This window comes from Pseudomonas sp. GW822-FHT02D10, assembly GCF_058802345.1.
The window spans coordinates 1-57,054 of sequence record NZ_JBXAOB010000024.1; the positions used below are offsets into that span (position 1 = coordinate 1).

Genomic DNA, 57,054 nt, shown 5'->3' on the forward strand with positions numbered 1-57,054 from the left:
GGCGAGTGGACGCACCCGTACAGCCGTGAGCAGGCGGTGTATCCAGTAGCCTCGTTGATCGAAGGCAAGTACTGGCCGCCGGTCGGCCGGGTCGACAACGTGTTTGGCGACCGCAACCTGATCTGCGCCTGCCCGTCGATCGAAAGCTACCAGGACGCCTAAGAACAACACCTGACCCTGTAGCTGCCAAAGGTCAGCCCATTCGCTACCCAAGAACAACAGAGGATTGCACCATGTTCAGCAAGCACGACCAGATCAAAGGCTACGACGATGAACTGCTGGCGGCGATGAATGCCGAGGACGCGCGTCAAGAGCACCACATCGAGCTGATCGCCTCGGAAAACTACACCAGCCAACGAGTGATGGAAGCGCAAGGCAGCGGCCTGACCAACAAGTACGCCGAAGGCTATCCGGGCAAGCGCTACTACGGTGGTTGCGAGCACGTCGACGTGGTCGAGCAGTTGGCCATCGAGCGCGCCAAACAGCTGTTCGGCGCCGACTATGCCAACGTCCAGCCGCACTCCGGCAGCCAGGCCAACGCGGCGGTCTACCTGGCCCTGCTGCAAGCCGGTGACACCGTGCTGGGCATGAGCCTGGCCCACGGCGGTCACCTGACCCACGGCGCCAAAGTCAGTTTTTCCGGCAAGCTGTATAACGCTGTGCAGTACGGCATCGACACTGCGACCGGGCTGATCGATTACGACGAAGTCGAGCGCATGGCGGTCGAACACCAGCCGAAGATGATCATTGCCGGCTTCTCCGCCTACTCCAAAATCCTGGATTTCCCGCGTTTCCGACAGATCGCTGACAAGGTCGGCGCCTATCTGTTTGTGGATATGGCCCACGTTGCGGGGCTGGTGGCTGCCGGTCTGTACCCGAACCCGCTGCCGTACGCCGACGTGGTCACTACCACCACGCACAAGACTTTACGCGGCCCGCGCGGCGGCCTGATTCTGGCCAAGGCCAATCCGGAACTGGAGAAGAAACTCAACGCTGCGGTATTCCCCGGCGGTCAGGGCGGCCCGCTGATGCACGTGATCGCTGCCAAGGCCGTGTGCTTCAAGGAGGCGCTGGAGCCGGGTTTCAAGACGTATCAACAGCACGTGATCGACAACGCCCAGGCCATGGCCGACGTCTTTATCCAGCGTGGCTATGACGTGATTTCCGGCGGTACCGACAACCACCTGTTTCTGGTGAGCCTGATCCGTCAGGGCCTGACCGGCAAAGACGCCGACGCCGCGTTGGGCCGTGCCGGGATCACTGTGAACAAGAACGCCGTGCCGAACGACCCGCAATCGCCGTTCGTGACCTCGGGTCTGCGCATTGGCACCCCGGCGATCACCAGCCGTGGTTTCAAGGTCGCCCAGAGCGTCGAGTTGGCTGGCTGGATCTGCGACATCCTCGATCACCTCGGCGATGCCGATGTCGAGGCGCAGGTCGCCAGACAGGCTGCTGCGATGTGCGCTGACTTCCCGGTCTATCGCGACTGATCCACAAGAGGGACAGGGCAACGCCTTGTCCCTCCTGCCAGCCGGACGACTTGCCACAGGTTGGCCTGGGCCGAACCACCCGCTACAAGGAAAAATACATGGTCACTGTTGTGGAACCGGCCGGCAAAAACCCGGTAAGAGTGGAAGTGGGCGTCAAGCTGCGCGGCGCCGAAAAGGTGGCGCGGATTCCAGTGAAGATCATTCCGAGCGACGAGCTGCCACGCAAACCCGATTGGATTCGCGTGCGCATCCCGGTTTCCCCGGAAGTCGACCGCATCAAGGCCCTGCTACGTAAACACAAGCTGCACAGTGTCTGCGAAGAAGCCTCTTGCCCGAACCTCGGCGAGTGCTTCTCCGGCGGCACTGCGACCTTCATGATCATGGGCGACATCTGCACCCGTCGCTGCCCGTTCTGCGACGTGGGCCACGGTCGTCCGAAGCCACTGGACGTCAACGAACCGGAAAGCCTGGCCATCGCCATCGCCGACCTGAAACTGAAGTACGTGGTGATCACCTCGGTAGACCGCGATGACCTGCGTGACGGCGGTGCCCAGCACTTCGCCGACTGCATCCGCGAAATCCGCAAGTTGTCGCCGAACGTGCAGCTTGAGACCCTGGTCCCGGACTACCGTGGCCGGATGGACGTGGCGCTGGCCATCACCGCCGCCGAGCCGCCGGATGTGTTCAACCACAACCTGGAAACCGTGCCACGCCTGTACAAGGCTGCGCGTCCGGGGTCGGATTACCAGTGGTCGCTGACCCTGCTGCAGAAATTCAAGCAGATGATGCCGCACATTCCGACCAAGTCCGGTTTGATGCTGGGTCTGGGCGAAACCGACGAAGAAGTCATCGAAGTCATGCAGCGCATGCGCGAACACGACATCGACATGCTGACCCTGGGCCAGTACCTGCAACCGTCGCGCAGTCACTTGCCGGTGCAGCGTTTCGTGCACCCGGACACCTTCGCCTGGTTCGCCGAGGAAGGTTACAAGATGGGCTTCAAGAGCGTCGCCTCCGGCCCGCTGGTACGTTCCTCGTACCACGCTGACGAGCAAGTTCGAAGCGCTTTGACCAGCGGTTGATTGTTGCCAGGTCAGAAACAGCGCTACTGACAGAGCACAGTCGTTTAGTTATCGTTGAACACATAAATGCCTCCCGGTACGGAGGCATTTTTTTTTACGATGCCAAGCCCCATGAAAATTCATCACCGTGGGCAAATCCGCAGCCGAATAGTTGATGGCGCGCATGAGTTGGCCCCATCTAATCAAGCAGGGATTGGCTGACGGCCAAGTGAGTGATTTTTGCACGGACGTTTTTTAGTCGTACTCATCGCCTTGGGCTTGTTGGCGGGTTGCTCGACGACACCGCCAAGAGAGCAAAGCAACCTTTGCAGCATCTACCGCCAATACCCGGCCTGGTACGAAGATTCGCTGAAGATGGAGAAGGCCTGGGGCCTGCCGCCCCACGTGGCGATGGCGATCATCAAGCAGGAAAGCAGCTTTGTGCACGATGCCCTGCCCCCTCGCTACTACTTTTTGTGGGTTATTCCCTGGGGACGGGTCAGCTCGGCATACGGCTATGCCCAGGCGCAGGATCCGGTGTGGGGCGAGTACAGGAGCGCGACCGGCAACGGCGGTTCGCGTGACAACTTTGATGACGCGATCATGTTCGTCGGCTGGTACGTCGCCGGCACTCAGCGTCAGCTGGGGGTTTCCAAGTGGGATGCCTACAGCCAGTACCTTGCCTACCATGAAGGACGTGGCGGGTTCAGTCGCCAGAGTTATCTACAGAAACCCTGGTTGGTGCAAGTGGCGCGCAAGGTCAAGCAACAGGCGAAAGATTATGGCTGGCAACTCAGGCAATGCAGGGGCGAATTAGAGAGCAACCGCAGTTGGTGGTAGGGTCATGCTTTAGACGGCTTTTCATCGGCGACGTCCACCTCGCAAGGCTCCTCCTCGTCGTCATCCTCTTGATTGTCGTCGAGAAGAAAGTCCTTGCGAGCTTCAGTAATCGCCCGGCGCATTTCTTCGCCCTTGATCGGGCAGTTGAGCAGTTGGGCAATGCGGTCGATTCGTTGTGTCACGGCTGGCCTCCAACGCACCAGTAATTGGCTTGATAGTGCTCGCTTTCAACGAACGAAGCCAATGCCCTGAACACTCAGACCGCAAACCCTGCGCAAACCCTCACATCGGCTGTGCCCGATCCGCCGATAACATCACCTGCTGTTCCGCCAGCGACGCTGGTGGGTCCAGCTGCTTTTGCGCGTGTGGATCAATGCGCAGAAAACGCGTGACCACCTGGCTGACGTCGCCGGCCTCATCGTTGTGGATAACCATGATCCCCGGATGACGCAGCTGTACCAGCCGTTCGCCGGTCAGCTTGAAACTCTGTTTCAAACCATCGTCGTCAACCACCGGGGCCGGCAAGCGCCGCTGGGCGAAGCTCTTGCTTTTACGCTGCTGGTAACGTGCCCAGCCGATCAGGAGCAGCGCGTTGAGCAGCGCCACCCACAGATAGATTTGCAACGTGCCGAGGGCGTCGAGCATCGACGACTCGACACGCTGCCCCTCTTGGGGATCGAGTAACGGCCTGAGGCCGCGCACCAGCAAATACAGCAAGCCGATCCAGGCCAACACGGTGAAAAAAGCGTCGATGACCACCAGGAATGGCCGTTGACGGGTTCTGATGATGTTCATTGACCGAGCGCCTCTTTATCGTCATCCAGCGGTTTGATGCCACGGTCCGGGCTGACCCAGCGGGCACGTTTCTGATGTTGGCCAAACAGCACTTTGGGGAAGCTGACCAGGGTGGTGAGCAGGCTGATGAACCAGAACACCAGCGGGTACCAGACCACCCAGAACATGGTTTTCCACAGCCCGCGCTCGTAACGACGGTCGATCAGGATGCTGACCGCGAATTGCAGCAGGCAGACCATCGCCAGCAACAACCCGGTGAAGGCCGGTGGCAATAAGTGGTGCACGGCGATTGCGGCCGGCATGTCGACGAACTTGCCCACGACCCAGAAAATCACCGACAGCAAAAAGGTGAAGGCCCAACCGGTGGACAGGCAGTACTCAAACAGCAAGGGCCAGAGGTAGCGATGGCGGTACTGCCAGATGCCGCGGATGTTTTTGAACAGCACTTCGGCGCCGCCCTGGGCCCAGCGCAGACGCTGCTTCCACAACCCGGACAGGGTTTCCGGCATCAGAATCCAGCACAGCGCGCGCGGCTCGTAGAAGATGCTCCAGTGATCCAGTTGCAGTTTCCAGCTGATGTCGATGTCTTCGGTGATCATGTCCGGGCTCCAATAGCCGACCCGATGCAGCGCCGAACGACGGAACGCCACGATCACCCCGGACACAGTGAAAATCCGCCCGAAGACCCGCTGGGTGCGCTTGATCAAACCAATGATCGACGAGAACTCGCCAACCTGAACACGCCCGACCAGCGTCGAACGGGTTCGAATCCGTGGGTTGCCCGTCACCGCGCCGAGCCGGGCGTTGTCGAGCATCGGCGCCACCAGATAGGCCGCCGTATTCGGCGCGAGCAAGGCATCGCCGTCAATGCACACCAGATACTCGCTGCGAGCGGCAATCGCGCCCATGCGCAGTGCCACCGCTTTACCCTGGTTTTGCGCCAGGTGCAGCACCCGCACGCGCGGATCTTCGGCAGCGAGTGCATCGAGGACGGCGGCCGTGTTGTCCTTGGAGCCGTCGTTGATCGCGATCACTTCGATGTTCGGGTAATGCTGGGCCAGCGCGGCGTGAAGGGTATCGGCCGCGTTATCGCCCTCGTTGTAGCAAGGGATCAGGATCGAAATCAGCGGTTCACCGGCCAGCGGCGGTGGCAGCGTGTCGTCCTTCCAGGGCCAGTGGCGCTCCCAGTGCAGCCAGAAATACAGGCCGCCGGCGATCCACAGTCCGGACATGAACAGCGGATAGAAAAACACGAAGTCCATCAAGAATTGCCCGGTGACCAGGAAGATCACGCCCAGGGGAATCCCCAGCACGATCGCCAGAACCAGCAGAGCCAGCAGTCTGTCCAGCATGTTAAGGATTCCACTTGTTGGAGAGTGCAGGACGCACGGTTTTCAGGTCCGGCTGGTTCTCGAGGAAATTGTCCGGGTAGTAACCGAAACTGGTCGCGCCCTGACGTTTGAGGCGACCCATCCAGTCCGCCAGTTGCTCGCCGTTCAGATCGAAGGCGGCATCCTTGCGGGTCCAGTCGCGGGCCTGCAGTTCGAACACCGTGCGGTCCAGCGCACCGGGGCGGGATCGGACGGTCGCCACCAGCGCTTCCAGCCAGGCACCGGATTGCTCGCGGCTCTTGCCTTCCATCAGCGGCATGGCCATCGGCGCAGTCCAGTCGTAGGCGCCAAGGAAGTCGTCGAGGTTCTGCGCGAACCAGGTTTCGCTGGACGGGTTGAGCATCGGTTCAGCGAACAGGTTGCGCGCGGTCTGCACCTGTGGCCCGCGAATGGCACGGACTTTGGCCGTCAGTTCGTGGGTGAAGTCGATCAGGTAGCGGCTCTTGAAACGGCTCCAGCGTCGCAGCGTCGCCGGATCGCCGCGCAAGGCCGCCATCGAGTCAGGCAGGCCGTTCGCGGCGTAGACCTTCAACGCCTGCGGACCGGCATCTTCGAAATCCGAGAGCAGCGCATCGTCGTGGTAGAGGATGCCGTCGACCGAGGTCAGGCGTGCCACGTCTTCGTAGATCTCACCGATGATCCGCCGCACATTCGGGTCGAACGGCGACAAACGTCGGTACTGGCCGGGGTCAACCGAGGTCTGGCCGCTGTCCGGGTTCCACCGCGTCACGCGTGGCAAGGCCGGATCCAGGGCGAAACTCAGCACCGGCATCCAGGCGAAGACTTTGACGTGGGCGCGAGTGCGCAGCTGCCAGGCGACACGGTCAAAAATGTCGGCACGCACCGGCAAATGGCGGTTGGGGAAATACAGCGAGTGCACCAGCCCGTCGCCTTTAGGGTCGGCGAAGGCTTGCAGGAATACCGTGTTGGCGCCCATGTCGGCCATGCGCTGGATCAGCTTGCCGAGGTTGGCATCCTGCTGAACCGGGTCCGGGTCGTAGACGTTATCCAGGTCAACGTGCACCACCCGCATTGGCGCGTCGGATTGCACCGCTACGATGCTGTTGGCGAAATGCTCGCCATCCGGATCGGAAGCCACCAGAAAACGCGGGCTGCTCATCAGGTTGTTCAGTGAATCGAGGCCGTCGTCGAGGGTCAGGGCCATCTGGTAGCCCTCGGAACCGGTCACCTGCAACGCGGTGCCATCCGCCGCGCCATAAGGCCAGACCCACACACGCGGGTTATAGCCGGTGGCCTTGCGGATTTTTTCAGTGATGGTGACCACGTCCTTGCGCAGACGCGCCTGGAAATCGGCTTCCGACTCGTAGCGCCCGGTCGCCGCGTCATAACGACGGGTCGCCGCCGCAGGTTCCAGGTTACCTTGCGGGTTGGCCAGGATGCCCTTGTGGCTGGCGTCGGTGTGAGCGGCGATTTCCACCAGGCCGGACTTCGAGACCTCGGTGATCTGCGCCCAGGTCAGGAAGTCCGAACGCTGGCGCGGGGTGCCCGCGAAGTCCACGGGTTTATCCAGCGGCGTATCGATCCAGACCCCGACCGGTGCCAGCAAAGCGTGCCAGTTATAGGCCCGCAATACCGGCATGACGCGGGTGTAGAAGCTCGAATAGCCGTCGTCGAAGCTCAGCAGAATGGCCTTGGCCGGCAGCTCTGGGCCACCGTTGCGCGCAGCCATGATCTGGTCGACGGTAACGGGTTTGTAGCCGTTCTCGCGCAGCCAGGCGAGCTGCTCGATCAGCCGCTCGGTGCGCACGGCAACAACGGCCTGATCGGGGTCGCGATCTTCGACATCGTGGTAGGCAATGCCCAGCACATGGTTTTTCGGCCAGGGCTTTTCATTGGCCGGTATCGATCGCTGTGACGGCGGCGTGAAGGCTGGGGCTTGCTGGGCGCAAGCGGTGAGCAGCATGACGCCCAGCAGCAGGATGCAGCGTGTGATTCCAGACATGATCAAACTCTTCTAGAAGCGGTAAGTGAGGTCGATGACCAGGCGCAGATCGCTTTCGCGATCGCCGTCATAGGGCCGGTTGAGCCAGCTCAACGCGGCCCCTGCCTCGAACACGTCGTTCCAGCTGACGCGCTGGCCGTAACTGAGCAAACCGACGGCGCCCATGCCGTGGTCGCGCTGGCTGTAGGTCCCCGCACCGGCCTGGAATTGCTGGCTCCAGGCCGTTTCGTAACGGTGATACAGCACGTGGTTGACGCTCACCGTCGGCAACACGCTGAAATCGGATTTCGGGTTGAAATACGGCACGTCTTCATTCTTCGAGTTGTGGCTGCTGCCGACTTCCAGGCCAAGGTCGACGTGCACGCCCGGCGCGCGGTACACGCCTTCGCGACCGGTCAGTAACGCCTCGAGGCGGTTGTTGCCATCGCTGAAGTGCGACGGGCTGACGGCCAGTTTCCACTCGCGACTTTCATTGGCGCGCCAACGGATAAAGCCGCTGCCGCCGTTGGCCGTGACATCGCTGTTCAAGGCCCGCAGCGGCGTGTTCGCCGACAGGTAATCGAGGCTGCCGCCGTACTGCCAGTGATCGTTGATGTCACGGGCCAGCGCTACGCGTGCACCGGTTTTGTCGCCGTAGCCAAACGAGTGATTGGAAACTTCCGCGTCGAGGGTCATGTCGCGGGTCCGCCGTTCGACGCCCAAGCGTTGCCAGCGGTGATAACCGGTGCCTTCCTGAAAGTCGCCGGTGGCGAACCCGGCACCGCCGAACAGCCGCCAGTCCTCATCGATCGGCGGGCTGTAGAGCACGCTTTCAATGCCAAAATCACGAGTCCCGGCCACTGCGCCAGCGCCATTGCTGCCGCCGCCGTAGCTCTTGCCGCCATAGGTTGAAACCCGCAACTCGGCCATGTCATGCACGTCGCGTACGCGTTGCAAACGCTGCACCTGACGGTTATCCGGGACGCGCGCGCCGACGTCGTCGGTCAGCGCATCGAGCTGACGCCACTCCTGCAAATCCAGCGCGGTGTAACCCTGGCTGACTTCCAGGCCGACATCACGCGGCGCCATGCTTTCGGTTTCCTTGAGCTGGGATTCCGCGCGCCGTGGCCAATCGCGAGCGCGGTACAGATCCGCCTGAGCCAGACGCAAACCGACATTGCCGGGCGCCTGATCGACCAGCGCCGCCAGCCGCTGCTCAGCCGAGGGCAAATCGGCGCCGTGGGTACCAGCCTGAGCAGCCAGTTGTTGCGCGTCCATCCATTTGTCGTTGGGATCGCCCACGGGTTGGCCCTTGAGCTCGACCCGTGGTTTCTGGCTCTGTGCCAGGGTCTCGGCGAGCTTGCGCGCCGCCACCGGTTGATCGCTTTCGAGCAGGGCGTAATACAGCGCAGTGCTGTCTTCGAGGCGGTCGCCGGCATCGGCATCGGGCGCTGCCTGCACCTGGCGATACAGATCGACAGCAACCTCGGGCTGACGCTGATCCAGATACGAAGCGGCCACCCAGCGCAGCGCATAGGTCGGAATCTTTGCGCCTTCGCCGATCAACTGCTGGTAGTCACGGATGACCTCAGCGGTGCGCGCACGAGCCTTGAGTGCGCCCATGCGGTCGATGCGCCAGCGCACCACGTCGTCGTGGGCTTGCGCGTCCTGGGTCCAGGTCTTGAGTAATGGGTCGTAATCGGCCAACGCACGGTCGGCGATGACGTAGCGTTCTTTTTCGCTACGCGTGGCCAGTTCCGCCAGACGCACCCGCTCGGCCGCCACATCGCCTTCGATGCGTCGCAACACCGTCGGATCAATCAACCCCGAGCGCTGGCGGACCAGGCGCAAGGCCGGCTCCGGCAAGCGCGCACGTTGCAAGGCGAACACATATTCACGGGCGATATCCGGGTTGTTGCCCGCCCGAAGGAACGCCTGGTCGTATTCGAACAAAGCGTCATAGGTTGCCCCGGCGCGGGTCAAGGCGTACGCCAGCGCCAGCCGGCGGGCCGGATCCTCGGGCCTGGCCGCGACCAGGGCTTTGGCGCGGCTGACGGCCTCTTCAGCTTTGCCGGCGTCGGCCTGGATCAGCGCCAGCCCCAGTTGCAGATCAGCATTGTCGGGCTCAAGCGCCAACGCCTTGCGGTACAGCGCAGAGGCTGAGTCCCAGCGTTGGAGATTGCGATAGGCACGAGCCGTGGCGGTCAGTGCCTGAACCGACAGCACTCGGTTGCGTCCTTGAGTTTCATAGACCTCGACCACTTCGCTATCGAGACCGGCCCAACTGGCGATCTGCAAATGGTCGCTGACCTGGCCGGTCGTCAACTGGCTGTGGGGAACCTGGCGCAGCACGCTCAGCACCGGGCTGTAATTGCCGGCTCGCGCCTGGCGGATCAGGCCGTCGTAGGCGGTATCGGCAAAGGCCAGCGTCGACCAGAGCAATTGGCTGCACAGCGCCATGCGAATCATCGGGCGCAGGTGGGGATGGAGGGTACGCAACATTCGTCAGCTTCCTGTACGAGGAAAGCTGGAGCGATGGGTTCCCCTGAGAAGTACACGTCAGGCGGCCGGTGCCTTATGACCCAGCCAAGCTATCCTGCGATGCAGTTTTCCATGGCGACGAAGGGCACAAGACGAATCCGCATATTTCTTCAGATTCGTCCTACACAGCAAAACGCCCAGTCCATCCGCGAAGGCGAGGGCTGGGCGTTTTGCTGAAGCGGCTGGGCCTGCCGCAACAGTGTTGCGTGGTGCGACGTGGTGTGGTGTTTACTGCACCGCGCCAGCAGTGTTGAGCTTGCTCATCACGAAACCGACGAACTGTTCGACGGTCATTTTCTGGCCGTTGAAGTCCACCTGATTATTGGCGTAGTGCAACCTGGAGACGATGTCGTTGCCGTCCAGCGTCGCCAATTGCGTGCCGACGGCCATGCTGCTGAACATATCGCTGGTCGCGCTGGCTTGCTCCGCAATGGCTTTGGCATCGGTCTGGCCGTCCATCTGCGCCTGCACACTCACAAGGTCGGTGATCATTGGCTTGGAGATCTTCAGATTGAAGTCCAGCAGGGCAATCATTTGCTTGCCCAACTGGTCGGGTGGCAAGTCCAGCGATGTTGGCTTGGTCAGGTCAATCACCAGGCTGGTGCGGCTTACGCCATTCGGGGTGGTGAACGAAAAGTTCTCCAGCGCGACTTGTGGCTGGGCGGCCAGTAGTGTCTCCAGACCCGCCTTGACCTGCGCCTGTTCGGCATCGGTCAGGTTCAGCTCGGGCGCCGGTTCACCCGCTGCGGCAGCAGCAGCGGCCGCCGCTTCGTACGGTTGCAGTTTGCTCTGGTAGATCTGCACCAGCGACAGCGTCGACGGGATATCGAGGTTTTTCATGCTCCAGGCCATTTGCGCGGAGCCGAGGGCTTTGTCGTTGAGGGCGATTTCGCCAATCTTGTAATCGGCACGACCGGCTGCGTTAGTCCCTGACTCGGTGGTGGAACTCTTCATTTCAGTGTTCTTGAAGGTCATCACCGACTGTTTGTCACCAAAGGTGGTTTTGGTGCTGGTCAGCTCGACGACGTTTTCCCCCAGGTAGTAGCCATAGCTGCTTTTGCTGAGGTTGCTGGCCAGGGTCAGCCCATTCAATTCGACTTTCACCGGGGACTGATCTTCGGCAATGCTGGTCAGCGTGAGGCTGTCCATGTAACCGTTGGCTTTGACCTTCTGAGCCTGGGCGCTGGCCGACACGTCGAGGTTCAGACCGGAAAATTTCAGCGTGGACTTGTCGTCCAGTGCCGTGTCGACGGGCAGCAGTTCAAGGTTGCCGCTGGTGGCACGGTCATAGCCGATGTTGACCACACCCTTGAGTGGAGACGCATCCTTGGTGGCGGCGAACCACTTTTCGGTCGTCGGGGTCTTTTCCAGCGAGTAGTGACTGGTGGCCAAAACCGGCAACCATTTCAGCGAAACCAGACGCGAGAATGGCAGCGGGCCGTGTTCGATGTGGTCAACGAACAGCAGCTCTACGCCTTCAGGGTTCTCGCCGAACATTTCGCCCTGGCCCTTGAGGCGGTAGTGCGCGGTGCTGCTGAACAACTGGCGATCCAGCGACACCAGTTCCAGGGTCGCGGAGCCCTTGGAACCGACCATCGCTGTTTGCAGCTCTTTGTTGGCGTCGGCGATCGAGGTTTGCAGCACCCCTTCCAGTTTTGTGCCGGTGTACCAGGCACCACCGGCACTGATTGCACCGATGGCAACTACGATTCCCAGAAGCACGCCTGCTGATTTATTCATGAATGACCCGATCGATGTCCGTTGTTGAAAGTGTCGTCGTCTTCCCTGAACCCTCGACGGGTTGCGGCTCGACTCCGCTAAAAGTGGGATGAGATTAGCATTTGCGCCGTGGAGCGGCCCAATGATTAAAGGTGAAAGAGTGTCTATGGAGCGCGGGGGACGGGATCTTCGTTGATCACTCGATCGCCATCGCGAGCAAGCTCGCTCCCACAGGGGATTTGCGTTGATCACAGATCCAATGTGGGAGCGAGCTTGCTCGCGATGGCGGCAGTCCTGCCAACATCGATTCAGGAATACTGCACTTCGATCTCATCCAACTGATGATCAAAGCTTTTCAGCCGCGCGGTCCACGTATAGACCAGCACTTCAAAATCCCGATTGATCACCGCGCCATTGGGTGATTCCGAGCGCGGGTCGCAGAAATCCAGTTGATAGCGCTCGCGGGCCATGGCATTGGCCACGTCGGAGAGTTCGCGGGCATTGTTCAGCCAGTGCCAACCTTCGTCGGTGATCTGTTTGTCGAGGGCCAGGCATTGGGTTTTCAGAGCTTCGAGGCTTTTTTCCAGCGGTGTGCCGGTGAGTTCGCCCATGACTTCCTGAAAGGTGCGCCCCGGTTGCCAGTAACTGCCCCAGAAATACCGGTCAAACACCGTTTCAACCCGACGCAACGCGACCTTGGTATCCCAGATCATCACCAGGGTCTTGCCTTGTTCGAGTTGTTTTTTCTTGATCCGCTGGGTTTGCAGCGAAGCCCAAGCGACGACCGTGATCGACAGCACACCGATCAGCGCACTGGCACTGTCGAGAAAGACCAAAGCCTTATCGAGCTGGTGCGCCAGCATCACGCCATAAAAATACGTAGCCGAGAGCAGCACCAGCGCGGCAATAGCGCACCAGAAGCCGGGAGCATAAGGGTTTTTCATTATTGGAATCCCCATGACCAATGCGAGCCTTGACCGCCGGATCCGCCCACGCGGACCCGACATGTAAAAGCATAGCAACGGCCTCAGGGTTTCGTTGGCTGTGAACCTTGCGTTCGTCCGCTTTCCCAACCGCCACCCAGCGCGAGGAACAAATCGATCTGGCTCATGGCGACCTGAGTATTGGCGCTCGCCACCTGTGCACGCACGTCGGTGTAGGTGCGGGTCGCCTGCAAATCGGCCAGAAACGACGCCCGGCCGGCCAGGAAGAAGCGGTGAGTCTGATCCGCCGCCTGTTGCGCCGACTGTTCGGCATCGACCAAGGCATCGCGGCGCTGCAGCAGTGCGGAATACTGCGCCAGACCGGTCTGGGTTTCGCGAATCGCGTTCAACACCACCCCGTCAAAGTGCGCCAGCGCGCCTTGGGTTGCCGCTTCGGCCTCACGCACCCGCGCCCGGGAGCCGTTGGACGGCACCGTCCAGGTCAGCAACGGGCCGAAGCCCCAGCGATTGGTTTGCGGTTGACCCAGGTGATCGAGAATACCGACGGTGCCGACGGTCGCGCCGATGCTGATGTCCGGGTACAGCTGACCGGTGGCGACACCGATGTCCGCCGTCGCGGCCGCCAGTCGGCGTTCGGCCTGACGCACATCCGGTCGCCGCTTGAGCAACGTGGCACCGTCACCGACCGGGAACAATTGCGCAATCTTTGGCAGTTCATTGCAGCTGCTGGTGCCGGCGGGTAACTGGTCCAGCGGTTTGGCCAGCAGCATCGACAAACGGAACAACCCGGCCTGACGCGCGGCTTCATAACGCGGCAGATCGGCGCGCAAGGATTTGAATTGGGTTTGCGAACGGGTGACCTGGGTTTCGTCACCGCGTCCGGCATCGCGCAGCCGCTGAATCAGCGCGGTGCTCTGGCCTTGCAGGTCCAATGAATGCTCGGCGATTTCGCGCTCTTCGTTGGCCGCGCACACTTGGGTGTAGGCCCGCACCACCTCGGCGACCACGCTGATTCGCGCAGTGTCCGCTGCGGCTTGGGTCGCGTCGGCGTTGGCCTTGGCCGCTTCGATTCCGCGTTGCAAGGTGCCGAACAGGTCAAACTGATAGGACGTGCTGAAAGCGATGTCACCGACGTTGGCCACCGGAACCTTTTCCGGTATCAGAAACGCCTCACCGGACTCCTGCAGGCGCTGGGCGCCGACCTTCACGCCACCGCTCCAGCCGCCTGCAGACTCGGCCTCTTCAACTTGGGTGCGGGCACGGGACAAGTTGGCCGCCGCCACCCGCAAATCGGTGTTGGTGGCCATGGCCTGGCGCACCAGCTCATCCAGACGCCGATCCTGGTACAACCGCCACCAGTCGCCCGGCACCGGCGCCGACACCACGTTTTGACCGTGCGCGCTCAGATCGCCCTGAAAGTCCTCGCGGTGCACCGCCGCTTCCTTGGGCAAGTGATAATCCGGGCCGACTACCTGACAGGCCGACAGCAACACGCCGAGCCCGACTGTCGCTAAACAGGCGGCCGCTTTCATTGCGCTGGCTCCTGCTCAGGCTTGTCGCCGATGATTGACACGGTCGCGGTACGCCCGGCGATCATGCGGAAATCTGCCGGCACGTCATCGAAGGCAATCCGCACCGGAATCCGCTGCGCCAGACGCACCCAGCTGAACGCCGGGTTAACGTTGGGCAGCAGGTTCGAACCGCTGCTGCGGTCGCGGTCTTCGATGCCGGCGACGATGCTTTCGACATGCCCGTGCAACCGCGCACGGTCGCCGATCACGCGGATATCGACGCCCTGGCCGACATGAATGCCGTCGAGTTTGGTCTCTTCGAAATAGCCATCGATGTGGAAGGAATTGCTGTCCACCACTGACAACACCGGCCGCCCAGCCGTGACAAACTCCTGGGCACGCGGCGCACGGTCGTTGACGTAACCGTCCACCGGGCTGCGGATCACCGAACGGTCGAGGTTGAGTTGGGCACTGTCCACCGACACTTGAGCCTCGGACAACGCCACTTCGGCGCGGGCCACCCGCGACTGGCTTTCTTCGAGTTGCTCGCCCGGCACCAGATTGCCCAGGCCACGGTTACGCTTGGCTTCACGCTGCGCTTGCGCCAGGGTTTCCTGACGGTCGGCGACCGCCGCCTTGGCCTGGCGCAGCGCCAGTTTGAAGCGGTCCTGGTCGATGCTGAACAGCACCTGGCCGCGCTTCACCAGCTGGTTGTCGCGCACTTCGACTTGCTGGATCAGCCCGGAAACGTCCGGGGCGATCTGTACAATATCCGCACGAATGTGCCCGTCGCGGGTCCACGGAGCGAACATGTAATACATCACCATGCGCCAGACCACGACGACCGCGAAGGCCACCACCAACAGGGTCAACACCACACGGCCAAGGGTAAAAATAGGTTTTTTCATGTCATCAGGTATCGACTGAGTGAGTCCACGGCGCCGAGCAGCAAGGCGTAAAGACCAACGTTGAACAATGCCCGGTGCCAGACCAGACGATAAAAGTGCAGGCGCGTCAGTAACCCGTGCACCACCAGGTACAGCACGTACGTAATGCCCATCAGCACCAGCAACGTGGGCAGGAATACCCCGCTGATGTCCAGATCACCGATCATAAAGGCGCTCCATCGATACCATGCGGAAGTGGTTCTTCGGTCTCGCCGCCGCCGATAAATTCCACGCCTGGCAACAACGCCAGACGCAGACCGGCGAGGGCGTGCAGCAAGTGCAGGCGGGTTTCACCGTCACCTTGCAGGCCTTGGCCATTGAGTGCGCGCCGAGTGCGATCCAGGGTCATCAGCAACGGTGCCGGGGCCGGCAAGCGTTCACCAGCCTTCAAACACGCCTTGAAGTACTCGCCGACCTCGGCCACCACCTGACGCAGCAAGACGTTTGGCACCCCTTGCACCCGTGGCGCGTATGCCAGCAAATCAAGCAGGTTCAGCCCCACGCGCACTTCGCGCAGCGCGATTCCGGTGTCTTGACCGGTCATCGCCAGGCGCGGCAAATGCTGCATCAGCCGATCAAGCATCCGTACGCCCAGGTGTCGGTGTTCGGCGAGGTTCGCCGGCTCGGTCATGTCGACGATGTCGCGCCAGCTGAAACGGGTCAGGCGCTTGGCCGCCAGCTCCGAACCGAAGGGGCGCGCCACCAGGGTCCAGATGAAGGCAAACAACAAGCCGATGGGCCCGGCGAGGTTGGAGTTGGCGAAGCTCAAAAAGTCCGCGTCGTAGGCGCCCTGGATGCTGATAAACGACGAGGTGTTGACGATGGTCAGCAACATGCCGAGGTAAAACCGCGGGTTTACGGTCAGGGTGCCGACGCAGATAAACGGTATGGCGAATGCGAGCACCAGCATCGGGAAGTCATGCAGGTTCGGCAGGATCAAAAACAGGTAGAGGCTGGCGAACAGCACCGACATCGCAGTCCAGAAAAAGAACCGGTAAATCTGCGGCGCCGGGTCGTCCATCGCCGCAAAAAAGCTGCACGCCACCGCCGCCAGAATCACCGCGCTGCCACCGTCGGTCCAGCCGAGCAGAATCCACAATACCGAGGCGACAATGATCGCCAGCACGGTCGACGCTGCCGAATAGAGCATCAGGCCACGGTCGAGAAAAGGCGTCAGCCGGCCCAACCGCCAATGGCGGTAGACCGCGCGCCAGTTGTCCTGGCTGTCGGTATGAATCGCCTCTTGCAGGCTGCGCAAGTCTTGCCACAAATCGATCCACTCACCGAGGCGATACAGCGCGTTGGAAAACAGCAGTTGCTTGCGATCGTCCAGCGCCTCGGCACTCGGTTGCAGGGCTTCGAGCTGATGACGCAGCGTTTGCCAGTGCTCGACCGAAGCGTCTGTACGGTCGAGCCATTCAACGGTCGCGGCCAGCAGCGGCGCGAACTTATCCACAAGCTCGGGCGTGCGTCGTTGCAAGGCGTACAGCGCATCGTCCAGCGCATCGACCACCGGCAGCAGGTGAATCATCCGCCCGCGCAGTTCTTTGGTGTTGCGCACGGTTTGCGGTCGAGCACCTTCGTGGGGCAACTGGCCGATCATCATTTCAAGGGAGTTGAAGGTCGCGACCATCGATGCGCGCAAGGCGCTGACCTCGTTGGGCTGCACGTTGCGGGTCAGGAAGCGCTGGCTGTAGGTCACCGCGTCGCTGAACCACTTGCTCACCGCACCATCGAACACCGGCGCCAGCCGCCGTGGCCAGAACAGACTGCCGACCACCGCCGCGCAAACGATGCCGAGAAAAATCTCTTCGGTCCGCGCTTCCGCCACATCCCATATCGCCAATGGGTTATCCACCACCGGCAGGGCGATCAGCGGCAAGGTGTAACCGGCGAGCATCAGCGCGTAGTTATTGGCGGTGCGCAAATGCATCGACAGAAACAGCAGGATGCCAGTCCACAGCGCAATAACCACCACCAGCACGTACGGGCTCTGGACGAACATCGGCACAAACAGCAACGCCGCTGCCGCGCCGGTCAAGGTGCCGATAGCGCGGTACAACGCCTTGGAACTGGTCGGCCCGACGAACGGGCTGGAAACGATGTACACCGTGGCCATCGCCCAATACGGACGCGGCATTTGCATCAACATGGCGATGTACAGCGCAATCATCGACGCAGCGAAGGTGCGCACGCCGTAAAACCAGTCACGGGCCGGCGGCATGCCGCTAAAAAATCCGCTCAAGATGGAGTCACCGGTAACTGCTGCTCCGCTGTCTCGAACGCGCGAATTACCCGCAGCGCCGCCTCCAGATCCACCGGATCAATGCCTTCGAGCACCACGCGGCGCAACCGCACCAACTCGGCTTCCACCGCTTGCACCAACTCACGGCCAGTATCGGTCAGGCTCAGGCACTTGGCACGACGATCAAGGGGATCTTCGGTGCGGCAGACATACCCGGCCTGGCACAGTTGATCGAGCAGACGCACCAGCGACGGGCTCTCCATCCCCGCCGCCTGCGCCACCGTCACCTGCCGCACACCCTCGCCCAGACGCCCAATCATCAACAACGGGACCGCGCAGGCTTCGGAAATGCCGTAGTTGACCAGCGTGGTCTGGCAGATTTTGCGCCAATGCCGCGCGGCCACCACCATGGCACTGCTGATGTTCATCTGAAGGGCGTCGAGGGTCTGGGGCACAGGAGAATTCGCACACTGTTAGTTTGCTAACTATCAATATGGCATTGGAGGGGAAATTCAGTCAAGTTTTGAAACAATTCTTTGGTCATCGCTGCAACGGTATCGAGCGACCCTGAGATTACGACCGGTAGCTAGGTTTTCACTGCTACGTCGGCACAGAAGCCCAAAGCAGCCAGATCAAGAGGGAAATTACCTGATGGACATCAAACCTATCCAAAGCGATGAGGACCTCGCGAACGCACTTTCGCGAATCGAGCAGTTATGGGGTGCGGCGCTGACATCGCCAGAAGGCAATGAGCTGGAGGCATTAGCGGCGCTCGTCAAAATTTATGAGGACGAGCATATGAGCATTCCCGCATCTTGCGCGGGAACGCTCTGAATCGACCTCAGCTCGCTTGCGCTGCCTGTGCGGCCAAGCGGTGTTGCAGCTCCTCCATCAGATCCAGCCCATCGCGCAATGAAACGTACGCGGCGTTGATCAGGCGGTAGAAGTCTTTGTCGTTGAGATCACGAATTCGCCCGCTCGTCGCGGCAACATCTGGGCAGTGATGAATATGTACTGAAGACGTATATACTTTTTCAGTACACAAATCCGGAAAGCAGACCATGTCCAAACAAGCCGTCTTCACGATGAAACTTGAACCCGAACTGCGCGAACAGTTCATGGCTGAAGCAGAAGCGTCTCATCGGCCAGCGTCGCAAATTGTCCGGGAAATGATGCGTCAGTTTGTTCAAACACAACGAGAGTCGCGTGAGTACGAGGCATTCTTGCAACGTAAAGTCGACATCGCGCGAGTCTCCATGCGGGCAGGCGAAGGCCTGACAAACGATGAAGTAGAAGCCGAATTTGCTGCCAGGCGTACTCAAGCAGCCAGACAAGGATGAGGATAATTTGGACGCCAGCCGCGGCACAGGATCGTGCAGACATTTGGGATTATCTCCATTCAGTAAACCCACAAGCAGCCATCGAGATGGACAACCGATTCAGCGAATCGGTTTCTCGCCTTTCACTCCACCCTGAATGCGGTCCTGCAGGGACGATTTTTGGTACACGCGAATTGATCCCTCATCAAAGTTACCGACTGGTATATCAACTGGATCAGGGAACCGCGTGGATACTCGCCTTGGTTCATACCTCGCGCCAATGGCCTCTTGAGAAATGAACATTCCCGCGCCTTGCGCGGGAACGCATTGCAGCAACCTCAGCTCGCTTGCGCCGCCTGTGCGGCCAGGCGGTGTTGCAGCTCTTCCATCAAATCCAGCCCATCGCGCAATGACACGTACGCGGCGTTGATCAGGCGATAGAAGTCTTTGTCATTGAGATCGCGAAGGGTGATCGAGGTGAGGGTTTCCAGCAGATCGGTGCCGATCCGAACACGGCTACAGGCGGTTTCGTGGAGAAAGTGGGTCGGCGCGAGGATGTTGTAGGCCAGAACGCAGACGGGGGTTGGGTTGGTGCTCAATGGTCGATATGGGTGCATGGGAAGCTCTCAAAAAAGTAGTTTTTTGAAGCCATCACTCATCGTCGCCAAACGAAAAGGGGTGGCAGCTGTACGCAGGTTGGCGAACCGGTCCATATCCCAAACCCGGCAGACCCGAAGGTCTCCCACGCACAGCCGCCATAAAGCATCTCACCTCGACCGATAAAATCGAGGCGCAAGAATACTGGACGCTGAAGCGCTGGGTTATGAAGTAGGATCGCCAAATCCTGTCGCCAATGTGCGGCGACGTGTCGAACTATAGGGGGGCGTTTCGGGGGGTGCAACCAAGCAAAACCGCTACGGACTTTTCCTGGCGTTTTTTAGCCCGTTCGTACACGGGCGTTGAGTTCACGCTTGCCGACAACCACCACCGAAACGAGCTTATAGGTCATCCAACGTTACCGGGACCGGGGTTTCGTGGATTCGAGCCCGAACCAGTTCGGTAAGCTCAAGGTCGCCCAAGCGCTCCACCATGGACTCGAACACCTCGGCGGGCACCATGTCGCCCATCACCCGGTTGCGATTGAGCACGGCAACCGGTCCACCGTTTGCACCACTGAGTACAGCAGACGGGTTCTTCTTCAATTCGGAAACGCTGACAGCCTTGTCGGCCAGAACACGTTGCATCATTAAGACCTCAATTCAGGCCGTTAATCTGGTCTATCGCTCCGTGTTAAACAACTCCAGAAAAAACTGACAAACGCAGTTTTCCCTCAGATTTTTTTACTTTTCCCCAGATTTTTTTACATTTCTCCATTTTCCATCAGATTTTTTTACACTCCCCGCCCCTTCCTCAACAGCACATCCAGCTGATCCACCACCTCTGCCCAGTCGGAATCCTCGAGGATGTCCTCGCGCAGGAAATCCGCCTGGCATTGGGTCCAGAAGAAGGCGTCGGCCAGGTGCAGTTCGGGTTTCAAGGGTGAATGGGTGGCGATGAATTTGTCGATGCTTTCGGCGTCGTCGGGCAGGCCGAGTTGTTTGAACAGGTTGGGGAGGCTGTGGGTAGGTGATTCCATGGGAATTGGCTCCTGAGTTTTTAGAGGGTCGAGGACCGCTGCGCAGTCCATCGCGGGCAAGCCACGCTCCCACACACGGCGGTTCCTGTGGGAGCGCGGCTTGCCCGCGATGGCGGCGGTGCATTCACCGCCAACAATGGCTACTGACTCAGCTCGCACACCTCGGCATGGGGCACCATTTTCAGGTACTGGTCCATGCTCAAGTGCACGAGGTTGTTGTGGTTGCCGGCTTCGACGTAGATCTCTTTCTGACGGGTCAGCATCGGGTCGATGACCATGTCCAGCCCATAGGATTCGCCCAGGGCCGGAACGGCGCCGCGTTCGCAGTCGTTGAACAGGTGGGCCAGGGTGCTTTCGCGGGTGACTTGCCATTCACCGCTGCCACGCACTTTGGTCAGGTCCAGATGCCGGCTGGCCGGCAACACGGCCATCAGGTAGTGGCCGTGGTGGTCGTCGAGGATCACCGATTTCGCTACGCGCTCAGCAGGAATGCCCGCCACCCGGGCGGTTTCCAGGCTGCTGGCGGAGTGCGGGTGAGAGACAACGTCAAATTCGCAGCGTGCCTCTTCCAGGCTGCGCTGCACGGTTCTTGCCATACGCATGATGCACCTCGGTGTCCGTCGCAAGGCGGACGGACGATGATTAAACAGGTTGGCGTCTCCTCTAAAGTCTAGGCCTGCTGCCGGAACCCGGTGATAAATCTGCCCACTGGAAACTCGCAAAAATTGATCAGAATTCATCCAGCCAAAGGCTCAACTAGACTATAAGCAGGGCCACCGTGTGGCTCGCAGACGGATGACTCTCCTGGAGGGTCAAGTGAACACTCGCTGGTGGTGGTTGGTTGCGCTGTTGTTGGGTTTGAGCGGATCGGTTTTCGCGGCGGACACTGTCGTGCTGATCGTCCCTAACCCGCTCGGCGTCTGGCTGATGATGTTTGGTATCGCGTTCATCGTGGCGGAGGCGGTGCTGCCCAACTACGGCGTGGTCGGGCTGGGCGGCATCATGATGTTTGTGATCGGTGCGGTGATTCTGAGCAATACCGATGTCCCCACGCCACTCATCATCGGCCTTGCGCTGATCAGCGCGCTGTTGTTGATCGCGTTGCTGATCCATGCCCTGAAAACCCGACCGCGGGACACCGTCAGTGGCGATTCCGGGTTAGTCGGCAGCGTGACGCCGGTGACGGCGTTGCAGGCCGGCAGTGCCTATAACGGCTGGGTGCATTTGCAAGGTGAACGTTGGCGGGTGCTGAGTGCCACACCGCTGCAACCGGGGCAATTGGTCCGGGTGGTGGCGCGCAAGGGAACGCTGCTGGAAGTGGCCGCGGCTGACGCGGCGCCGCAAGGAGAATGATCATGGGTCTGCAACTGGGTTTTGCCGCGCTGCTGGTGCTGCTGATTGTACTGGCGGGGTCGACCTTCCGCATCCTGCGTGAATACGAGCGCGGCGTGGTGTTCCAGCTCGGACGCTTCTGGCAGGTCAAGGGTCCGGGGCTGATCCTGTTGATACCGGTGGTCCAGCAAATGGTTCGGGTCGATCTGCGCACCGTGGTGCTCGACGTACCGCCGCAAGACGTGATCACCCGCGACAACGTCTCGGTAAAGGTCAACGCGGTGTTGTACTTCCGTGTGCTCGACTCGCAGAAAGCGATCATCCAGGTCGAAGACTTCCTCATGGCCACCAGCCAACTGGCACAAACCACCTTGCGGGCAGTGCTCGGTAAACATGAACTGGACGAGCTGCTGGCCGAACGCGAACGCTTGAACTTCGACATCCAGCAGGTGCTGGACGCCCAGACGGATGCCTGGGGGATCAAGGTCGCCAACGTCGAGATCAAACACGTCGACCTCAACGAATCGATGATCCGCGCCATTGCCAAACAGGCCGAAGCCGAACGCGAACGGCGGGCGAAGGTGATCCACGCCGAAGGTGAATTGCAGGCCTCGGAAAAACTCATGCAAGCCGCCGAAATGCTCGGTCGCCAGCCCGGTGCCATGCAGTTGCGTTACATGCAGACCCTGAGTTTGATTGCCGGCGACAAGAGTTCGACCATTGTCTTCCCGCTGCCGATCGAGTTGCTCAAGGGTATGGCGGATTTGTCGTCGAAGAATTGAGGCTGCATCGCAGCTGCTCCAGCACTGCGTAAGGCCCGCGCGCCCACCACTCAACGCGTTCTCTGAGTTGCGGTGAGGCCTCTCGTTGTTTGTCTTTGCCGTCGGCCACGAACGTTTCGCTCGGCTGCTTGGCGTGCTGATTCACGGCGCTGAACACCCGTGTCCGCTGCTCGGCATTCAGAGCAAAAAACCTGGCCAAACGTCCTCCCATCGCGTGCGGCAACTCACTGTAGTTGACGGCCAGGCCGGAAAATTCGTGGCAATACTCAGCGCCCAAGTGCAGCAACCGGCCCAAGCGTCGGGCAATAAAGTCTTCTCGTCCCTCGAACGCCGCCTCATCGTCCAGCGCGCTGGCGCCAATCATCCCCGACACCATGTGCATCCCCGGACGGCGCAGGTGGGAAACAGCGATTTCCAACGGGTCGCGGTAGACAAATAGCCAGGGTGTTTCAGGAAAACACTCGCGCAACTGCTTCAGCTCACCGATGCTCCAGGCGTCCAGCTTGATCACCAACCGTTGTTCCACCCCTCGGCGCCGCTGGCCGTAGGCCGAAAGCAAACCGCGAATGGCCGCGCTGCGCTCTGCTGGCGGCAGCGTGCTGCGCAGCAGGGTATCCAGTGGCGGTGGTTCGCAAATGACGATGTGATTGTCGAGTTGCGCAAGCATCTGGCTGATCAACGTCGAACCGCAGCGTGAGGCGTGAAAAATGAACGCGCTCGGCGCCAGCCCTGGGCGGGTTGTCTGCCAATCACTCAGCGTACTCAGCGGCGTTTGACGCCGGAAGGCCTGGTTGAATGGCAAGCGCAGCGCTTCGTCCACCGCGTCGCGGAAAAACGGCTGACGCAAGGGCTGATCACCGAACCAGCACCAATCGACCCGCCACTCTGCATCCTGTTCCCAGATGCGAATCGGCAACCAGCCGTCGAGGTTCAAGCGCTCCATTGCTCGTTCCACTGACGCCGGCCATGACGCATCGCCGCACGCAGCTCTTCACGGGAGAACGCCAGGCCACGCTCGGCAGCCAGCTTCAGGGTGGTGGCAATAAAGGCTTCGTTGTCAGTCATGCCCTGCAAGGTCTTGCAGAGCTGCGGATCGCTTTCCAGCAGCCGTCGAAACTGTGCCAGCGCTTGCGCCGCGTGACCGATGCCAGTCTCCGGCGTGGTTGACGCACCCTCGATAATGGCCTGTTCCAGCCATGCACCGGGCCTGCAATCGATCACCAGATGCACCCGTTCACGGCTGTCGCGGTTGTCGACGCTGTGGGGCCGCGACAGGTCGAGAAACCAGCATTCGCCGGCCTTCATCGGAATCCGTAAACCGTCGAGCAGAAAGTCGACGTTGGGCGGGCTGAGCAGCGGAATATGCAGCCGCAGATCGGCCGCTGGCCCCTCGAGGTCGTAGTCGCGGTGCTCGTGAATGCGACTGCCCGGCCCCAGCTTCAGCAGCCTTGCCGAAACAATGTCCAACGACAAACCCTGCAATGCGTATTGCCACCGACCATCGAGCAGCCAAGGCGCTCGCGGCACCGGTTTCCCACGGCCGGGGGACAACTCCGTCAGGGCGTCGACCGCGCTGACAAGCGCCACGCCGCTCCAGTCGCCCGCGTAATAGTCACGGTTGAAATGGCTGTGCCAGTCGCTGTCCTTGATCTGCGCCAACGCCTGCAACAGCAACGGCAGATGCACCGTCACCGGCAAGCGAGAAAACGCCGGACGCGTCATCGGCCCTCCCGCTGTACCCGACTGACGCTGATCGTGGGCGCCAGCAGATTACTTGCCTTGAACATGCGCTGGCGGCACCGTGATGTTGCCGGCGGCCCACGCGTCCTCGCGACTGGCCAGCTCGGTGGCGATCGATTGCACTTGGGTCGATTGCACCTGATCCGGCAGCGGGTCGAGCCCGGCGCTGGCGAAGATCTGCCCGTAAGCGTTGCGCAAATCGGCGTACGACAGGTCGCGGCGCAAGTCGGCTTGCAGGGTGTTCAGTTCGCCCTGAATCAGGTCCAGTTCGCCGATACCGGCTGCCTGATGGCGGTTACGTAACTGGCCAAGAATCTGCCCGTCAATATCCGACAGCTGCTGGTTGGTCTGGAACTGGCGCAGCGCTTCGCGGTAGTTGGCGTTGGCCACATAGAGCTGCGCCAGCACCGCGATCGACATCGCCTGACGGCGCGCCTTGGCCACTTCTTCCCCAGCCTTGGCAACGTCGATCGCCGCCGGGGCGGAGATTACGTTGAACAGGTTCCAGGTGATTTTAACCCCGTAGTCGGCCCACTTGTCGTTGACCAGAAACGAGTTGCTGTCGTAATGCCCGCCAGCCGAGAGCTCCAGCCCCGGCAGCAGCCGTAGCATGGCTTTGCGGGTTTCGGCGGTGCTGATGCGCGTCTGATAATCCTGCTCACGCAGTTCCGGGCGGCTGGCCAGGGCTTCCTGTTCGAGGCTGGCCATGCCGACCTTGAGTTCCGGAATCGGGTAATCCTCAGGGGTCGCCAACGTCAAGTCAGTGCCCATCGGCAGGTTGATCAGGGTCGCCAGTTCGGTTTTCGCCAACGACAGTGCCCGGCGCTGCTCTTCGAGCTGGCGCGTGGCTTCGATCAGCGAACGCTGGTACCCCAAGGCCTGCACCGGGTCGCCGATGCGCTGCTCGCTCATGCTCTGACTGTTGTTACGCGCGGCATCGACCCGCGCCATCAGCGTGTCGATCTGCTTGAGCAGGCGTTCAGCGGCCACCGCCCGCCAATAAGCCGAGCGCACGTCCTGAACGATGGTGTTGATGACCTTGCGCCGGCGCTCCTGAACGATCAGCCGTTGATCGCCCTGCTGCTTGGCGTTGATGTAGCTGACACCGAAGTCGAGGACGTTCCACACCATGGTCAGGTCGGCGACTCTGCGGTCGCGGTCCTGTGAGGTCGATGGTTCGAGGGACTGGGTGCCAGTGCGCACGCTCTGGCTGCTGGAGCCGCTGGTGTTGTTGCGCCCTACATAACCGGCGTCCAGGGCCATGCGCGGCAGCATGTCGAAGCTGGCGAGGTCGAGTTGGCGCTTGGCCAACGCCTCTTCCATGATTTTCAAGCGGCCTTCAAGGTTGTACTTCACCGCGCGGGCCATGGCCTGGTGCAGTGTCAGCGGGCCGCTCAGGGGTTCCTGATCCTTGTACATGCTCGCCAGGTCGCTTTTGGCGCGCTGCTCGCTGACGCGGCGCTCAATCGGTTCACTGGTCACCGCACATCCGCTGATCGCTAGCGCCAGCAAGCTGGCGCCGAATAGTTTCTGACTTTTTTTCATCCTTGGACCGCCCCTGGGTGCTGCATAAGTTGAGGTTTTTCTATTCAGGCCTGCATTTCGCTGATGCCGACCTGTTGCAACGCTGTGGCCAATGCCTTGATCTGCTGTTGCTCGATGGTCTCGAGTTGCTGAAGTTGTTCGCCCAGGGTCAGCGCACCATATGCACCGTGCGGACCCCGGGAAGCGTCGCCGCCGCTCTGGATCGACCTGTCGCCGGACGCGTTGAACGAACTGTTGCCGCTGCTCGATTCATGGCTGAACAGACTCGACAGGGTGCTGTTGCCAAACACCCCGCCATCACCGCTGCCAAACCCCAGGAAGCCGTGACCGGAACTATTTCCGCCGCTGTCGCTGCTAGTGAACACCTGCGCGATAAAGCTTGGGCTCAGTGCGCCACGATTGATGAAAATATCCCCCAGTGGGCGGATGCCATCCCCCAATACCCGCTGCTCGAACAGCGGTGCAAAGGTCAGCGGTGAACCGAGATTGCCGGTCGGCGGCGTGAAGACGATCGGCTGCAATGGCACATTCGATGTGCTCGAAGACGGTACCGGGTCGCTGACCGAGATCACGACGGCCGGCACCGTGTTGATAGCAAAATTGTTGGAGATCGCGACCCCAGTGCCGGTGTTCCCGGCGCGGTCGGTCACATTGCTGCTGTCCAGCCCGATGAAGTTGGTCGCATCGTTGATATTGGCCGTCGGGGTCAGGGTGGCGGTCCAGGTCTTGCCGCCGTCGCTGCTGCTCAGGTTGGTAAGCGTGCCATTGGCCACACTGAGGTCGGACAAATCGAAATGCTTCACCGCTTCGCTGAAGGTGAAGGTCACCTGCGAGGTCTGGCCAACGCCCAGGTTCGGGTTGTCGATGACGATGGTCGCGGTGGGGCGTTCACTGTCCAGAGCATAGTTGTTGGAGATGGCCAGTCCCGTCCCGGCATTGCCTGCAGCGTCGTTGACGTTGCTGTTGTCGAGCACAATCAGGTTGGTAGCGTCCGTCACGCTCGCCGTCGGCGTGAACGTCGCGGTCCAGGTCTTGCCACCGTCACTGCTGGCCAGGTTGGACAGCGCGCCGTTGGTCACGCTCAGATCGGAGAGGTCAAAACCGCTCACCGCTTCACTGAAGGTGATGGTCACCTGCGAGGTCTGGCCGATGCCCAGGAGCGGCTCGGCGACGACGATAGTCCCGGTGGGCCGGTCGGCATCGAGCACATAGTTGTTGGACAGGGTAACGGTACTGCCAGCGTTACCGGCGCTATCCAGCACATTAGCGGTGTCGAGCACAATCTGGTTGGTGGCGTCGTTGATATTCGCGGTCGGCGTCAGAGTCGCTGTCCAGGTCTTGCCGCCGTCGCTGCTCAGCAGATTGGACAGCGTGCCATTGGCCACGCTGAGGTCGGACAGCGTGAAACCACTGACCGTCTCACTGAAGGTGATAGTCACCTGCGAAGTCTGGCCAATGCCCAGCAGAGGATTGGCCACCACTATGCTTGCGGTTGGACGTTGCGTGTCGATGGCGTAGTTGTTCGAGTCAGTGGTGTCCACACCGGTGTTGCCGGAGGTGTTCTGCACGCCGCTGTTGTCCAGGGTGATCAGGTTGGTGGTGTCGGTGATGTCGGCGGACGGGGTGAAGGTCGCGGTCCAGGTGATGCCACCGTCGCTTGAGCTGACCGCGCTCAGCGCGCCGTTGGCAATGGTCAGGTCGGCGTTGGTGAAACCGTTGACCGCTTCCGAGAAGGCGATGGTCACCAGCGAGGTATCACCGATTTTCAAAGCGTTGTCCGCGACCACGATGGTCGCGGTCGGGTGCTGGGTGTCGATGGTGAAGTTGCCCGAGTCGGTGGTGCCGGTCCCGGCGTTGCCGATCAGGTCAGCCACGCCGGTGTTGGCCAGGGTGATCAGGTTGGTCGTGTCTTTTATGCCGTCGGTTGGCGTGAAGGTGGCCGTCCAGGTGATACCGCCATCACTGCTGCTGACCGCGGTCAACGTACCGTTGGGGATCGTCAGATCGGCATTGGTGAAGCCGGTCACCGCCTCGGAGAAGGTGATGGTCACCAACGAGGTTTCACCGGCGGCCAGTGTCGAGTCGGCCAGCACAATGGTGGCGGTCGGACGCTGGGTGTCGATGGCGAAGTTATTCGAGTCGGTGCTGCCGCTCCCGGCGTTGCCAGACAGGTCGGCCACACCGGTGTTGTCCAGGGTGATCAGGTTGGTGGCGTCGGTGGTGCTGGCGCTCGGGGTAAAGGTCGCGGTCCAGGTCACGCCGCCATCACTGCTGCTCACGGCGGTCAGGGTGCCGTTGGCAATCGTCAGATCGGCGTTGGTAAACCCGGTCACCGCTTCACTGAAGGTGATGGTCACCAACGAAGTCTGACCGATCCCCAACGCAGTGTCCGTCACCACGATGGTGGCGGTCGGGCGCACGGTGTCGATGGCGTAGTTGTTCGAATCGGTGCTGCCGCTGCCGACGTTGCCGGAACCGTTCTGCACACCGGTATTGTCCAGGGTGATCAGGTTGGTGGCGTCGGTAATCGCGTTGCTCGGGGTAAAAGTCGCCGTCCAGGTCACGCCGCCATCGCTGCTGCTGACCGCGGTCAGCGTGCCGTTGGCAATCGTCAGGTCGGCGTTGCTGAAACCGCTCACCGCTTCGGAGAAGGTGATGGTCACCAGCGAGGTATCACCGATTTTCAAAGCGTTGTCCGCGACCACGATGGTCGCGGTCGGACGCACGGTATCAATGGTGAAATTGCCGGAGTTGGTGATCCCGCTGCCCGCATTACCGGCCAGGTCGGCCACGCCGGCGTTGGCCAGGGTGATCAGGTTGGTCGTATCGTTGATGCCCGCGGTCGGGGTGAAGGTGGCGGTCCAGGTGATACCGCCATCACTGCTGCTGACCGCGGTCAGCGTGCCGTTGGGGATCGTCAGATCGGCATTGGTGAAGCCGGTCACCGCCTCGGAGAAGGTGATGGTCACCAACGAGGTTTCACCAGCGGCCAGCGTCGGGTCGGCCAGCACGATGGTGGCGGTCGGGCGCTGGCTGTCGATAGCGTACGTATTGGAATCGGTGGTCGCGGTCCCGGCGTTGCCGGACAGGTCGGCAATCCCGGTGTTGTCCAGAGTGATCACATTGCCGCTGTGAGTGACGCCGTTCACCGGAGTCAATGTGGCGGTCCAGGTCACGCCGCCATCGCTGCTACTCACCGCACTCAGCGTACCGTTGTCGATCGTCAGATCGGCGTTGGTAAAACCGCTCACCGCTTCACTGAAGGTGATGGTCACCAACGAAGTCTGACCGATCCCCAACGCAGTGTCCGTCACCACGATGGTGGCGGTCGGGCGCACAGTGTCGATGGCGTAGTTGTTCGAATCGGTGCTGCCGCTGCCGACGTTGCCGGAACCGTTCTGCACGCCGCTGTTGTCCAGCGTGATCAGGTTGGTGGCGTCGGTAATGGCGTTGCTCGGGGTAAAGGTCGCCGTCCAAGTCACGCCGCCATCGCTGCTGCTGACCGCGGTCAGCGTGCCGTTGGCAATCGTCAGGTCGGCGTTGCTGAAACCGCTCACCGCTTCGGAGAAGGTGATGGTCACCAGCGAGGTTTCGCCGATATTCAGCGCGTTATCGGCCACCACGATGGTCGCGGTCGGGCGCACGGTATCGATGGTGAAGTTGCCGGAGTCGGTGGTGCCGCTGCCCGCATTGCCGGCCAGGTCAGCCACCCCGGTGTTGGCCAGGGTGATCAGGTTGGTCGTATCGTTGACACCCGTGGTCGGGGTGAAGGTGGCCGTCCAGGTGATACCGCCATCACTGCTGCTGACCGCTGTCAGCGTGCCGTTGGGGATCGTCAGGTCGGCGTTGGTGAAGCCGGTCACCGCCTCGGAAAAGGTGATGGTCACCAGCGAGGTGTCACCGGCGGCCAGCGTCGAATCGGCCAGTACGATGGTGGCGGTTGGACGCTGGGTGTCGATGGCGAAGTTGTTCGAGTCGGTGCTGCCGCTCCCGGCGTTGCCGGACAAGTCGGACACGCCGGTGTTGTCCAGGGTGATCAGGTTGGTGGCGTCGGTGGTGCTGGCGCTCGGGGTAAAGGTCGCCGTCCAGGTGATGCCGCCATCACTGCTGCTGACCGCCGTCAGCGTGCCATTGGCAATCGTCAGGTCGGCGTTGGTGAAGCTGGTCACCGCCTCACTGAAGGTGATGGTCACCAGCGAGGTGTCGCCGATTTTCAAAGCATTCTCGGCAACCACGATAGTCGCGGTCGGGCGCACGGTGTCGATCGCGTAGTTATTGGAGTTGGACGTACCCAGGCCGATATTGCCCACCGCGTTTTGCACACCGGTGTTGTCCAGCGTGATCAGGTTGGTAGCGTTGGTAATGGCGTTGGTCGGGGTAAAGGTCGCGGTCCAGGTCACACCGCCATCGCTGCTGCTGACCGCGGTCAGTGTGCCGTTGGCTATTGTCAGGTCGGCGTTGGTGAAGCCGGTCACCGCCTCGGAGAAGGTGATGGTCACCAGCGAGGTTTCACCGATTGTCAAAGCGTTGTCGGCGACCACGATGGTCGCGCTCGGGTGCGCGGTGTTGACCACGTAGTTGCCCGAGTCAATGGTGCCGCTGCCGGCGTTGCCTGCCAGGTCACTGACACCGGCGTTCGCCAGAGTGATCAGGTTGGTTGCATCAGACACCCCGTCGGTCGGGGTGAACGTCGCGGTCCAGGTAATGCCGCCGTCGCCGCTGCTCACCGCGCTCAGCGTGCCATTGGCGATGCTCAGGTCGGCGTTGGTAAATCCGCTCACCGCTTCGGAGAAGGTGATGGTCACCAGCGAGGTGTCACCGGCGGCCAGCGTCGGGTCGGCCAGCACAATGGTCGCGGTCGGACGCTGGGTGTCGATGGCGAAGTTATTCGAGTCGGTGCTGCCGCTTCCGGCGTTGCCGGACAAGTCGGCCACGCCGGTGTTGTCCAGGGTGATCAGGTTGGTGGCGTCGGTGGTGCTGGCGCTCGGGGTAAAGGTCGCCGTCCAGGTGATGCCGCCATCACTGCTGCTGACCGCCGTCAGCGTGCCATTGGCAATCGTCAGGTCGGCGTTAGTGAAGCTGGTTACTGCCTCGGAAAAGGTGATGGTCACCAGCGAGGTGTCACCGATTTTCAAGGCATTCTCGGCGACCACGATAGTCGCCGTCGGCCGAACAGTGTCGATAGCGTAGTTGTTCGAATCGGTGCTGCCGCTGCCGACGTTGCCGGAACCGTTCTGCACGCCGCTGTTGTCCAGGGTGATCAGGTTGGTGGCATCGGTAATGGCGTTGGTCGGGGTAAAGGTCGCCGTCCAGGTCACACCGCCATCGCTGCTGCTGACCGCGGTCAGCGTGCCGTTGGCAATCGTCAGGTCGGCGTTGCTGAAACCGCTCACCGCTTCGGAGAAGGTGATGGTCACCAGCGAGGTTTCACCGATTGTCAAAGCGTTGTCGGCCACCACGATGGTCGCGGTCGGGCGCACAGTATCGATGGTGAAGTTGCCGGAATCGGTGGTGCCGCTGCCCGCATTGCCGGCCAGGTCAGCCACCCCGGTGTTGGCCAGGGTGATCAGGTTGGTCGTATCGTTGACGCCCGTGGTCGGGGTGAACGTTGCCGTCCAGGTGATGCCGCCATCACTGCTGCTGACCGCGGTCAGCGTGCCGTTGGGGATCGTCAGGTCGGCGTTGGTGAAGCCGGTCACCGCTTCGCTGAAGGTAATGGTCACCGGGGACGTTGCCCCGATGTTCAGCGCGCTGTTGTCGACCACGATACTCGCGGTCGGCCTTACGCTGTCGATCGCATAGTTGTTGGAGTCCGCCGACCCGACACCGGCATTGCCCGCCGTATCGGTGTAGGCCGTGTTGTCCAGGGTAATCAGGTTGCTGGCATTGTTGAGGCCGTTGGTCGGAGTGAGCGTCGCTGTCCAGGTGATGTTGTTGCTGGTGGTCAGGTTGGTCAGGGTGCCGTTGGAAACGGTCATGTCGGCGGTGCTGAAACCGGTCACCGCTTCGCTGAACGTAATGGTCACGGTGGATCCGCCGATGTTCACCGTGCTATTGGCGACCACAACGGTCGCCGTTGGCCGTACGGTGTCGACGGCGTAATTATTGGACGAGCTGGTGCCGAACCCGGTTACGCCCCGCGACACGCTCGTCACGCCGGTGTTGTCCAGGAAGATCTGGTTGGTGTTGCCCGTGACGCTTGAACTCGGGGTAAAGGTCGCGGTCCAGGTGGTGCCGCCATCACTGCTGCTGACTGCCGTCAGCGTGCCGTTGGTCATCGTAAGGTCGGCATTGGTGAAACCGCTGACGGCTTCAGAGAACGTGAAGGTGACCAGTGAGGTTTCGCCGATTATCAGCGAGTTGTCCGCCACTACGATGGTCGCGGCGGGCGACGGCGGGTACGTGGTATTCAGGACGCCGCCGTCGTTGTAGATCGCCGCTACCGCCGTCGGGCTGGTGCCTGTCGTACCAACGCCCAGTGCCGCACCACCGGCACCGCTGCCCGCCGCGTTACCGGAAATGGCCGCGAAGTTGGTCGCGGTGATCTGGAGGGTGCCTTTGTTCCAGATCGCACCGACACCCCTGCCGCCGATCCCGCCGTTGCCGGCGTAGCCGCTACCGCTACCACCGCCACCGCCGCCGCCGGCGCCGATGTTATTGGTGATGGTCGACGTACCGACGATAGTTAGGGTGCCGGTCGAGGCGTTGTAGATCCCGCCAGCCGCGTTGCCGCCTGCACCGCCCACCTTGTCCAAACCGGCACCGCCACCACCGCCGCCGATGGAAATCGTGCCGTTGGTGGCCGTCCCCCCGCTACCGCCATTGCTGTACCCGTGAACCCCGATCCCTCCGTTGCCACCGGTGCTGGTGCCACCGCGACCGCCCATGTGGGTGGCGTCGTAAGCGCCGCCGTAGCCGCCCACGCCGCCACCGCCTGCCTGGCCGCCATAGGTGCCGGTGCCCGACCCCGTCGAACCGCCGTGGCCGCCGCCCTGGCTGCCCAACCCACCGCCGCCACCGCCGCCGCCGCCAGAGTAAACACCCGTCACACCACCGCCACCACCGCCGCCCGAGGCCGCGTTAGAGGTCACGCTGACGTTGTACAGGGTCAGGATCCCGGCGTTGAAAATACCGCCGCCCATGGACCCGTCCGCGCCAGATCCACCATTGCCACCCGCACCCGAGACCAGGCCTCGGGTAATCACCAACCCGTCGAGGGTCACCGTGCTGCCCGAGGCGATCTCGATCACCCGGGTCTTGTACTGGCCGTCCAGGGTCACATCCGCCACGCCGTCATTGTTCAGGTCACCGTCGATGGTGATGTTCTTGCTGACCAGCAACTCGGAGGTGAGCTGCACGGTCATGCTGCCGTTGAAGGTGACGATATCGCCGTTCTGCGCCGAGGCAATCGCGGCGCGCAACGAACCCACGCCCGTGTTGCCGTTGTTGCTGGCGGTCCAGGTCGCCAGACCCCACTGGTACTCGCTCATGGCCGTTTTCGAGAGCACGTTGGCGCTTTCGATAGTGCCCGTGGCGATTTCCAGGTTCCAGTCGCCGCCCACACCGGTGCGGTTATCCGAGGCGGCGATATCACGGCCGGTCAACTGCGCCAGAGAGTCGACAAAATTCAAGCCACGCGTCCCTTCGGCGGTGTAGCAGGCGTAAATCAGAATGTCGCCGCCGACCTTCATGTCCTTGCCGATCTCGGCCAGCACCGCGCTGCGGGCCGCGACATTTTCGGCCGACAGGTAGCTGTCACCCAGCCACAGGTCACCGGCGTTGCCGTGGGCGATGATCTGCACCGAGCTGATGCCCTGGTGCTGACCGAGGTAGTCGGCAATCTGCTGCAAACCGTCCTTGCTCGCGTCGAGCTGGACCACCTGAGTGCCGGGGGCCACGCCTTTGAGCAGGCTGTCAGCGTCTTTGACCCGGGCGTCGACGAATACCACGCTCTGCCCTGGCACAGCGGTGGGGGTTGGCGCCACAGGTGCCGCATTATCGGCCTGGGCGTGGGTGTCCTTGCTCGCGGCCGGGTGATCGGTGACCGGTGCCTTGGCGGCGTCGGTGGTGGTGGTGTGGCTGTCAGCCTGGGTGGTATCGGCCACCGTGGCCGCCACCGCACCGTCGAACAGCATTCGCGGTTCCAGGGACATGATCAATGGCGATGCCAGGACGCGTGCGCCCTCCGTGATCCGCGACTTGCCTTTGCTCCACCACATGTTGCTCACCCAAACTCGAACGTTCATACCGCGCAAATGAAAACGCCGTGATCAACTGATCGCGGCGTCGGCTTTCATACGAATGACATTGGCAGCGCTGGCAGAGCCATCGAGCCAAAAGGACAGTTCCGCGTATTGCGCAAACAGGTCCGGCGGCAGAATGGTGCGCCGTGACTCCAGGGAAACCCTGGATCTGACCTTGTGCAGACCTGCAACCCCAAGCGCCTGGTCGAATTCCGGCGCATCGTAGGCCAGGTGGTTGAAGTCATGTTCGAACCAGGGTTCGCCGATGAAATCGTAGATCAACCGCATGACCCGCTCGGGGGCCTGGGTCAGCAGGTCGTAATCAACGATCAGCAACGACTCGGCGTGCTCGCCGTAATAGGCTTCCTTGAGCGCGGCCCAGGCAAATCCCACCAGACGATTGCGCTGTGCCAGCGTTTCGCAACGGCTGTAAACCGTGTTTCGCTCGACCGCATCGCCGAACAGCTTGGTGTTTTCGAAGGGGTTGGCGCGATACAACCGTTCAAGGCTGTCCATGACCCAGGCGACATTGCGCACGCAGGCGATGACCTTCGCTTGGGGAAACAGATCGTTAAGCGCCGGAAGCCGTGAGCTCCATTGGCGATTGGTGTCGAAGACGATCTGCTTATCGGCTTTGTCGGCGTAGTAGGAGTCGAACAGTCCGCGCAGCAAGCGACGGCGCAGCGGTGTGTCGATCACCGCACCGAACTCGCTGCCGGCACTGCACTGATCGAGAATGCCGCTGAACAGAGCCCCGACGGGGCTGGTCATACCGGCATGAAAGCGCGGGTTCTGCAACAGGATCGCAGACAGCAGGGTTGAGCCTGAACGCGGCAAGCCGGAGATAAAGTGAAACTGCTGCATCCCTTCACCGTAGTCGGAAGTCCCTTTGTAGGACAAAGCGTAGCCTACGAAGTTGGATCCGACTAGTGGTGTTTTGATATCAAATCGGAGCTAAAACCTTGTGAAAGATGAGGTTGTAACGCCAGTGGACAGCGTGAAACGTTTAAGCCAATAACCGTCGTCAAAAAACCATCGGTTCCAGGAGCTGGCAAGGCCAGGCGCCACAGCGCTCCTGGAAGGACCTTGATCATTTTTTTGGACTGCCCACGAGAAACAATCGCGCCCGCGCATTGCCTGCGACTTTTTCACTGACTTTCTGCCAACCCTCGGGCAGCGGCGCGAACTCATCAGGCTGGTCGGCTGTGCTGAACAGCCACACACGACTTGTGCCGGGCGGCAGGTCGGTGAGGTGATCGAGGTAGATCTTGTCGGCTGCCTCCTCAACCAGCGTACCGAAACCATAGGCATTCGGGCGACTGGACGTGCCGTTGGCCAGGACCGGAGTAAAGAGGCGCGGCTGGACGACGGTGCGATCGTAATAGACGTATGGCATGTACCAGAGCAGATCGCTAATGACGACCTGATCACCTGGCTCGTAATGCTGATTGATGAATTCGACCGTCACGTTGATCTGGTCATTCGTATCGACGGTCGCGTTGTTTTTCAGGCCCACCCCTTCGATCCCGACAAACAGCAGGAGCAGCGCCAGGGCCACGACCCGATAACCGTTCAACAGGCGATCGGCAGCCAATGCAATCACCAGCGGCAAGCCAAGGGCATAGGCCGTGACGTAGCGTTCGATGAAGACGGGTGAAACGAACGACACCAGGAAAACCAGCACCAGCGGCACGACCGTGTAAATCGCCAGCAAGGCACTCCAGCGGTAGGCGCTACGATCACGCAGCACCGTCAACCCGATCACGCCCAGCAACAGCGCTGGCAGTGCGATAAACACCAGCCGGGACAGGCTGTCGTCATCGCCCTGGATCATGAAGGTCCAGACCATGGACGGCAGGGAGCCAAGAGTGACCGGATCCTCCCAGCCCACATCGCCGCTGGCCTTGAGCTCCGGCATGTGCTGAACCAGACTCAGCAGCTGCGGGACCCACGGCAGAAACAGCAGCACGATCGCCGCGTTGGTCAGCCACCAGCCCGGGCGGTAGATGTGCCGCACTGGGTTGCCCGGCTGCATACGCAGCACCAGCAGGTACAACCAATGGGCAATCACGCACAGGGCCGTGAAGTAGTGGGTGTAAAACCCGGCGGCCATCAGCAGCGCGTAAATCACCAGATACCGTGCGCGCTGGGGCTGTTTGACCCAATACACCAGCGCAATCGTCGCGCCGAGCAGCAACAGGCCCAGCAGCGAATACATCCGCACTTCCTGGCTGTACCGCACCGCCGAAGGGAATAGTGCCAGCAGCAGCCCAGCCAGCAACGCCGCCCGTGGGTTGGCGATTAAACGTACCAGCCAGACACCCAGTGCCACCGTAGCGATGCCCGGCAGTGCACTGAGGCTGCGAATCGAAAGAATACCGTCGCCGAACAGCTCGATCCAACCGTGCAGCACCATGAAGTAGAGCGGTGGATGCACATCACGGGCCGCGTGAAACCAGATCCCGGCCAGATTGTACTGGCTCATCAGCAGGCTGGAACCTTCATCGCCCCAAATCGCCGCCGCCGTCAGGTCGTAAAACCGCACGAACGCCGCCAGCGCCAGAATTGGCCAGATCCCATACTCGGTCAGCCACTGAAACAGACGCGCCGAGGCCGTCAGCCGAGTGCGCTCAGAGCGCTCATCAGGCTTGCCGGCAAGCTCTGTTTCTCTACGGTATTCCATCTATCCCCCTGGGTGATCGAAAGGTCCTATAAGGCTTGGACCTTGAACTGGGTGTGGATGCTGCCCCATTCCCTGCACACACGCAATGTAGCGGCATTCGTCTTAGCGGCTACGCTGATCGGTGGTCGGCGGACAAGCCGGCCTCCTCCAAAAACACAGGGATAACAACCATGGAAGTGTTTACCGGAACCATCCAGACTTTCGCTTTCAACTATCCACCCAGCGGCTGGGCATTGTGCAACGGGCAGACCATGCAAGTCGGCCAGTTCCAGGCGCAGTTCGCCTTGCTCGGCACCAATTACGGCGGCAACGGCACGACCAACTTCATGCTGCCGGACCTGCGCGGTCGCCTGCCTCTGTGCCAGGGTTCGGGCCTGAACCTCACCCCACGGGTAATCGGCACCTCCCACGGCGCCGAACAAACCACCGCCACGCTGACCAACCTGCCGACCCATGCACACGTAGCAACCGCCACCGGCACCCCTAACCTGACGGCCACCACGACCGTCAACCTGGCCAGTGTCGCTGCCACCCCCGTGAGCGCGCCCTCAGCGACCAACGCCTTTATCGGTGCCTCCGGCGGCGGCCCGGGCCTGGCCAGCATTTATTCCACCGTACAGGGCAATGCGCCTGTGCCGCTGCAAGGTGTCAGCACCTCCGTTGGTGGCACCGTCAACGTCGCCGCCACCGTAGCGCCCAGCGGCAGTGGCCTGCCAATGGACACGATGAACCCGTTCCTGGTGTTGAACTTCAGCATGTGTCTCAACGGTCTTTTCCCGTCTCGCAACTGAACATGCCGCCGGGGCCCAAGGCCCCGGCTCTTTACTTTTCTGGAGCCAGGCCATGCAGCAACAGATCAACAGCGATCATTTTCGACAATTACTGGAAGCACCCACCAAGTTGTACCTGGAGGATGGCAGCGAACTGTCCGTGATCATCGAATCGGTAGAGGACGCGCCCAGGGCACGCTTGTCAGAGAGCAGCCGAATGCCTTTTGGCGTGACCTTGAGCAGCCCGGATCTCACTTCGTTCGTCGATGGACTCTGTGCGATCGACCTGCCTGAGCTGGGTCGTACCGAAGGCATATTTATATCGCGCACACTGGCTCTGGGACGCGATGCAAGCCGGGCGTATTTCTACATCACCTTCAACTGACCAGGATTTGAGGCTGGCCGGGATACCAGACCAGGCGTTCGGCCGCCGGATTTTGTTCTTCTACCTGAAAGCCCAACGCCAGGTAATGCTGACGCGCATGGGGGTTGCTGGCCCAGACCACCGTGCTCACCGGGCAGCGGACCTGTTCGGCGGCTTTTTGCACGCCTTGCAGTACCGTGCGGCCATAGCCCTTGCCTCGGGCAGCCGGAATGAACGCCAGGTACAGGACGCGAATTTCATTGCTGCCAAATTCGGCGGATAAGGCGCCAATCGGGGTGTCGAGCTTCTCGACCACATAGTGCATCGCGTTGGGGAAGCGTTCCCCAGTGCCCTGCTCCTGCACCTGAAACTGTTGGGCGATGACCTCCTCGACCCGTTCGCGCTCGCCGTCGATCCATTGCAGATCGGGGCGAGCCGCATGATAGAGGCTTTCCAGAAACGGCCCATCGGTCGCCCGTGACGGGCGCACCACCAAACCATCCGCGGCATTGGCATTGTTGTTCAGCATCGAGTTCTCCCTGCGCTAAAAACCACTCTCCCTCACGCCCAACGCCGCCAATCGGCGCCAGGCGGTACCCAACAACGACTCACTGCGACCCTGCAACACCACCAGACCCCGCAATGGCTGCACCGGGGTGGCTATGCCGTCGAGGACTTTGAGCCGCACCGCGTATTGCGCTTGCACAGGCTCGGCGCGCTGGCTTTGATCGCGGCGCACGGCGATCGGTCCGTGGTGGTCGGAGGTCAGCGCTTCCTGTTCGACCACCGCCGCACCATTGGTGTCGACTTCCGTCAGCTCGACCTCCACCGCCGGGTGCATCGGGTCCTCGGCGATAAACCGCCCCGTCGCACCCGGTGCAACCCGCCACAGTTCGGCTTCGGCCAGATAACCGCGCAGTCGCGCGCCCTCTTCGACGACCCGGGCCAGGGTATCTTTGGGTGACAACCAGCGGCCGACGGCCAGTTGCGGCAACAGATCGCGCACCTGACCGGCCTGGGGTGCCCGCAGCAACAGGCGCTCGCGCTGCGCCGCCAGACCGCGATACTCGGCCACCGCCTCAGCCAGTCGCTGTTCGACGATGCCTGCATCAGCGGCGGTTTCGCTGCGCCCGGCCTGACGGCGCATCTGCAATTGCTGGATCTCGATTTCCCGGCGAGCGATGGCCTGACGCGAGTCCAGGTCCGGCGACTCCAGCTCAATCAGCACATCGCCTTGGGCAACGATCTGCCCATCGCTGACATTCAGCTGTTTGACCCGTGCCGCCACCGGCGCATGCAAGGCACTGACCCGACCAGCCTCCAGCATGCTCGGCATTTCCACCGCGCTGCGCCACGGCAATACCAAAACGACGATCAGCGCCAGCAATCCCAACCCACTGAGCAACGCCCGCGGTGCATGGGCCTGTTCGCGGCGGCTCCACCATTCGCGCCCTTCGCGGGCAATCGGCAAAAAGATGAACCACACCAGCTCAACCAGCATCAGGAAGATCCCCAACAGCTTGAAGAACAGGTGATACACCGCCAGCGCAATCCCGAAAAACAGCACCGCGCGCCACAGCCACGAGCCGTATCCCCACCACAGCAAACGCCGCTGCATCGCCGGCGACCACGGCTCCGGTGCCGGTGCGCCATAGCCGAACAGCGCCTCGCGCAACCGCCAGCGACACAAGGCAAATGCCCGACCCTGAAGGTTGTCCACTTCCCAGAAGTCGCTGAGCAAAAAATAACCATCAAAACGCATGAACGGGTTCAGGTTGACCGCCAGCGTGGTAAGCCAGGTCGCGCTGGCGAGCATGAACGCCGCCGTCCGCGCCGGCCCGTCCGGCAACAGTGACCAGGCGAGCAAGGCGATACACGCCAATAGCAACTCGGCGAGTACTCCGCCCGCACCGATCAGCAAGCGCGCGCGACGATCATTGACCCGCCAGGCGTCGCTGACATCGGTGTAAAACATCGGCAGCAGCACCATGAACGCCACGCCCATGCTCTGCACCCGGCAGCCGGCGCGCTTGGCCATGAAGGCATGGCCGAACTCATGACAGAGCTTGGCGAAGAACAGCGCCACCCCAAACGCCAACGCACCACCGAGGCTGAACAAATGCGGGAACGTCGCGATAAAACGCTGCCAGTCCCGCGACACCAGAAACACCCCCAGACCCAGGGTCAGCGGCAAACCGTAGCGCAGCGCTCCAGGGCCAAAACGCGCCAGCCACGGCCATGCACGATTGAGAAACGCGTCGGGACGCCACAATGGAATCCGGAAGAACAGGTATTGGTGCAGCAGGATCTGCCACACACTCTGACGCTGCGCGGCCGCTTTAATGCCATAACTGGCACGCTGTTGCGGGTCGAGGGCGGAGATCAGGTCGTGGGCGCGCAAAAAACTCAGCAGATGCTCAAGCTCCGTGACGTCCAGCGGCAAACCCGGCTCGCGATTGGCCGCACGCAGCACTTGCTCGGGATCGCCCAAAGACCAATGACGCAGCAAGCGCATGGCCGCTGCACCGAGCTTGAAGTAGCGTCCGCGCAGCGGGTCGGCCAAGGTCCAGCGCGGCGACCCGTCCAGCGCCGGAGCGGCCATCTGCAACTGTAAATCGGCACGCAGGCTGGGCAATGTCATCTAGAGACCTACGCTTTGGCGCAAACCGGCCAGCGGCTTGCGCAACAGGTACAGCGCCAGCGGCGCACGATCCCCGAAGATTTTCGCCGTGCCGCGCAAGCCAATACGCGGCGGCGCAGCTTCGAAACTGGCGTCGAGCCGATACGCCAACTGTCCGCCAGCGGTGGGCTGCGCTTCGTAGGCCGAACGTTCGAGCCTGGCCAAATGGCGTTGCAGTGGATCGCTGTCGAGAAACAATGCCACCTGCGCACCCGACTCCAGTGCAATCGCATCGCCGACCGCCAACTCGATGCGCAATTCCGCCTGACTCGGGTCAGCGATTTCCATCAGCCGCTCGCCGGTCTGCACCGGTTTGCCGGTCCAGCGTTCGGCGTCGGCGAACACCGCAATGCCGTCGCGTTCGGCGTGGACTTCGCTGCGTTTGAGCAATTCACGGGCGTAATCGCGTTCGGCGCGCTTCTGCTCGACCCGTGCCGCCAGCAAATCAATTTTCGAACTCGACTCGGCGTCGGCAAAGGCACGCTGGGCGTTGGCCTTGAGCTCAGCTTGCGCCACGCCCAAGGCACGGTCGGCGACATCGGCCTGGGCTTTGAGCGTGGTGCCTTCGAAACGCAGCAACAGGTCGCCGCTCTTCACACTCTGATTGGGTTTGACCAGGAACTCGGCAATCACCCCGTCCAACGGCGCCGCCACCACCCGACCGCCGAGTGGCACGACTTCAGCCGGCGCCAGTACCGACTGGCGTACCGGGATCAACAAACCCAGCACCAGCACCGCCGCCAAGGCGACCTGGCGTTTGCGAGTCCAGCGCAGGCGCCACGGTTGACGCGGTTGCAGCGCCAGCCAGGCGTGGCTGAACGTGTCGCCCAGTTGCGACAACAGCACTTGCTCGGAAGGATTCCACGGCACATCGCGAGCCAGCCACAAACCGCCGAATACCTGGCCCTGACGATCAATCAACGGCAGCCAAAACACCTGCGCCGCCGAAAGACTTTGCCAGTCGGCCTGAATCGAACCGCTCAACGACGTAGCCGGAATGACCCGCGCCTGTTTCAACAGGTCGAGTTTGAACAATTGCGCCACCGCTTGTTCGACGAACGCCACGAATGGCGCATTCGGTTCCACCGCACTGACGCCCGTGACCGCACGGACCTTGCCGGCGATCAGCAACGCCGCGTGACGAAAGCCGAACAAGGATTGACCGTCGTTGGCCAGGCTGTAGGCCAGTTGTTCGGTAGTGCGCGCGGCACGGGTCTGGCGCTCCAGCTCCAGAAAGCGCGCGAAGACCTGCTCGGCGCCGCCAGTGACGGGCGCGTTCACTTGAGCTCCGCGAAGCGCGCCGTGCCGCTCATTCCGGCCAGCAAACCGCTGGCGTTGGGCAGCGTTGCGACCAGCAGCAGGGTCTGACTGCCTTCATCGATCCGCGCACCGAGGCGTTTGACCGTGGCATCGAGTGGCTGGCCGGTTTCATCGGGAATGAAGCTGAAGGTCTGTCCGGGCTTGAGTTTGCCCATCCAGCGTGAGGGCACCAACAGGTGGATTTCCAGGCTGCGGTTGTCGACGATGTCCAGCAGCGGCGCTCCGGCGGCGACGCTTTCATAACGCTGAACCTTGCGTTCGACGACCTGGCCGTCAAACGGCGCGACCACGCTGCAGCGTTTGACCTGAACCTGATAAACCTGAGATTGCGCCTGGGTTTCGCTGAGTTTGGCTTCGGCTCGCGCCACTTCGAAACGCCCGACCGAGTTCAACGCCGCGAGTTGCTTGTTGTGGGCCAACTCTTCACCGGCGCCCCGGCTGGCGGCCTGCGACGCATTGAGCTGGGCCTGAAAGGCCGAGCAGTCGAAACGCGCCAGGATGTCGCCCTTCTTGAAGGACTCGCCTTCACTGAACGGCAACTCGACAATTCTGCCGGGCAGTTCACTGGCAAGCACCGCTTGATCGCGAGCACGCAACACACCGCGGGCTTCGCTGCTGGTTGTGGCATGACTGCCTGTGCTGGTGTTTTCCAGCAGCGGATCGTCTGGCACGGGCGTTTTCGCCTGCGCCACACACGCCAACCCGATCAAGCCTAAAGCCAAACCACGAAAACGCTGCATAGCTGTGTCTCCCTGACAGATGGTCGGAGTCTACGACAGCTTCGACCAGCGTCAAGCAATTAGCCATCACTCCCCGTCCGGCGCGACCTCAACCGCCTATCGTTAGACACCGCCAACGGATACACCGACTCCCACCCGCCCCCCAGCGCCTTGTACAAGCCCACCATCGCCAGCGACACGCCGGTCGAGCTTTCCACCAGTTGCTCCTGAGTCGCCAGCAATGCGCCTTGCACGGTCAGGACGTTGACGAAGTCGACCACGCCTTCGACGTATTGCTGTTGCGCGGTGTGCAGGGCGATCTGGTTCTGGCGTACGGCTTCGGCAAGGCTGTCGCGGCGCAGCTGGCTGGCGTTGTAACGGGTCAGCTGGTCATCGATTTCATGCCAGGCCCGCAGCACGGTTTGCTGGTAGGCCAGCGCCGCTTCCTGTTGCTGCGCCTCGCGTAAATCGAGTATGCCGCGCAGGCGGCCACCGTCGAACAGCGGCAGGCTGAATTGCGGGCCGATGCCGAACTGACGCGAGCCCCAGGAGCCAAAATCGCTCAGTTGCATGGCCTGCGAGCCGAGGTTGCCGGACAGCGTGATGCGCGGATAAAAATCGCCCTTGGCCACGCCGATACTGGCGGTGGCGGCATGCAACCGGGCCTCGGCCTGGCGAATGTCCGGACGCCGCTCGGCCAGTTGCGACGGCAGGCCGATCGCGACCTGACGCGGGGTTTGCGGCACCGAGGCGTCCTTCGACAACTCGGCTTGCAACGCTTGCGGCCGTTCGCCCATCAACAGACTCAAGGCGTTGATCAGTTGCGACTGACGCTGCTGCAACGCCGGCAGACGCGCTTCGATAGTCGCCACCTGTGCGGCAGCTTCGGCAACGTCCAGATCGGTGGCCACACCGTCGGCCAAGCGCAACTGCGACAACTTCAGGCTGTGCCGCGCGACCTCGAGGTTTTGCTCGGTGACCGCCCGGGTGCTCTGCACGCCGCGCAACTGGATATAGTCCTGAGCGGTTTCCGCGAGCACCGAGAGCAGTACGCCACGACGATCATTCTCCGCCACTTCCAGAGTCGCGTCGGCGGCTTCGGTTTCACGCCGCACACGACCCCAGAAATCCAGCTCCCAGGAGGCTGAGAATCCCGCATCCCAGAGGTTGAACGCCGAGCGTCCGTTGTTGCCCGATGGGTCGCTCAAGCCTAGTGCGCTGTTGCGTTTACGCCCGTAGCTGCCGGTTGCGGCCGTGTTGGGGGACTGCTCGGCGGTGATCACCTGCCGTGCCGCGTGGCTTTGCTGCAAGCGGCGGCTGGCGAGTTTCAGGTCGAGGTTATCGGTCAACACACGATGGCTGAGAGCCGACAGCTGCGGGTCGTGAAAAACCTCCCACCAGCGTTCGTCCATCTCGGCCGTCACTGCCTGGCTGACAGCGGCTTTTTGTGGTTTTGACCATTCTTCAATCTGCGGTGCTTGCGGTCGCACAAAGTCCGGGCCGACGGTGCAGGCTGAAAGGCTCATGACGAGTAAGGCGCTGAGGGATGTGCAGGGCCACCGGCCTCTTCGCGAGCAAGCCCGCTCCCACAGGTGTTGCGCAATCTTTGTGGGAGCGGGCTTGCTCGCGAAGGCGCCAGACCAGTCGACAAGGATCTTCATCGTTGGGTCACCTCACGCGCGCTGGCCTTTGAGCTGACGGTATCGATACTCGCTTCCACCGACATCCCCACCCGCAGACGCTCTGCCAGTGGTTGGCCTGGATCGAGGACGATTTTCACCGGGATTCGCTGCACGACTTTGGTGAAGTTACCGGTGGCGTTGTCCGGCTTCACGGCGGCAAAAGTCACCCCAGTGGCCGGTGCGATGCTCTCGACCCGGCCGGTCAACGTTTCACCGCCGAGGCTGTCGACGCGCACTTCCACGTCTTGTCCAGGCGTCACGTCAGTGAGTTGGGTTTCCTGAAAGTTGCCGACCACATAGGCCTGTGCCAGCGGCACTACAGCGAGGATCTTGCTGCCCGGCGTGACGTAAGCGCCAACCCGTACCGCACGCTCGCCGACCATGCCGTCTATCGGTGCAACGATGCGCGTATAGGACAATTCGAAACTGGCCATTTCCAGCGCCGCATGGGCGCGCTTCAACCCCCCTTCGGCCGCATCACGCTGGGCCGTGAGAATCTCCACCTGCTTGCGTTCCGCCGCCAGCACCGCCGTGGCATTGGCCAGCCGCGCACTGGCCTGATCGATACGGGTGCGCGCTTGCTGGGCGTTTTGCACCGTACCGGCGCCGACCCCGGCAAGGTGGTTGTAACGGTACAGTTCATGTTCGGCGAACGCCATTTCGGCTTTCGCGGCCACCACCGTAGCCTGTGCCTGAGCGATTACCGAAGCCTGGCGTTCGAGGGTTGCCCGTGCGTTTTGCAATTGCGCCTTGGCCACCAGGGTTTCGGCATCGGCGGCCTGCGCTGCGGCGCGCAAATCCCGGTCATCAATCAGCGCCAGCAACTGCCCGGCTTTAACCTGCTGGTCGTCTTCGACCAGCACTTGCTTGATAAACCCGGCCACACGCGGTGCGACCAGCGTGAAGTCGGCGGCGATAAAGGCATCGTTGGTAGTCTGTTGCGGCTTCTTGCCGAACACGCCCGGCGCCAGCAGGTAAACCAGCACGCCAACCGCCAACACCGTCAGCGCTGCACCGGTATGTTTTTGTTTCGTAGGGATCGTCATAAAAACCTTCTGTTTCAGTAAACGTTCAAGTTGGCGCGCGCGGCGGATAGATCCGCGTCGGCAGCCAGAAAATCAGCAGGATCAGCGCCAGCGCGACCCCGGCCATGCACAGGTACAAGTCCGACGAGGTCAGCACCACGGCTTGCTGGTGCAATCGATGAGCAAGGCCGGCGCTATCGCTGTCGGCCAGCGGTAAGTTGCCGAGGCTGTCGACCAGCATCGTTGAGTGGAAATGCAGACGCGCCGTGGTCAGGGCATCCAGCACGCCAGTGGCGATCACGGCGGCAAGGCCTTTCACGGTGTTGAACCAGGCCGATGCAAACGGCCCTTCCTGCGGGCTGATGCTGCCGGTCGAGAGCATCAGCAACGGCAGCACCGCCATCGGCTGGCCGAAAATCTGCAGCAGTTGCAGCACATAGAAATCATCGCGAATCCACGCCGACGTCAGCTGCGATCCACCGATGCAGGACAGCGCCAACAGGCTCAAACCGATGCCCAGCACCCAACGGCAATCGACCCAACGCAAGTTGCACAGCGCCGCCACCAGCGGCAGCGCGATCAGTTGCGGGGCGGCCATCAGCAGCATCACCGGGGCGGTCTGAATCGGCCGATAACCTTGAACATGCGCCAGGTAACTCGACGGAATGATGATTACCGCCAGCAACACCACCAACACCCCGGCCAGCGTCAGCAGGGCGAATGACAGGTTGCGGATGCCGAGCATCTGCAACTTGAAGAACGGCAGCGGTTGCGACCATTCGTTGACCAGAAACAGCACCAGCAACAGCAGGCCGCCACTGAGCAGCCAACAGATCAGGCTCGACTCGAACCAGTCCAGGCGATTGCCCTGCAAGATCCCGATCACCAGCATGCAGATAGCCGGGAAACCCAGCAGCAGGCCACGCCAGTTGAACTGTTTGAGGCGCTCCAGACGCAGCGGATCCTGCGGCAATCCGTAGGCCACTGCGGCCATGGCCAACAGGCTCGGCGCAATGATTTGCCAGAAGGTCCAGCGCCAACTCACGTACTCCGTCCACAAACCGGCCAGCGGCGTGCCGAGCCCCGGACCAAAAGTCGCCGTCAGGGCATAACCGGCCAGCCCGTAGAGTTTTACATTGGCCGGCAAGAACCGCAGGGCGACAGTCATCAGCATCGGCGGCAACGCCCCACCGGCCAGGCCTTGCACGGTGCGCATCAGCAGCAGGCTTTCATAGTTCGGCGCGAAGGGACTCAGCACACCGAATACGGTAAACAGCCCGATCGCGCACAGGGTGAAACGCCGCAGTGAAAAGGTCACCGAACACCAGGGTGCAAACGCCATCGCCGCCACGGAGGTTGCGGTGTAGCTGGCGACCAGCCAGGTGCCTTCGTCGTAACCAATGGCAAAGGCACCGCGAATGTCAGCCAGGGCGACCTTGGTCACCATCTCGTTCAGGCCTGACACCAGCACCGCCAGCAGCACACCGACCAGGCCGATGATGATGCGCGGGCCGAAGACCGGTGGGGTGACGACGGAAGGTGTGCTGGCCGCTTCGAGGGTCGCGGGGACAGCGAGGGAAGTCATGTTCAGTACAGCTCCGGATTGCAGAAATACCGGAGCAGTTTATGAAGGCCAACAACTGACGAAAACTGACTTATTGGCAGGTTATAAGTGTGCTAAACGCAGCTATAGCCACAAAGATCGCAGGCTCCGGCAGCTCCAGTGGATTGCGTACATTCCAAGGAGCTGCCGAAGGCTGCGATCCGTTGATTTTCAGGCAGGCTGCGCCGCGCGCCACGTCTCATCACAACTGGCTTTCAAGGTTTCGCGCAGCCAGCGGTGGGCCGGGTCCTTGTCGTAGCGCGGGTGCCAGGCTTGAGTCAGCATCAGGGTCGGTAGCGCAATCGGCAACGTAAAGGAGCTGAGCCGCAAACCCAGGCGGGTGACGCTGAGCAACGCTTCTTTGGGAACCGGCAAAATCAGATCAGAGTCCGGCAACACAAACATCGCCGCATGGAAGCTGGGAGCGATCAAGGCCACCCGACGCTCCAGCCCCAAGCCATTGAGCGCGGTATCGATCGGCCCTCGGGCAATACCGCGACGAGACATGGAGATGTGGGAAAAACTGGCGAAGCGCTCTGCGGTGATTTCGCCTTCAAGCAGCGGGTGGCCTTCGCGCACCAGTCCGACAAAATGCGTGGCAAACAGGTTCTGGACCTTCACTTCCGGGGTTCGCGGGCGCGTGTTGCTGATCATCAGATCAATCCGCCCTTCGCGCAGCGCCTCATCGTCACCATCGCCTTCCGGCACAAAGCGTAACTCGCAGTGCGGTGCCTGGCGGTTCAACGTGTCGATCAACCGGCCGCCGTACACCCCGACGAAAAAGTCATTGGCGCGTACATTGAAACGTCGGCGCAAAGTGCTTAAATCCACCTCGTCCGCCGAGCGAAACAACAACGCCGCCTGCTCCACCACATCGCGCACCTGGCTACGTAATTCCAGTGCCTTGGGCGTCGGCACCAGCCCACGGCCGGCACGCACCAGGATCGGGTCGCCGATGGCCTCGCGAATCCGCGTCAAGGTCCGGCTCATCGCCGCCGGGCTGAGGTTCATCCGCCGCGCCGCGCCCACCACACTGCCCTCGTCGAGCAAGGCGTCGAGGGCGACCAGAAGGTTCATGTCCGGAATGATCAACAAGGGTTTTTCGTCCGTGCCAAGGTGGCGGCGCGCAGGGTCCGAGGGAGAGCGAAACGTGCCTGCACTGCTGTGAGTCCGAAGGGCGGTTGGAAAGCGCTTGATGGTGAAGCCTTGATAGGTAAAAGACAATGGCACGGTGCAATCACTGCGAGCGCGCTAAACTTGTGGGGAACGGACACAGTTGAAAAGATCGTAGCCGGTAAAGTTGCGCTCGATGGCAAAGCCAGTGGCACAAAACTGTCGAAAACTGCATTGTCTTGCCGGTTTGACAACCCTCCGGGCAGTCACTAGTGTGCGCTGGATCCAATATTTTCATTTTAATCAGGGGGCGTTGTCGTGACACAAAAGCCCAACCCTTTAAGTACTATCCCGGTCAGCGGCCCTATCCCCGCTCACCTTGCGCGATCGGTGATCGAAGAAACCCTGCGCTCGGCGATTCTCGACGGCCGTTTGCCTTGCGGCACCGCTCTGCGCCAGCAAGACCTGGCCGACCTGTTCGGTGTCAGTCGCATGCCGGTGCGCGAAGCCTTGCGCCAGCTCGAAGCGCAATCGCTGCTACACGTTGTCGCACACAAAGGGGCGGTTGTCGCGCCACTGGTCGAAGGTGACGCTGCCGAAACCTATGCCCTGCGCATCCTGCTGGAATCCGAGGCCCTGCGCCTGTCGATTCCGTTGCTCGACGACGAGGATTTTGCCGAAGCGGCGCGTTATATCGACGATCTGGAAACACAAACCGATTACGCCGAGATCGGCAGGCTTAACCGTTTATTCCACATGACGCTGTACCGCAAGGCACCCAACCGCAGGCTCCTCAGTCTGGTAGAAAGCGGCCTGTGGGAAGAGGAACGTTTTCTGCGCTTCAACCTTGAAGCCATGGGGCTCGGAAAACTGTCCCAGGAAGATCACCGTGAGCTGCTGCGCGCCGCGCAAGCCCGAGACATCACGCTAACCGTGACGAAGCTTGAGAACCACCTCAACCGGGGTGTCGAGGTCATCACGCGTTACCTGAACAGCCTTGAACCTCAGGGCAAGAAAGGCTCGACGTGAGCCGCGCAAGGAAAGCCGTGCACGCCCAGGACACTCCGTGGCTGACTGTGATCAATACCGGTCAGGCGACGGATGTCCGACTCATCTGCTTCTGCGAGGCCGGTGCCGACCCCGGGCAGTTCCGCAGCTGGACACAAGCATTGAGCGAGCATATTGAACTGCTCGCGTTCAGGCTTCCCGGCCATGGCAATCCACAAAACCAGACACGCTACGAACAATGGCCGCCGCTGCTGGTCGACGCCTTCGCGGCGCTCCAGCCTTACCTGTCCGAGCCCCATGCACTCTTTGGCCATGGCCTGGGCGCAATTCTGGCCTACGAACTGGCCAAGTTGAGCGAAATCCGTTGCCCGGGGCAAACCCGTCATCTGTTCATTTCCGGCTGCCCCAGCCTGGACACCCGACCCGCCACAGCGCCGCTGTACAACGGTCATGCCCCCTCAAGTCAGGGGCTGATTCCCGAGGCAACGGCCAACGATCAACTCACCACCTACGAAGCACTGATACGCGGTGACTTGAAACTGCTCGAATCCTGGGCCGACCCTTCCAGTCGCAGCCTGCATATTCCGATGACTGCCTTCTACGGCAGCGACGACCCGCTGGCGCCACTTGAAAGCATGATCAATTGGCGCGAGTTCACTCACCGTGAATTCGAACTGATCGAAATGACCGGTAACCATTTTTTCATTACCACTCAGTGTCATCGTCTGCTGCAGATCATCAACACCCACCTGGGCCTGCTCAGCGAGTAAGCGCCTCACGCTTGTGTGATGTGAAGCACAGGCGCTCGAGCAGCGCTGACGACAACCTATCTCCTCTTCCCTCCTTGAAACCCCCTGCCCACCCTTGCGCCAGTGATAGCAGTGCTGGCTTTTTGGGCTCACTCTTGAGTTTGCCGACTAAAAAAGGATGAGCGGCGTGCAAATCTGCCTGCATAGCCCTCGCGTGATGGACAAACAGAAGGAGGCTTGCCAAAGGACGGGAAGAGATGGGAGCCGTGCCCACCTCCTGCCTACCACATCAAACTCATTAGTTTTTCAGCCAACAAGTTGCTCCGAGTGAGGCATTCACTCTTTTACATTCTGACTTATATAAGCCGGAAGGAACAACTTCATCTCAATAAAACTTATTGGAAAAGTTTTATTGAAACTTGTCACGCCCAAAAAAATACACTTGACAAATAATATAAAAAACACTTGCCCATTACTTGTTTCATGTATTAATTTTTCCCCGCCGACAACTTCAAGTTCCATTGCACTTGTCCGCACGGTCAATGTCCGGGGTCTGTATCACAAACCTGTGCAGCTGATCGCCAAGCTCCATCGACGCGTGTAATGCCTTGCCTGGCAAGGCCCGCCGCCCTCATGAACTGTATCGACGTTTGTTTGAGGTACTTGTTCGCCTATTAAAAAGTTCAGGCAGCACCTTGTTTGCACTTGCCTAATAAACACTCGCCGACCGAACAACTTAACTCGCAACTTATAGGCCACTCATGAAACCAAACAAAGCCCTTCTCGACCTGAAAAAATCAGAGCTCAGCGCCCACCCTATCTTTGCCGAGATCCATTCGCTTTCAATACTTCAGCGCTTTATGGAAACCCATGTATTTGCCGTCTGGGACTTCATGTCGCTGACCAAACGCCTGCAACAGGAACTCACGTGCGTGCAGCTGCCCTGGCTACCGCCGCAAGACCCTCAAGCAGCGCGCCTGATCAACGAAATCATCCTGGGTGAAGAGTCGGATGACCGACTCGATCACGGTCACTACAGCCATTTCGAGTTGTACCTGGACGCGATGCGCGAAATCGGCGCCAGCACGGCGGCCGTGGAGCGCTTCGTCGCCCTGCAAAAGGAAGGCGTGAGCTACGACGTCGCCCTGCAAAGCGTGGACGTCGACCCGGCCGCCTCGAACTTCGTCCGGCACACCTTGCACACCGCCCTGTATGCGCCGGGGCACAGCGTTGCCGCAGCGTTTTTGCATGGCCGTGAAAGCGTCATTCCGCAGATGTTCCAACGCATTCTCGACGATTGGGGCATAGGCATCGAACAGGCGCCGACCTTTCGTTACTACCTGGAGCGGCACATCGAAGTCGACTCCGAAGACCACGGTCCCGCCGCCGAAACACTCCTGGCGCGACTGGTTGACGGCGACCCGCAACGGCAAGAGGACGTCTACGCCGCCGCCATCGCCGCCGTTGAAAGCCGCATCGCGCTGTGGGACGGCTTGCGCCTGAGCATGCGTGAACCCGTGGCCGAGGTGAGCGCATGAACGCCGCCGACTACCAATCCTTCGCCGACGCCTGGGAAAGCCGCGCGACCATCCGCACCCGCCCCCGGCGTGTGGTCGAAAACGACGACAAACTGATCTATCCCCTGAGCCGCCAACCGCTGGTACTGAGCGAAACCTTTGTTCGCGAATGCCCGGAGCAGCGCGACTTTGCCCTGGTGCAAACGCTCTACAAGTTCATCAACGACGTGGTGATTTTCGAAACCGAGATCGTCGACAAGACCGCCCGTAGCATCGCCAAGAATCGCTTCGCCGTGCCCTTCCCGTTCGCCTGCCGCTACGACGCCATGACCGTGGTGGTCGATGAGGATTATCACGCGCTGGTGGCGATGGATTTCATGCAGCAGACGGTAGCCATGACCGGCATCACGCCGATCGAGCTGCCGCATGAAATCGAGCTGAGCCGGGCGATTCCCGCAGCGTTGGCACTGGCGCCGGAACACCTGCGCAGCGCCGTGGAGCTGATCTGCGTGGCCATTGCGGAAAACACCGTGACCAACGATGTGGCGGCGTTCGCCAAGGACGACACGGTCAAGCAATCGATCAAGGGCCTGATGGCTGACCACTTGCTCGACGAAGGCCGCCATTCGGGGTTCTGGTCAAGGTTGGTGCGGATCTATTGGCATTCGGCAAACGAAGACGACCGCCAACGGATCGCGAAGATTTTGCCGGTGTTCATCACTCACTACCTGACTAACGACATTCAGAAATCGTTCGACTTCCGGTTGATCGAACACCTGCACATCAGCGATGCCGCCAAGGCGGCACTGAAGAGCGAAGTGGCAGGCCTGGCCTTCCCGATCAATCGCCATCACCCGCTGGTCGCCAACATCGTGCGGTTTTTCCGCAGCAGTTCGCTGCTCGATTCGCCATGCGTGCAAGACGCCCTGAGCGACTACCTGATCTAGCCGAGGAGAACATCATGAGACGTCTCGACATTCTGCTCATCGGTCAAAGCCAGGCCTTGAATGAGCTGGCGCTGGAGCTGGAACAACACGGTCATGGGCTGACGCGACTGAACGACAGCCATGCCCTGGATGAACACCGCGGTGACACTGCCGAGCTGCTGATTGACGACGGCAGCCTGGCTATTTCGCCGCAGCGTCTGCGCGACCTGGGCGAATGCGCACGGCTGAGCGTGCGCCTGGGCCTCGGGCCAACAGACGCCAGCGGCCTGCCGCCCATCGACGTGCGATGCCACTACGCATCGAGCGACGAACAACGGCTGATCGCCCGAATCCCCGTCGCCGAAGAAACCTCGGGCAATGGCCAAGCATTACGCCTGAAGGTCATCGCCGAACTGGTCGACCGTGTGGCGCTTGAGGTCAGCCGCTTTTCCCGCGATGCCGAGTACTTCACACACGCCGCAACGGCCACGCCCGGCCATCATGAGCGTGAAGAGAACCTGCTGGCACTGGAGAGTATGGCCTACGCCCATCGACTCAACCTCACCCAGCAAGCACCGCTGCTGCAACTCGGGCAAATCCCGATGATCGAGCGGCTCGAACAGAGCTTCAAAATCTACCGTGAACGCCCGGCGCTACACATCGATGGTGAAGTGCTCAGCTATGGCGACTTGCACGCCCAGAGCCAGGCAATTCAGCAACGCTTGTTGCCACTGATCGAGCAATACCGAGCGGTGGATGGACCGGTGGTGGTGGGCATTTGTCTGCCGAAATCCAGTGCGCTGTTCGCTGGCATACTGGCGATTCTCGGCAGTGGCGCGGTGTACCTGCCGCTCGAACCCAGTCATCCGCTACAACGTCAGCAGTACATCTTGGAGAACGCTGGCGCAGTGCTCTTGCTGCACGATGGCCAGCACCCGCTGAGCAACAAAATGCCCGGGCTCGACATCAGTGACATCGACGCCCGCGAGGTGAATCTCGGCTTGCCGCTGATGCGCCAGCGACCCGGCAGCCAGGCGCCGTGCATGGCGCTCTACACGTCGGGTACCACCGGTCATCCCAAAGGTGTGTTGCTCAGTCAGAACAATCTCGGGCACTTCACCGCGTGGTACGCCGATTACGTCGAGCTGACGGAACAGAGTCGGGTGTTGCAGTTTTCATCGCTGAGTTTCGACTCTTCGCTGATCGATATTTTCCCGACGCTGATCCAGGGCGCCGAACTGATCGTGCCCAGCGACGACCAGCGTCGTGACCCGCTGCAACTGATCGAGTTGATCCGTCATCATCAGCTCAGCCACGCATTTCTTCCGCCAGCGCTGCTGAGCATTCTGCCGTTGGATCAGTTGCGCGACCTTGCGCATGTGATGACCGGTGGCGACGTCTGCGAACCCCATGTGATCAAGCAGCTGACCCAGCAAGGCAAGCTCTACAACCTGTATGGCCCGACCGAAGCCACGGTGCTGATCACCGCCCGACAACTGCAAGTCGGTGACAGCAACCGCAGCCTTGGGGCGCCAATTGCCAACAGCCAGGTACTGATCCTCGACGAGGACTTTCAACCAGTGGCCGAGCAGACCGTCGGCGAGCTGTACATCGTCGGTCCGGGGGTGTGCCTGGGTTATTTGAATAACCCGCAGCAGACTGCCGAGCGCTACCTGCAACTGCCCTTGCCTCGCGGCCAGAGCCTGCGTGCCTACCGCACCGGCGACATGGCGAAGTGGACCGCCGACGGCATCGAGCTCTGTGGCCGACGGGACAATCAGGTGAAGATCCGCGGCTACCGAGTCGAGCCGGAAGAGATCGAACGCTGCCTGCGCGACAGTCAGTTGTACCGCCAGGTGGCGGTGGTGATCGACAGTCATCGACGGATTCTGGCGTTCCTCGCACAACCCCAGGAAGAACAGCCGGGCGCGGCTCGCGAAGCGCTGAAAGCGCACGCCCAGCAGTTTTTACCGGACTACATGCAGCCCACTGCGTGGACCGAGTTGGCGAATATGCCCTTTGCCAGCAACGGCAAAGTCGATCGAAGGGCACTGTTGGCGATGCCGGTCAGCGTCCTCGAAAACCATCAGCGTCGGCTACCGGAATCCGCCGACGAGACGCAACTGCTGGAGCTCTGGGCCGAGTTGCTGGAATTGCCGGCGGGCGACATTTCCACCGACGAAAGCTTCTTCAATCTGGGCGGCCACTCGATCCTGCTATCGCGCATGTTGCTGCAATTACGCGAGCAGTTCGGGCGCAGCATCTCGATCAACCGCTTCATCGAAGTGCCAACCATCGCCAGACTGGCAACGCTGGTCAGAGGCTCTGCTGGCGAAGAAGTGCTCAGCGAAAAAGCCTTGGCCGATGCCTTCCGCGAGCTTGATGTACAGCCCTTGCCGGTCAGCCGGATGGGCGATGTGCACAAGGTCATCGTCACCGGTGCCAATAGCTTCGTCGGCGTGCATATCGTCGAGGCGCTGCTGGCCTGGGGCGCCAGTGAAGTCGCATGCCTGGTGCGCGACGGTGCCGGGCAATCCGCTGCGCAGCGTTTTGCCGAGTCCTTGCGCGAGAACCGTCTGGAGCATTTGGACCTGACTCGGGTGAAGGTCTATGCAGCGGACATCACGCAACCGGCACTGGGTCTGATGCCAGAGGTGTATGAGCGACTGGATCGCGAGTTCGGCGCCTTGGTACACAACGCCGCCAACGTCAACCACGTGCTCGATTACGAGTCGCTGGCGCGGGACAACGTCGAGCCGATTTTCGAGTGTTTGCGGCTCTGCGAAGGGCGCAGCAAGAAGGTCTTCAATTTCGTCTCCACGCTCTCGGCCTCCAGCACCATCGACGCTGATGGCCGGGTCCTCGAGCAACCCGCCGCGCAGACCCCGCCGATCTACATCAAGAACGGCTACAACCTGTCCAAATGGGTCGGCGAACGGATCCTCGAACGCGCTCGCGAGCGTGGGGTGCGGGTCAACCTCTATCGCCCCGGCAACATCAGCTTCAACAGCCTCACGGGCGTGTGCCAGCCGCACAAGAACCGTCTGATGCTGATGCTCAAGGGTTCGATCCAGCTCGGCCAGGTGCCGGAGTTCGCGCTGAATTTCGACTTGATGCCGGTGGACTTCCTCGCTCGCTTCATCGCCTTCCACGCCAGCCGCTATCAGCCCGAACAGGCGGTGTTCAACCTGCACAATCCCGAACCGCTGAGCTGGGACGCCTACGTCGCTTCGTTCCGCGAGGCCGGACGCGAGTTCCAAATGGTCAGCGTCGCCGACTGGCAACAGCAATTGGGCCGGGTCGACAGCGATAACGCGCTGTTCGGCGTGCTGGGTTTCTACCTCAACGGCTTCGAAGAGGACATCGGCGATATCTCGATGATCGGCCACGCCAACGCCCAGGCCGGCGTGCAGCTGATGGGCGCGCACTACCCGCAAAAATCCCCGGCGCTGCTGCGTCGCGGCTGCGACTACCTGAAAGAAATCAACTTCATCTGATTCATCACCCGTAAAAATGGAGCAAGACCATGAGCACTCTGCAACCCGATACCCTGATCAAAAACCCGCACGGCTGCCACGTTGTATCGTCGGTAGAAATACCGGCCGAGGCGTCGCGGGTCTGGGAAGTGGTCGGCAACTTCGCCGGCTTTGACAAGTTCATCCCGGCGCTGTCGCACATCGAGATGACTGGCGAGGGCGTGTCTTCGCTGCGCAAGAAGTTTTTCAAGGACGGCAACCTGGTTGTCGAGCAACTCAACTCCCGCGACGATCAGGCGCTGAGCATGACCTGGACGACCGTCTACAACACCTTGGGCGTTGGTCAGTTGTGGGCCGCCATGAGCGTCGAGCCCCTGGGCACCGGCAAGTCGCGCGCAACCTGGACCATCATCGCCGAACCCGCCCAAGGCGGCGCCGAAGCCCTGCCGGGGTTCAAGGACTTCGTACAGGGGTTTGCCGATGACTCGATGAGCAACGCGCGCAATCTGTTTGCGTAAGGCACTCAGGCCATAAAAAAACGCGATGAGTCAGACAAGCCTCATCGCGTTTTTGCATCCTTGGAACGGTTTAAATCTTGAAGCTATCCACCAGTTGCTTCAGACGGTTGGCCTGCAACGACAACGCATCGCAATCCTTCAAGGTTTCGTTGAGGTTAGCCACGCCCTGCTGGTTCAGCAGGTTGATCTGGCTGATGTCGACGTTGAGGGTTTCCACCACGGCGGTCTGCTCTTCCGTTGCGGCCGCGACTGACTGGTTCATGCCGTCGATTTCGGTGATCCGCTGGGTCACGCTGACCAACCGCGCACCGGCCTGATTCGCTACTTCGACACTTTCTTCGCTGGATACCTGACTGGCATTCATGGTCGATACCGCTTCACGCGAGCCGACCTGCAACGAGGTGATCATCTTGTGAATCTCTTCGGCCGACTCCTGGGTGCGATGGGCCAGGTTGCGCACTTCGTCCGCCACCACCGCAAAACCACGCCCTGCTTCACCCGCACGCGCCGCTTCGATGGCCGCGTTGAGCGCCAGCAAGTTGGTCTGCTGCGAGATGCCTTTGATCACGTCGAGGATGTGCCCGATGTTGTCGGTGCTGGCGTTCAGGGTTTCGATCTGCGTGCACGACAGGCTGATTTTCTGCGACAACTCGGTCATTGCCAGAATGGTTTGTTCCACCACCTGACGACCGTCGTCAGCCTGTTCACTGGCACCACTGGCGTGTTGCGAAGCATCCGCCGCGTTACGGGCGATCTCCTGAGTAGCGGCCCCCAGTTGGTTGATTGCTGCTGCCACGCTATTGGTCCGTGCACTTTGCTCATCGGAGCCAATGATCGAAGCATTCGACGACGCCATGACACGTTGCGATAGATCATGT

At 61.3% G+C, this 57,054-nt stretch carries 50 protein-coding genes; 17 read left to right on the forward strand and 33 right to left on the reverse strand.

Going from position 1 to position 57,054, the window contains the following annotated elements; translation table 11 throughout:
- The 4 genes from AC1RPZ_RS25625 to AC1RPZ_RS25640 all read left to right on the forward strand — a co-directional run.
- Positions 1-162: hypothetical protein (locus AC1RPZ_RS25625; RefSeq protein ID WP_493140544.1), on the forward strand; the 162-nt coding region annotated here is incomplete at its 5' end.
- Between the two features lie 71 nt (positions 163-233).
- The gene (glyA, locus tag AC1RPZ_RS25630; RefSeq protein WP_493140475.1) at positions 234-1,490 is read left to right on the forward strand and encodes a serine hydroxymethyltransferase; all 1,257 of its coding nucleotides are present in this window, start codon (positions 234-236) and stop codon (positions 1,488-1,490) included.
- A gap of 98 nt (positions 1,491-1,588) precedes the next feature.
- Positions 1,589-2,572 (forward strand): lipoyl synthase, encoded by a 984-nt coding sequence (gene lipA, locus AC1RPZ_RS25635; RefSeq protein ID WP_493140477.1) that lies wholly within the window; start codon positions 1,589-1,591, stop codon positions 2,570-2,572.
- Between the two features lie 219 nt (positions 2,573-2,791).
- A complete protein-coding gene (locus tag AC1RPZ_RS25640; RefSeq protein ID WP_493140478.1) occupies positions 2,792-3,391 on the forward strand; it encodes a transglycosylase SLT domain-containing protein in 600 nt (199 codons plus the stop codon).
- A 2-nt stretch (positions 3,392-3,393) separates the two neighbouring features.
- Here AC1RPZ_RS25640 and AC1RPZ_RS25645 read toward each other — a convergent pair whose 3' ends face one another.
- The 12 genes from AC1RPZ_RS25645 to AC1RPZ_RS25700 form a co-directional block, all read right to left on the reverse strand.
- Positions 3,394-3,573: a hypothetical protein gene (locus AC1RPZ_RS25645; protein WP_493140480.1), complete on the reverse strand. Its 180-nt coding sequence runs from the start codon at positions 3,571-3,573 to the stop codon at positions 3,394-3,396.
- A 100-nt stretch (positions 3,574-3,673) separates the two neighbouring features.
- The gene (gene pgaD, locus AC1RPZ_RS25650; protein ID WP_493140482.1) at positions 3,674-4,186 is read right to left on the reverse strand and encodes a poly-beta-1,6-N-acetyl-D-glucosamine biosynthesis protein PgaD; all 513 of its coding nucleotides are present in this window, start codon (positions 4,184-4,186) and stop codon (positions 3,674-3,676) included.
- The gene (pgaC, locus tag AC1RPZ_RS25655; protein WP_493140484.1) at positions 4,183-5,538 is read right to left on the reverse strand and encodes a poly-beta-1,6-N-acetyl-D-glucosamine synthase; all 1,356 of its coding nucleotides are present in this window, start codon (positions 5,536-5,538) and stop codon (positions 4,183-4,185) included. The genes pgaD and pgaC overlap by 4 nt, the downstream gene beginning before the upstream one ends.
- Position 5,539: 1 nt before the next feature.
- Positions 5,540-7,540, reverse strand: coding sequence for a poly-beta-1,6-N-acetyl-D-glucosamine N-deacetylase PgaB (pgaB, locus tag AC1RPZ_RS25660; protein ID WP_493140485.1), 2,001 nt, complete (start codon positions 7,538-7,540; stop codon positions 5,540-5,542).
- A gap of 12 nt (positions 7,541-7,552) precedes the next feature.
- Positions 7,553-10,021, reverse strand: coding sequence for a poly-beta-1,6 N-acetyl-D-glucosamine export porin PgaA (gene pgaA, locus AC1RPZ_RS25665; protein WP_493140487.1), 2,469 nt, complete (start codon positions 10,019-10,021; stop codon positions 7,553-7,555).
- 267 nt (positions 10,022-10,288) lie between these two features.
- Positions 10,289-11,800, reverse strand: coding sequence for a YdgA family protein (locus tag AC1RPZ_RS25670; protein WP_493140489.1), 1,512 nt, complete (start codon positions 11,798-11,800; stop codon positions 10,289-10,291).
- A 287-nt stretch (positions 11,801-12,087) separates the two neighbouring features.
- Entirely contained in the window at positions 12,088-12,723 is a 636-nt protein-coding gene (locus AC1RPZ_RS25675) for an NADH:ubiquinone oxidoreductase subunit N (RefSeq protein ID WP_493140490.1), read from the reverse strand.
- An 83-nt stretch (positions 12,724-12,806) separates the two neighbouring features.
- Positions 12,807-14,255 (reverse strand): efflux transporter outer membrane subunit, encoded by a 1,449-nt coding sequence (locus AC1RPZ_RS25680; RefSeq protein WP_493140492.1) that lies wholly within the window; start codon positions 14,253-14,255, stop codon positions 12,807-12,809.
- The gene (locus tag AC1RPZ_RS25685) at positions 14,252-15,142 is read right to left on the reverse strand and encodes an efflux RND transporter periplasmic adaptor subunit (RefSeq protein ID WP_493140494.1); all 891 of its coding nucleotides are present in this window, start codon (positions 15,140-15,142) and stop codon (positions 14,252-14,254) included. Before AC1RPZ_RS25685 ends, AC1RPZ_RS25680 begins: the two co-directional genes overlap by 4 nt.
- The gene (locus AC1RPZ_RS25690) at positions 15,139-15,348 is read right to left on the reverse strand and encodes a DUF1656 domain-containing protein (RefSeq protein WP_017478036.1); all 210 of its coding nucleotides are present in this window, start codon (positions 15,346-15,348) and stop codon (positions 15,139-15,141) included. Before AC1RPZ_RS25690 ends, AC1RPZ_RS25685 begins: the two co-directional genes overlap by 4 nt.
- On the reverse strand, positions 15,345-17,426 hold the full coding sequence (locus tag AC1RPZ_RS25695; RefSeq protein WP_493140496.1) for an FUSC family protein: 2,082 nt from the start codon (positions 17,424-17,426) through the stop codon (positions 15,345-15,347). Before AC1RPZ_RS25695 ends, AC1RPZ_RS25690 begins: the two co-directional genes overlap by 4 nt.
- Complete coding sequence (locus AC1RPZ_RS25700; protein ID WP_493140546.1) at positions 17,423-17,854, reverse strand: MarR family winged helix-turn-helix transcriptional regulator; 432 nt, start codon at positions 17,852-17,854, stop codon at positions 17,423-17,425. Before AC1RPZ_RS25700 ends, AC1RPZ_RS25695 begins: the two co-directional genes overlap by 4 nt.
- Positions 17,855-18,077: 223 nt before the next feature.
- Between AC1RPZ_RS25700 and AC1RPZ_RS25705 the strand changes: the two genes are divergently transcribed.
- Positions 18,078-18,260, forward strand: a complete 183-nt coding sequence (locus AC1RPZ_RS25705; RefSeq protein ID WP_145022412.1) for a transcriptional regulator — start codon at positions 18,078-18,080, stop codon at positions 18,258-18,260.
- Between the two features lie 7 nt (positions 18,261-18,267).
- On the opposite strand, the gene AC1RPZ_RS25710 is transcribed toward AC1RPZ_RS25705, so the two are convergent.
- Complete coding sequence (locus AC1RPZ_RS25710; protein WP_493140498.1) at positions 18,268-18,495, reverse strand: hypothetical protein; 228 nt, start codon at positions 18,493-18,495, stop codon at positions 18,268-18,270.
- Between AC1RPZ_RS25710 and AC1RPZ_RS25715 the strand changes: the two genes are divergently transcribed.
- Both AC1RPZ_RS25715 and AC1RPZ_RS25720 read left to right on the forward strand, forming a co-directional pair.
- On the forward strand, positions 18,488-18,766 hold the full coding sequence (locus AC1RPZ_RS25715) for a hypothetical protein (RefSeq protein ID WP_019691151.1): 279 nt from the start codon (positions 18,488-18,490) through the stop codon (positions 18,764-18,766). The genes AC1RPZ_RS25710 and AC1RPZ_RS25715 overlap by 8 nt on opposite strands.
- A complete protein-coding gene (locus AC1RPZ_RS25720; RefSeq protein WP_493140500.1) occupies positions 18,763-19,044 on the forward strand; it encodes a type II toxin-antitoxin system RelE/ParE family toxin in 282 nt (93 codons plus the stop codon). The genes AC1RPZ_RS25715 and AC1RPZ_RS25720 overlap by 4 nt, the downstream gene beginning before the upstream one ends.
- A gap of 39 nt (positions 19,045-19,083) precedes the next feature.
- On the opposite strand, the gene AC1RPZ_RS25725 is transcribed toward AC1RPZ_RS25720, so the two are convergent.
- From AC1RPZ_RS25725 to AC1RPZ_RS25740, 4 genes are all read right to left on the reverse strand, one after another.
- On the reverse strand, positions 19,084-19,362 hold the full coding sequence (locus tag AC1RPZ_RS25725) for a hypothetical protein (protein WP_427531287.1): 279 nt from the start codon (positions 19,360-19,362) through the stop codon (positions 19,084-19,086).
- A gap of 381 nt (positions 19,363-19,743) precedes the next feature.
- Positions 19,744-19,989, reverse strand: a complete 246-nt coding sequence (locus tag AC1RPZ_RS25730; RefSeq protein WP_493140548.1) for a type II toxin-antitoxin system Phd/YefM family antitoxin — start codon at positions 19,987-19,989, stop codon at positions 19,744-19,746.
- A gap of 146 nt (positions 19,990-20,135) precedes the next feature.
- Positions 20,136-20,381 (reverse strand): DUF2789 domain-containing protein, encoded by a 246-nt coding sequence (locus AC1RPZ_RS25735; RefSeq protein ID WP_123427341.1) that lies wholly within the window; start codon positions 20,379-20,381, stop codon positions 20,136-20,138.
- A 140-nt stretch (positions 20,382-20,521) separates the two neighbouring features.
- Positions 20,522-20,983 carry an aminoacyl-tRNA deacylase gene (locus tag AC1RPZ_RS25740; RefSeq protein ID WP_123427343.1) on the reverse strand — a complete coding sequence of 154 codons (462 nt, stop codon included), beginning with the start codon at positions 20,981-20,983 and terminating at the stop codon, positions 20,522-20,524.
- A 214-nt stretch (positions 20,984-21,197) separates the two neighbouring features.
- On the opposite strand from AC1RPZ_RS25740, the gene AC1RPZ_RS25745 reads away from it, so the two are divergent.
- Both AC1RPZ_RS25745 and AC1RPZ_RS25750 read left to right on the forward strand, forming a co-directional pair.
- Positions 21,198-21,734, forward strand: a complete 537-nt coding sequence (locus tag AC1RPZ_RS25745) for an NfeD family protein (RefSeq protein ID WP_493140502.1) — start codon at positions 21,198-21,200, stop codon at positions 21,732-21,734.
- Positions 21,735-21,736: 2 nt separating this feature from the next.
- On the forward strand, positions 21,737-22,495 hold the full coding sequence (locus AC1RPZ_RS25750; protein ID WP_493140504.1) for a slipin family protein: 759 nt from the start codon (positions 21,737-21,739) through the stop codon (positions 22,493-22,495).
- Here the strand turns inward: AC1RPZ_RS25750 and AC1RPZ_RS25755 are convergent.
- The 6 genes from AC1RPZ_RS25755 to AC1RPZ_RS25780 all read right to left on the reverse strand — a co-directional run bounded on the left by AC1RPZ_RS25755 (position 22,461) and on the right by AC1RPZ_RS25780 (position 36,706).
- Positions 22,461-23,438: a sulfotransferase family protein gene (locus tag AC1RPZ_RS25755; RefSeq protein WP_493140505.1), complete on the reverse strand. Its 978-nt coding sequence runs from the start codon at positions 23,436-23,438 to the stop codon at positions 22,461-22,463. The genes AC1RPZ_RS25750 and AC1RPZ_RS25755 overlap by 35 nt on opposite strands.
- Positions 23,426-24,217, reverse strand: coding sequence for an aspartyl/asparaginyl beta-hydroxylase domain-containing protein (locus AC1RPZ_RS25760; protein WP_493140507.1), 792 nt, complete (start codon positions 24,215-24,217; stop codon positions 23,426-23,428). The genes AC1RPZ_RS25755 and AC1RPZ_RS25760 overlap by 13 nt, the downstream gene beginning before the upstream one ends.
- A 48-nt stretch (positions 24,218-24,265) precedes the next feature.
- On the reverse strand, positions 24,266-25,780 hold the full coding sequence (locus AC1RPZ_RS25765) for a TolC family protein (protein ID WP_493140509.1): 1,515 nt from the start codon (positions 25,778-25,780) through the stop codon (positions 24,266-24,268).
- A 44-nt stretch (positions 25,781-25,824) separates the two neighbouring features.
- Entirely contained in the window at positions 25,825-33,999 is an 8,175-nt protein-coding gene (locus AC1RPZ_RS25770) for an Ig-like domain-containing protein (protein WP_493140511.1), read from the reverse strand.
- 51 nt (positions 34,000-34,050) lie between these two features.
- Entirely contained in the window at positions 34,051-34,887 is an 837-nt protein-coding gene (locus AC1RPZ_RS25775) for a sulfotransferase family protein (RefSeq protein WP_493140513.1), read from the reverse strand.
- 226 nt (positions 34,888-35,113) lie between these two features.
- A complete protein-coding gene (locus AC1RPZ_RS25780; RefSeq protein ID WP_493140515.1) occupies positions 35,114-36,706 on the reverse strand; it encodes a glycosyltransferase family 39 protein in 1,593 nt (530 codons plus the stop codon).
- A 170-nt stretch (positions 36,707-36,876) separates the two neighbouring features.
- Between AC1RPZ_RS25780 and AC1RPZ_RS25785 the strand changes: the two genes are divergently transcribed.
- A complete protein-coding gene (locus tag AC1RPZ_RS25785) occupies positions 36,877-37,497 on the forward strand; it encodes a phage tail protein (protein ID WP_493140517.1) in 621 nt (206 codons plus the stop codon).
- 52 nt (positions 37,498-37,549) lie between these two features.
- Positions 37,550-37,861, forward strand: coding sequence for a DUF6916 family protein (locus AC1RPZ_RS25790; RefSeq protein ID WP_493140519.1), 312 nt, complete (start codon positions 37,550-37,552; stop codon positions 37,859-37,861).
- Here the strand turns inward: AC1RPZ_RS25790 and AC1RPZ_RS25795 are convergent.
- From AC1RPZ_RS25795 to AC1RPZ_RS25830, 8 genes are all read right to left on the reverse strand, one after another.
- A complete protein-coding gene (locus AC1RPZ_RS25795; RefSeq protein ID WP_493140521.1) occupies positions 37,854-38,369 on the reverse strand; it encodes a GNAT family N-acetyltransferase in 516 nt (171 codons plus the stop codon). The two genes, AC1RPZ_RS25790 and AC1RPZ_RS25795, sit on opposite strands and share 8 nt — an antisense overlap.
- Before the next feature lie 15 nt (positions 38,370-38,384).
- A complete protein-coding gene (locus AC1RPZ_RS25800) occupies positions 38,385-40,481 on the reverse strand; it encodes an efflux RND transporter periplasmic adaptor subunit (RefSeq protein WP_493140523.1) in 2,097 nt (698 codons plus the stop codon).
- Positions 40,482-41,801, reverse strand: coding sequence for an efflux RND transporter periplasmic adaptor subunit (locus tag AC1RPZ_RS25805; protein WP_493140525.1), 1,320 nt, complete (start codon positions 41,799-41,801; stop codon positions 40,482-40,484).
- Positions 41,798-42,580 carry an efflux RND transporter periplasmic adaptor subunit gene (locus AC1RPZ_RS25810; protein WP_493140526.1) on the reverse strand — a complete coding sequence of 261 codons (783 nt, stop codon included), beginning with the start codon at positions 42,578-42,580 and terminating at the stop codon, positions 41,798-41,800. The genes AC1RPZ_RS25805 and AC1RPZ_RS25810 overlap by 4 nt, the downstream gene beginning before the upstream one ends.
- A gap of 59 nt (positions 42,581-42,639) precedes the next feature.
- Entirely contained in the window at positions 42,640-44,220 is a 1,581-nt protein-coding gene (locus AC1RPZ_RS25815) for an efflux transporter outer membrane subunit (RefSeq protein WP_493140528.1), read from the reverse strand.
- Positions 44,217-45,287 (reverse strand): HlyD family secretion protein, encoded by a 1,071-nt coding sequence (locus tag AC1RPZ_RS25820; RefSeq protein WP_493140530.1) that lies wholly within the window; start codon positions 45,285-45,287, stop codon positions 44,217-44,219. The genes AC1RPZ_RS25815 and AC1RPZ_RS25820 overlap by 4 nt, the downstream gene beginning before the upstream one ends.
- 25 nt (positions 45,288-45,312) lie before the next feature.
- Positions 45,313-46,851 carry an MFS transporter gene (locus tag AC1RPZ_RS25825; RefSeq protein WP_493140531.1) on the reverse strand — a complete coding sequence of 513 codons (1,539 nt, stop codon included), beginning with the start codon at positions 46,849-46,851 and terminating at the stop codon, positions 45,313-45,315.
- A 189-nt stretch (positions 46,852-47,040) separates the two neighbouring features.
- Positions 47,041-47,961 (reverse strand): LysR family transcriptional regulator, encoded by a 921-nt coding sequence (locus tag AC1RPZ_RS25830; protein WP_493140550.1) that lies wholly within the window; start codon positions 47,959-47,961, stop codon positions 47,041-47,043.
- Between the two features lie 339 nt (positions 47,962-48,300).
- On the opposite strand from AC1RPZ_RS25830, the gene AC1RPZ_RS25835 reads away from it, so the two are divergent.
- Together AC1RPZ_RS25835 and AC1RPZ_RS25840 are read left to right on the forward strand one after the other, a co-directional pair.
- On the forward strand, positions 48,301-49,011 hold the full coding sequence (locus tag AC1RPZ_RS25835; protein ID WP_493140533.1) for a GntR family transcriptional regulator: 711 nt from the start codon (positions 48,301-48,303) through the stop codon (positions 49,009-49,011).
- Positions 49,008-49,760 carry a thioesterase II family protein gene (locus AC1RPZ_RS25840; RefSeq protein ID WP_493140535.1) on the forward strand — a complete coding sequence of 251 codons (753 nt, stop codon included), beginning with the start codon at positions 49,008-49,010 and terminating at the stop codon, positions 49,758-49,760. Before AC1RPZ_RS25835 ends, AC1RPZ_RS25840 begins: the two co-directional genes overlap by 4 nt.
- A 315-nt stretch (positions 49,761-50,075) precedes the next feature.
- Here the strand turns inward: AC1RPZ_RS25840 and AC1RPZ_RS25845 are convergent, their stop codons facing one another.
- Positions 50,076-50,261, reverse strand: a complete 186-nt coding sequence (locus AC1RPZ_RS25845) for a hypothetical protein (protein WP_493140536.1) — start codon at positions 50,259-50,261, stop codon at positions 50,076-50,078.
- 239 nt (positions 50,262-50,500) lie between these two features.
- On the opposite strand from AC1RPZ_RS25845, the gene AC1RPZ_RS25850 reads away from it, so the two are divergent.
- Genes AC1RPZ_RS25850 through AC1RPZ_RS25865 form a run of 4 tightly spaced genes read left to right on the forward strand, consistent with a single transcriptional unit; the run spans position 50,501 to position 56,176 of the window.
- Complete coding sequence (locus AC1RPZ_RS25850) at positions 50,501-51,277, forward strand: DUF3050 domain-containing protein (protein ID WP_493140538.1); 777 nt, start codon at positions 50,501-50,503, stop codon at positions 51,275-51,277.
- Complete coding sequence (locus AC1RPZ_RS25855; RefSeq protein ID WP_493140539.1) at positions 51,274-52,203, forward strand: diiron oxygenase; 930 nt, start codon at positions 51,274-51,276, stop codon at positions 52,201-52,203. Before AC1RPZ_RS25850 ends, AC1RPZ_RS25855 begins: the two co-directional genes overlap by 4 nt.
- A 14-nt stretch (positions 52,204-52,217) precedes the next feature.
- Entirely contained in the window at positions 52,218-55,679 is a 3,462-nt protein-coding gene (locus tag AC1RPZ_RS25860; protein ID WP_493140541.1) for a non-ribosomal peptide synthetase, read from the forward strand.
- 29 nt (positions 55,680-55,708) lie between these two features.
- The gene (locus AC1RPZ_RS25865; RefSeq protein ID WP_493140542.1) at positions 55,709-56,176 is read left to right on the forward strand and encodes an SRPBCC family protein; all 468 of its coding nucleotides are present in this window, start codon (positions 55,709-55,711) and stop codon (positions 56,174-56,176) included.
- A gap of 70 nt (positions 56,177-56,246) precedes the next feature.
- Here AC1RPZ_RS25865 and AC1RPZ_RS25870 read toward each other — a convergent pair whose 3' ends face one another.
- On the reverse strand, positions 56,247-57,032 hold the full coding sequence (locus tag AC1RPZ_RS25870) for a methyl-accepting chemotaxis protein (RefSeq protein ID WP_401124056.1): 786 nt from the start codon (positions 57,030-57,032) through the stop codon (positions 56,247-56,249).
- Positions 57,033-57,054: the final 22 nt, after the last annotated feature.

What these genes read in the sequence shown, in the direction of transcription:
- glyA (WP_493140475.1), top strand. Translation starts at nt 234, where the DNA reads ATGTTCAGCAAGCACGACCAGATCAAAGGCTACGACGATGAACTGCTG.
- lipA (WP_493140477.1), top strand. Translation starts at nt 1,589, where the DNA reads ATGGTCACTGTTGTGGAACCGGCCGGCAAAAACCCGGTAAGAGTGGAA.
- pgaD (WP_493140482.1), bottom strand. Translation starts at nt 4,186, where the DNA reads ATGAACATCATCAGAACCCGTCAACGGCCATTCCTGGTGGTCATCGAC.
- pgaC (WP_493140484.1), bottom strand. Translation starts at nt 5,538, where the DNA reads ATGCTGGACAGACTGCTGGCTCTGCTGGTTCTGGCGATCGTGCTGGGG.
- pgaB (WP_493140485.1), bottom strand. Translation starts at nt 7,540, where the DNA reads ATGTCTGGAATCACACGCTGCATCCTGCTGCTGGGCGTCATGCTGCTC.
- pgaA (WP_493140487.1), bottom strand. Translation starts at nt 10,021, where the DNA reads ATGTTGCGTACCCTCCATCCCCACCTGCGCCCGATGATTCGCATGGCG.
- AC1RPZ_RS25670 (WP_493140489.1), bottom strand. Translation starts at nt 11,800, where the DNA reads ATGAATAAATCAGCAGGCGTGCTTCTGGGAATCGTAGTTGCCATCGGT.
- AC1RPZ_RS25675 (WP_493140490.1), bottom strand. Translation starts at nt 12,723, where the DNA reads ATGAAAAACCCTTATGCTCCCGGCTTCTGGTGCGCTATTGCCGCGCTG.
- AC1RPZ_RS25680 (WP_493140492.1), bottom strand. Translation starts at nt 14,255, where the DNA reads ATGAAAGCGGCCGCCTGTTTAGCGACAGTCGGGCTCGGCGTGTTGCTG.
- AC1RPZ_RS25685 (WP_493140494.1), bottom strand. Translation starts at nt 15,142, where the DNA reads ATGAAAAAACCTATTTTTACCCTTGGCCGTGTGGTGTTGACCCTGTTG.
- AC1RPZ_RS25690 (WP_017478036.1), bottom strand. Translation starts at nt 15,348, where the DNA reads ATGATCGGTGATCTGGACATCAGCGGGGTATTCCTGCCCACGTTGCTG.
- AC1RPZ_RS25700 (WP_493140546.1), bottom strand. Translation starts at nt 17,854, where the DNA reads ATGAACATCAGCAGTGCCATGGTGGTGGCCGCGCGGCATTGGCGCAAA.
- AC1RPZ_RS25705 (WP_145022412.1), top strand. Translation starts at nt 18,078, where the DNA reads ATGGACATCAAACCTATCCAAAGCGATGAGGACCTCGCGAACGCACTT.
- AC1RPZ_RS25715 (WP_019691151.1), top strand. Translation starts at nt 18,488, where the DNA reads ATGTCCAAACAAGCCGTCTTCACGATGAAACTTGAACCCGAACTGCGC.
- AC1RPZ_RS25720 (WP_493140500.1), top strand. Translation starts at nt 18,763, where the DNA reads ATGAGGATAATTTGGACGCCAGCCGCGGCACAGGATCGTGCAGACATT.
- AC1RPZ_RS25725 (WP_427531287.1), bottom strand. Translation starts at nt 19,362, where the DNA reads ATGCACCCATATCGACCATTGAGCACCAACCCAACCCCCGTCTGCGTT.
- AC1RPZ_RS25730 (WP_493140548.1), bottom strand. Translation starts at nt 19,989, where the DNA reads ATGCAACGTGTTCTGGCCGACAAGGCTGTCAGCGTTTCCGAATTGAAG.
- AC1RPZ_RS25735 (WP_123427341.1), bottom strand. Translation starts at nt 20,381, where the DNA reads ATGGAATCACCTACCCACAGCCTCCCCAACCTGTTCAAACAACTCGGC.
- AC1RPZ_RS25740 (WP_123427343.1), bottom strand. Translation starts at nt 20,983, where the DNA reads ATGCGTATGGCAAGAACCGTGCAGCGCAGCCTGGAAGAGGCACGCTGC.
- AC1RPZ_RS25750 (WP_493140504.1), top strand. Translation starts at nt 21,737, where the DNA reads ATGGGTCTGCAACTGGGTTTTGCCGCGCTGCTGGTGCTGCTGATTGTA.
- AC1RPZ_RS25755 (WP_493140505.1), bottom strand. Translation starts at nt 23,438, where the DNA reads ATGGAGCGCTTGAACCTCGACGGCTGGTTGCCGATTCGCATCTGGGAA.
- AC1RPZ_RS25760 (WP_493140507.1), bottom strand. Translation starts at nt 24,217, where the DNA reads ATGACGCGTCCGGCGTTTTCTCGCTTGCCGGTGACGGTGCATCTGCCG.
- AC1RPZ_RS25765 (WP_493140509.1), bottom strand. Translation starts at nt 25,780, where the DNA reads ATGAAAAAAAGTCAGAAACTATTCGGCGCCAGCTTGCTGGCGCTAGCG.
- AC1RPZ_RS25770 (WP_493140511.1), bottom strand. Translation starts at nt 33,999, where the DNA reads ATGTGGTGGAGCAAAGGCAAGTCGCGGATCACGGAGGGCGCACGCGTC.
- AC1RPZ_RS25775 (WP_493140513.1), bottom strand. Translation starts at nt 34,887, where the DNA reads ATGCAGCAGTTTCACTTTATCTCCGGCTTGCCGCGTTCAGGCTCAACC.
- AC1RPZ_RS25780 (WP_493140515.1), bottom strand. Translation starts at nt 36,706, where the DNA reads ATGGAATACCGTAGAGAAACAGAGCTTGCCGGCAAGCCTGATGAGCGC.
- AC1RPZ_RS25785 (WP_493140517.1), top strand. Translation starts at nt 36,877, where the DNA reads ATGGAAGTGTTTACCGGAACCATCCAGACTTTCGCTTTCAACTATCCA.
- AC1RPZ_RS25790 (WP_493140519.1), top strand. Translation starts at nt 37,550, where the DNA reads ATGCAGCAACAGATCAACAGCGATCATTTTCGACAATTACTGGAAGCA.
- AC1RPZ_RS25795 (WP_493140521.1), bottom strand. Translation starts at nt 38,369, where the DNA reads ATGCTGAACAACAATGCCAATGCCGCGGATGGTTTGGTGGTGCGCCCG.
- AC1RPZ_RS25800 (WP_493140523.1), bottom strand. Translation starts at nt 40,481, where the DNA reads ATGACATTGCCCAGCCTGCGTGCCGATTTACAGTTGCAGATGGCCGCT.
- AC1RPZ_RS25810 (WP_493140526.1), bottom strand. Translation starts at nt 42,580, where the DNA reads ATGCAGCGTTTTCGTGGTTTGGCTTTAGGCTTGATCGGGTTGGCGTGT.
- AC1RPZ_RS25815 (WP_493140528.1), bottom strand. Translation starts at nt 44,220, where the DNA reads ATGAAGATCCTTGTCGACTGGTCTGGCGCCTTCGCGAGCAAGCCCGCT.
- AC1RPZ_RS25820 (WP_493140530.1), bottom strand. Translation starts at nt 45,287, where the DNA reads ATGACGATCCCTACGAAACAAAAACATACCGGTGCAGCGCTGACGGTG.
- AC1RPZ_RS25825 (WP_493140531.1), bottom strand. Translation starts at nt 46,851, where the DNA reads ATGACTTCCCTCGCTGTCCCCGCGACCCTCGAAGCGGCCAGCACACCT.
- AC1RPZ_RS25845 (WP_493140536.1), bottom strand. Translation starts at nt 50,261, where the DNA reads ATGGAACTTGAAGTTGTCGGCGGGGAAAAATTAATACATGAAACAAGT.
- AC1RPZ_RS25850 (WP_493140538.1), top strand. Translation starts at nt 50,501, where the DNA reads ATGAAACCAAACAAAGCCCTTCTCGACCTGAAAAAATCAGAGCTCAGC.
- AC1RPZ_RS25855 (WP_493140539.1), top strand. Translation starts at nt 51,274, where the DNA reads ATGAACGCCGCCGACTACCAATCCTTCGCCGACGCCTGGGAAAGCCGC.
- AC1RPZ_RS25860 (WP_493140541.1), top strand. Translation starts at nt 52,218, where the DNA reads ATGAGACGTCTCGACATTCTGCTCATCGGTCAAAGCCAGGCCTTGAAT.
- AC1RPZ_RS25865 (WP_493140542.1), top strand. Translation starts at nt 55,709, where the DNA reads ATGAGCACTCTGCAACCCGATACCCTGATCAAAAACCCGCACGGCTGC.
- AC1RPZ_RS25870 (WP_401124056.1), bottom strand. Translation starts at nt 57,032, where the DNA reads ATGGCGTCGTCGAATGCTTCGATCATTGGCTCCGATGAGCAAAGTGCA.